Origin of the sequence: Halomonas sp. GFAJ-1 (assembly GCA_002966495.1) — a bacterium.
Classification (GTDB): domain Bacteria; phylum Pseudomonadota; class Gammaproteobacteria; order Pseudomonadales; family Halomonadaceae; genus Vreelandella.
The window spans coordinates 3,514,705-3,572,375 of sequence record CP016490.1; the positions used below are offsets into that span (position 1 = coordinate 3,514,705).

Annotated in this window: 55 protein-coding genes, 1 tRNA gene, 1 pseudogene and 1 other annotated feature (2 of these 58 only partly in view); of the genes and pseudogenes, 27 read left to right on the plus strand and 30 right to left on the minus strand. The window is 53.9% G+C overall.

What is annotated here, in order from left to right; genetic code table 11:
- Positions 1-1,317: the end of a diguanylate cyclase gene (locus BB497_15865; GenBank protein ID AVI64081.1), read on the plus strand. It extends 1,557 nt beyond the left edge of the window; 1,317 of the gene's 2,874 nt are visible here — the last part of the coding sequence; its start codon lies off the left edge, out of view; it ends in the stop codon at positions 1,315-1,317.
- A 7-nt stretch (positions 1,318-1,324) separates the two neighbouring features.
- The gene (locus BB497_15870) at positions 1,325-2,143 is read left to right on the plus strand and encodes a hypothetical protein (protein AVI64082.1); all 819 of its coding nucleotides are present in this window, start codon (positions 1,325-1,327) and stop codon (positions 2,141-2,143) included.
- 37 nt (positions 2,144-2,180) lie between these two features.
- On the opposite strand, the gene BB497_15875 is transcribed toward BB497_15870, so the two are convergent.
- Both BB497_15875 and BB497_15880 read right to left on the minus strand, forming a co-directional pair.
- The gene (locus BB497_15875; protein ID AVI64083.1) at positions 2,181-2,810 is read right to left on the minus strand and encodes a hypothetical protein; all 630 of its coding nucleotides are present in this window, start codon (positions 2,808-2,810) and stop codon (positions 2,181-2,183) included.
- 82 nt (positions 2,811-2,892) lie between these two features.
- Positions 2,893-3,624, minus strand: a complete 732-nt coding sequence (locus BB497_15880; GenBank protein AVI64084.1) for a nitroreductase A — start codon at positions 3,622-3,624, stop codon at positions 2,893-2,895.
- Positions 3,625-3,882: 258 nt separating this feature from the next.
- On the opposite strand from BB497_15880, the gene BB497_15885 reads away from it, so the two are divergent.
- The gene (locus BB497_15885) at positions 3,883-4,650 is read left to right on the plus strand and encodes a trans-aconitate methyltransferase (protein ID AVI64085.1); all 768 of its coding nucleotides are present in this window, start codon (positions 3,883-3,885) and stop codon (positions 4,648-4,650) included.
- A 77-nt stretch (positions 4,651-4,727) separates the two neighbouring features.
- Here BB497_15885 and BB497_15890 read toward each other — a convergent pair whose 3' ends face one another.
- Positions 4,728-5,789: a hydroxyacid dehydrogenase gene (locus tag BB497_15890; GenBank protein ID AVI64086.1), complete on the minus strand. Its 1,062-nt coding sequence runs from the start codon at positions 5,787-5,789 to the stop codon at positions 4,728-4,730.
- 198 nt (positions 5,790-5,987) lie between these two features.
- Between BB497_15890 and BB497_15895 the strand changes: the two genes are divergently transcribed.
- Positions 5,988-6,881 (plus strand): AraC family transcriptional regulator, encoded by an 894-nt coding sequence (locus BB497_15895; protein ID AVI64087.1) that lies wholly within the window; start codon positions 5,988-5,990, stop codon positions 6,879-6,881.
- Between the two features lie 19 nt (positions 6,882-6,900).
- On the opposite strand, the gene BB497_15900 is transcribed toward BB497_15895, so the two are convergent.
- Positions 6,901-7,326: a glyoxalase gene (locus BB497_15900; GenBank protein AVI64088.1), complete on the minus strand. Its 426-nt coding sequence runs from the start codon at positions 7,324-7,326 to the stop codon at positions 6,901-6,903.
- Positions 7,327-7,482: 156 nt separating this feature from the next.
- On the opposite strand from BB497_15900, the gene BB497_15905 reads away from it, so the two are divergent.
- Entirely contained in the window at positions 7,483-8,349 is an 867-nt protein-coding gene (locus BB497_15905) for a LysR family transcriptional regulator (protein ID AVI64089.1), read from the plus strand.
- Positions 8,350-8,395: 46 nt separating this feature from the next.
- The gene (locus tag BB497_15910; GenBank protein ID AVI64380.1) at positions 8,396-8,608 is read left to right on the plus strand and encodes a hypothetical protein; all 213 of its coding nucleotides are present in this window, start codon (positions 8,396-8,398) and stop codon (positions 8,606-8,608) included.
- A gap of 16 nt (positions 8,609-8,624) precedes the next feature.
- Here the strand turns inward: BB497_15910 and BB497_15915 are convergent, their stop codons facing one another.
- Complete coding sequence (locus BB497_15915) at positions 8,625-8,978, minus strand: hypothetical protein (GenBank protein AVI64090.1); 354 nt, start codon at positions 8,976-8,978, stop codon at positions 8,625-8,627.
- Positions 8,979-9,086: 108 nt separating this feature from the next.
- Between BB497_15915 and BB497_15920 the strand changes: the two genes are divergently transcribed.
- Positions 9,087-9,857, plus strand: coding sequence for a hypothetical protein (locus tag BB497_15920; GenBank protein AVI64091.1), 771 nt, complete (start codon positions 9,087-9,089; stop codon positions 9,855-9,857).
- Positions 9,858-9,962: 105 nt separating this feature from the next.
- Here BB497_15920 and BB497_15925 read toward each other — a convergent pair whose 3' ends face one another.
- Complete coding sequence (locus BB497_15925) at positions 9,963-10,391, minus strand: hypothetical protein (GenBank protein ID AVI64092.1); 429 nt, start codon at positions 10,389-10,391, stop codon at positions 9,963-9,965.
- Positions 10,392-10,653: 262 nt separating this feature from the next.
- Entirely contained in the window at positions 10,654-11,766 is a 1,113-nt protein-coding gene (locus BB497_15930) for a transposase (protein AVI64093.1), read from the minus strand.
- Positions 11,767-12,229: 463 nt separating this feature from the next.
- Here BB497_15930 and BB497_15935 point away from each other — a divergent pair, with 463 nt between their 5' ends.
- Positions 12,230-12,643, plus strand: a complete 414-nt coding sequence (locus BB497_15935; GenBank protein ID AVI64094.1) for a peptidyl-tRNA hydrolase — start codon at positions 12,230-12,232, stop codon at positions 12,641-12,643.
- A gap of 305 nt (positions 12,644-12,948) precedes the next feature.
- Here the strand turns inward: BB497_15935 and BB497_15940 are convergent, their stop codons facing one another.
- From BB497_15940 to BB497_15965, 6 genes are all read right to left on the minus strand, one after another.
- Positions 12,949-14,001 carry a proline racemase gene (locus BB497_15940; protein AVI64095.1) on the minus strand — a complete coding sequence of 351 codons (1,053 nt, stop codon included), beginning with the start codon at positions 13,999-14,001 and terminating at the stop codon, positions 12,949-12,951.
- Positions 13,998-15,179 carry an alcohol dehydrogenase gene (locus BB497_15945; protein ID AVI64096.1) on the minus strand — a complete coding sequence of 394 codons (1,182 nt, stop codon included), beginning with the start codon at positions 15,177-15,179 and terminating at the stop codon, positions 13,998-14,000. The genes BB497_15940 and BB497_15945 overlap by 4 nt, the downstream gene beginning before the upstream one ends.
- Before the next feature lie 135 nt (positions 15,180-15,314).
- Positions 15,315-15,893, minus strand: a complete 579-nt coding sequence (locus BB497_15950; protein AVI64097.1) for an NnrU family protein — start codon at positions 15,891-15,893, stop codon at positions 15,315-15,317.
- A gap of 104 nt (positions 15,894-15,997) precedes the next feature.
- Positions 15,998-16,966: a metal transporter gene (locus BB497_15955; GenBank protein ID AVI64098.1), complete on the minus strand. Its 969-nt coding sequence runs from the start codon at positions 16,964-16,966 to the stop codon at positions 15,998-16,000.
- 24 nt (positions 16,967-16,990) lie between these two features.
- Positions 16,991-18,418 (minus strand): diguanylate cyclase, encoded by a 1,428-nt coding sequence (locus tag BB497_15960; GenBank protein ID AVI64099.1) that lies wholly within the window; start codon positions 18,416-18,418, stop codon positions 16,991-16,993.
- Positions 18,419-18,501: 83 nt separating this feature from the next.
- Positions 18,502-18,606, minus strand: a binding site (TPP riboswitch).
- Between the two features lie 44 nt (positions 18,607-18,650).
- Positions 18,651-19,253, minus strand: a complete 603-nt coding sequence (locus BB497_15965) for an alkylhydroperoxidase (GenBank protein ID AVI64100.1) — start codon at positions 19,251-19,253, stop codon at positions 18,651-18,653.
- 202 nt (positions 19,254-19,455) lie between these two features.
- Here BB497_15965 and BB497_15970 point away from each other — a divergent pair, with 202 nt between their 5' ends.
- Positions 19,456-20,148 (plus strand): hypothetical protein, encoded by a 693-nt coding sequence (locus BB497_15970; GenBank protein AVI64101.1) that lies wholly within the window; start codon positions 19,456-19,458, stop codon positions 20,146-20,148.
- A gap of 93 nt (positions 20,149-20,241) precedes the next feature.
- Here BB497_15970 and BB497_15975 read toward each other — a convergent pair whose 3' ends face one another.
- Positions 20,242-21,738 (minus strand): methylmalonate-semialdehyde dehydrogenase (acylating), encoded by a 1,497-nt coding sequence (locus BB497_15975; protein AVI64102.1) that lies wholly within the window; start codon positions 21,736-21,738, stop codon positions 20,242-20,244.
- A gap of 706 nt (positions 21,739-22,444) precedes the next feature.
- On the opposite strand from BB497_15975, the pseudogene BB497_15980 reads away from it, so the two are divergent.
- Positions 22,445-22,924, plus strand: a pseudogene (locus BB497_15980) (transglutaminase).
- Here the strand turns inward: BB497_15980 and BB497_15985 are convergent.
- The 3 genes from BB497_15985 to BB497_15995 are packed head-to-tail and all read right to left on the minus strand — an operon-like array spanning position 22,921 to position 25,732.
- The gene (locus BB497_15985; GenBank protein AVI64103.1) at positions 22,921-24,186 is read right to left on the minus strand and encodes a C4-dicarboxylate ABC transporter permease; all 1,266 of its coding nucleotides are present in this window, start codon (positions 24,184-24,186) and stop codon (positions 22,921-22,923) included. The pseudogene BB497_15980 and the gene BB497_15985 overlap by 4 nt on opposite strands.
- Positions 24,183-24,719, minus strand: coding sequence for a C4-dicarboxylate ABC transporter permease (locus BB497_15990; GenBank protein AVI64104.1), 537 nt, complete (start codon positions 24,717-24,719; stop codon positions 24,183-24,185). Before BB497_15990 ends, BB497_15985 begins: the two co-directional genes overlap by 4 nt.
- A 26-nt stretch (positions 24,720-24,745) precedes the next feature.
- On the minus strand, positions 24,746-25,732 hold the full coding sequence (locus BB497_15995; GenBank protein ID AVI64105.1) for a C4-dicarboxylate ABC transporter substrate-binding protein: 987 nt from the start codon (positions 25,730-25,732) through the stop codon (positions 24,746-24,748).
- 209 nt (positions 25,733-25,941) lie between these two features.
- Between BB497_15995 and BB497_16000 the strand changes: the two genes are divergently transcribed.
- Positions 25,942-26,841 (plus strand): hypothetical protein, encoded by a 900-nt coding sequence (locus BB497_16000; protein AVI64106.1) that lies wholly within the window; start codon positions 25,942-25,944, stop codon positions 26,839-26,841.
- 33 nt (positions 26,842-26,874) lie between these two features.
- Here BB497_16000 and BB497_16005 read toward each other — a convergent pair whose 3' ends face one another.
- Complete coding sequence (locus BB497_16005; GenBank protein AVI64107.1) at positions 26,875-27,582, minus strand: hypothetical protein; 708 nt, start codon at positions 27,580-27,582, stop codon at positions 26,875-26,877.
- Positions 27,583-27,689: 107 nt separating this feature from the next.
- Here BB497_16005 and BB497_16010 point away from each other — a divergent pair, with 107 nt between their 5' ends.
- On the plus strand, positions 27,690-30,641 hold the full coding sequence (locus BB497_16010; GenBank protein AVI64108.1) for a hypothetical protein: 2,952 nt from the start codon (positions 27,690-27,692) through the stop codon (positions 30,639-30,641).
- A gap of 37 nt (positions 30,642-30,678) precedes the next feature.
- On the opposite strand, the gene BB497_16015 is transcribed toward BB497_16010, so the two are convergent.
- Positions 30,679-31,392, minus strand: a complete 714-nt coding sequence (locus BB497_16015) for a hypothetical protein (GenBank protein ID AVI64109.1) — start codon at positions 31,390-31,392, stop codon at positions 30,679-30,681.
- 113 nt (positions 31,393-31,505) lie between these two features.
- Positions 31,506-31,940, minus strand: coding sequence for a DUF305 domain-containing protein (locus tag BB497_16020; protein AVI64110.1), 435 nt, complete (start codon positions 31,938-31,940; stop codon positions 31,506-31,508).
- Between the two features lie 184 nt (positions 31,941-32,124).
- Here BB497_16020 and BB497_16025 point away from each other — a divergent pair, with 184 nt between their 5' ends.
- From BB497_16025 to BB497_16035, 3 genes are all read left to right on the plus strand, one after another.
- The gene (locus tag BB497_16025; protein ID AVI64111.1) at positions 32,125-32,619 is read left to right on the plus strand and encodes a nodulation efficiency, NfeD-like protein; all 495 of its coding nucleotides are present in this window, start codon (positions 32,125-32,127) and stop codon (positions 32,617-32,619) included.
- Positions 32,620-32,633: 14 nt separating this feature from the next.
- Complete coding sequence (locus BB497_16030) at positions 32,634-33,692, plus strand: stomatin (GenBank protein AVI64381.1); 1,059 nt, start codon at positions 32,634-32,636, stop codon at positions 33,690-33,692.
- A 150-nt stretch (positions 33,693-33,842) separates the two neighbouring features.
- The gene (locus BB497_16035; GenBank protein AVI64112.1) at positions 33,843-34,043 is read left to right on the plus strand and encodes a hypothetical protein; all 201 of its coding nucleotides are present in this window, start codon (positions 33,843-33,845) and stop codon (positions 34,041-34,043) included.
- A 181-nt stretch (positions 34,044-34,224) separates the two neighbouring features.
- On the opposite strand, the gene BB497_16040 is transcribed toward BB497_16035, so the two are convergent.
- Positions 34,225-34,301 (minus strand) — tRNA-Met (locus tag BB497_16040).
- A gap of 127 nt (positions 34,302-34,428) precedes the next feature.
- On the opposite strand from BB497_16040, the gene BB497_16045 reads away from it, so the two are divergent.
- Positions 34,429-35,019 (plus strand): hypothetical protein, encoded by a 591-nt coding sequence (locus BB497_16045; GenBank protein AVI64113.1) that lies wholly within the window; start codon positions 34,429-34,431, stop codon positions 35,017-35,019.
- Here BB497_16045 and BB497_16050 read toward each other — a convergent pair.
- The 5 genes from BB497_16050 to BB497_16070 all read right to left on the minus strand — a co-directional run bounded on the left by BB497_16050 (position 35,016) and on the right by BB497_16070 (position 40,874).
- Positions 35,016-36,812 carry an ABC transporter gene (locus tag BB497_16050; protein ID AVI64382.1) on the minus strand — a complete coding sequence of 599 codons (1,797 nt, stop codon included), beginning with the start codon at positions 36,810-36,812 and terminating at the stop codon, positions 35,016-35,018. The two genes, BB497_16045 and BB497_16050, sit on opposite strands and share 4 nt — an antisense overlap.
- A 107-nt stretch (positions 36,813-36,919) precedes the next feature.
- Positions 36,920-37,720, minus strand: a complete 801-nt coding sequence (locus tag BB497_16055; protein ID AVI64114.1) for an ABC transporter — start codon at positions 37,718-37,720, stop codon at positions 36,920-36,922.
- Positions 37,717-38,844 (minus strand): ABC transporter permease, encoded by a 1,128-nt coding sequence (locus BB497_16060; protein AVI64115.1) that lies wholly within the window; start codon positions 38,842-38,844, stop codon positions 37,717-37,719. The genes BB497_16055 and BB497_16060 overlap by 4 nt, the downstream gene beginning before the upstream one ends.
- Positions 38,845-38,868: 24 nt before the next feature.
- The gene (locus BB497_16065; GenBank protein ID AVI64383.1) at positions 38,869-39,837 is read right to left on the minus strand and encodes an ABC transporter permease; all 969 of its coding nucleotides are present in this window, start codon (positions 39,835-39,837) and stop codon (positions 38,869-38,871) included.
- A gap of 101 nt (positions 39,838-39,938) precedes the next feature.
- Positions 39,939-40,874, minus strand: a complete 936-nt coding sequence (locus BB497_16070) for an ABC transporter substrate-binding protein (GenBank protein AVI64116.1) — start codon at positions 40,872-40,874, stop codon at positions 39,939-39,941.
- A 310-nt stretch (positions 40,875-41,184) separates the two neighbouring features.
- Between BB497_16070 and BB497_16075 the strand changes: the two genes are divergently transcribed.
- The 6 genes from BB497_16075 to BB497_16100 all read left to right on the plus strand — a co-directional run bounded on the left by BB497_16075 (position 41,185) and on the right by BB497_16100 (position 49,900).
- Entirely contained in the window at positions 41,185-43,401 is a 2,217-nt protein-coding gene (locus tag BB497_16075; GenBank protein AVI64117.1) for a TonB-dependent receptor, read from the plus strand.
- 402 nt (positions 43,402-43,803) lie between these two features.
- The gene (locus tag BB497_16080) at positions 43,804-44,727 is read left to right on the plus strand and encodes a LysR family transcriptional regulator (GenBank protein ID AVI64118.1); all 924 of its coding nucleotides are present in this window, start codon (positions 43,804-43,806) and stop codon (positions 44,725-44,727) included.
- Between the two features lie 69 nt (positions 44,728-44,796).
- Positions 44,797-45,672, plus strand: a complete 876-nt coding sequence (locus BB497_16085; GenBank protein ID AVI64119.1) for a transporter — start codon at positions 44,797-44,799, stop codon at positions 45,670-45,672.
- A 142-nt stretch (positions 45,673-45,814) separates the two neighbouring features.
- Positions 45,815-46,954 carry a glucose sorbosone dehydrogenase gene (locus BB497_16090; protein AVI64120.1) on the plus strand — a complete coding sequence of 380 codons (1,140 nt, stop codon included), beginning with the start codon at positions 45,815-45,817 and terminating at the stop codon, positions 46,952-46,954.
- Between the two features lie 85 nt (positions 46,955-47,039).
- The gene (locus tag BB497_16095; GenBank protein ID AVI64121.1) at positions 47,040-48,485 is read left to right on the plus strand and encodes a two-component sensor histidine kinase; all 1,446 of its coding nucleotides are present in this window, start codon (positions 47,040-47,042) and stop codon (positions 48,483-48,485) included.
- A gap of 11 nt (positions 48,486-48,496) precedes the next feature.
- A complete protein-coding gene (locus tag BB497_16100; GenBank protein ID AVI64122.1) occupies positions 48,497-49,900 on the plus strand; it encodes a sigma-54-dependent Fis family transcriptional regulator in 1,404 nt (467 codons plus the stop codon).
- A gap of 178 nt (positions 49,901-50,078) precedes the next feature.
- On the opposite strand, the gene BB497_16105 is transcribed toward BB497_16100, so the two are convergent.
- On the minus strand, positions 50,079-50,276 hold the full coding sequence (locus tag BB497_16105; GenBank protein AVI64123.1) for a hypothetical protein: 198 nt from the start codon (positions 50,274-50,276) through the stop codon (positions 50,079-50,081).
- 277 nt (positions 50,277-50,553) lie between these two features.
- Positions 50,554-50,955, minus strand: a complete 402-nt coding sequence (locus BB497_16110) for a hypothetical protein (GenBank protein AVI64124.1) — start codon at positions 50,953-50,955, stop codon at positions 50,554-50,556.
- 482 nt (positions 50,956-51,437) lie between these two features.
- Between BB497_16110 and BB497_16115 the strand changes: the two genes are divergently transcribed.
- The 5 genes from BB497_16115 (at position 51,438) to BB497_16135 (ending at position 56,769) form a co-directional block, all read left to right on the plus strand.
- Positions 51,438-52,640 carry a glycine/betaine ABC transporter ATP-binding protein gene (locus BB497_16115; GenBank protein AVI64125.1) on the plus strand — a complete coding sequence of 401 codons (1,203 nt, stop codon included), beginning with the start codon at positions 51,438-51,440 and terminating at the stop codon, positions 52,638-52,640.
- Entirely contained in the window at positions 52,640-53,470 is an 831-nt protein-coding gene (locus tag BB497_16120) for an ABC transporter permease (protein ID AVI64126.1), read from the plus strand. The genes BB497_16115 and BB497_16120 overlap by 1 nt, the downstream gene beginning before the upstream one ends.
- Before the next feature lie 117 nt (positions 53,471-53,587).
- Entirely contained in the window at positions 53,588-54,454 is an 867-nt protein-coding gene (locus BB497_16125) for a glycine/betaine ABC transporter substrate-binding protein (GenBank protein AVI64127.1), read from the plus strand.
- A 169-nt stretch (positions 54,455-54,623) separates the two neighbouring features.
- Entirely contained in the window at positions 54,624-55,046 is a 423-nt protein-coding gene (locus BB497_16130) for a universal stress protein UspA (protein ID AVI64128.1), read from the plus strand.
- A gap of 82 nt (positions 55,047-55,128) precedes the next feature.
- Complete coding sequence (locus tag BB497_16135; GenBank protein AVI64129.1) at positions 55,129-56,769, plus strand: BCCT transporter; 1,641 nt, start codon at positions 55,129-55,131, stop codon at positions 56,767-56,769.
- A gap of 72 nt (positions 56,770-56,841) precedes the next feature.
- Here BB497_16135 and BB497_16140 read toward each other — a convergent pair whose 3' ends face one another.
- Both BB497_16140 and BB497_16145 read right to left on the minus strand, forming a co-directional pair.
- Positions 56,842-57,567, minus strand: coding sequence for a DNA polymerase III subunit epsilon (locus BB497_16140; protein AVI64130.1), 726 nt, complete (start codon positions 57,565-57,567; stop codon positions 56,842-56,844).
- Between the two features lies 1 nt (position 57,568).
- Positions 57,569-57,671, minus strand: partial view of a cyclic nucleotide-binding protein gene (locus tag BB497_16145; GenBank protein AVI64131.1) — the end only. Its footprint extends 1,808 nt past the window's final position; the window shows 103 of its 1,911 coding nt (coding positions 1,809-1,911); its start codon lies beyond the right edge, outside the window — the gene reads right to left on this strand; its stop codon occupies positions 57,569-57,571.

A 57,671-nucleotide genomic window follows, 5' to 3' on the forward strand; every position in this document is an offset into this window, starting at 1 on the left:
CGTATCTCTATTGGGCTAGATATTACCGAGCGCAAAGCAGCCGAGGCGCGCTTAACGTGGCTGGCCGAACACGACCCATTAACCGAGCTGTTTAACCGCCGGTACTTCCAAGATGCGCTGCTTGATTCACTTTCACGCCGTAGTGAGGGTGCCATTCTGCTGCTGGACCTTAACCAGTTTAAAGAAATCAATGAGCTTAGCGGCCACCATGTGGGTGACCAGTTGCTCTGCAAAGTAGCGGAGACGCTATATGCCAACCTAGGCCAACGCAGTACTATTGCCCGCTTAGGGGGGGATGAGTTTGCGCTACTGCTAGAGAGTGTTAGTAGTCAACAAGCAATCCATATTGCCGAATATATTACCCAACTTTTAGATGCTATTTGCTTTGTCAGTGCTGGCCGAAAACATCATATAGCGGCCAGCATAGGCATTGCCCTTTTCCCAAGCCATGGGCAAACCCCGGCAGACCTTCTCGCCAGTGCAGACATGGCGATGTACAAAGCGAAAGAGCGCGGCCTCCCCCACTGGTACCTGCACTCCAAAGAGGCAAATATTAAAGACGAACTCCAAGAGCGTGTTTACTGGGTAGAGCGGCTACATAGTGCACTGGAGACCAACAGTTTCGAATTAATGGCGCAGCCCATTGTTCGACTGCAGGATCGCGATATCAAACATTATGAAGTGTTACTACGGATGCGTAACCCCGATGGCAGTTTAGTCTCCCCCGCCCACTTTATTCCTGTTGCGGAACAGAGCGGCTTAATTATTCAGGTTGACCACTGGGTAATTAAACACAGCCTACAGGCCCTTAAAACGCTACAAGAGCGCGGCATTTCGCTCTCTGTCAACTTATCTGGCCAGTCACTGCACGATTTAAGCCTAAGACAGTACTTAACTGAAGAGTTGCGAAGCAGTGGCGCAGACCCGCACCACCTGATTTTAGAAGTTACCGAAACGGCCGCCATTACCGACTTTTCTACGGCGCGTAATGTGCTGCAAAGCCTTCGCGATCTGGGCTGTCGCACTGCGCTGGATGATTTTGGTATCGGCTTTAGCAGCTTCCACTACCTAGGCCAACTGCCTGTTGATTATATAAAAATCGACGGCTCGTTTATTCGTAGCCTGCTGACCAACCCTGATAGCCACACGATTGTGAAAGCAATAGCAGACATTGCCAAGGGCTTTGGTAAGCAAGCTATTGCTGAGTATGTTGACCAGGAGGCATTAACGCCTATTCTGAAAGAGTATGGCATCACGTATGGGCAGGGCTTCCACTTGGGTAAGCCAGAGAGTTTAGAACAACTACTAAAGGGATAAAGTAGCCGTGAAGAAAATAGCCATTAATAAAACTATTCAACCGCCTACTACAACGCCTGAAGATATAAAGCAAAACACCTTTACACCCGACTTTTTTGATCGTCATTTCTCTTTAATCATTGCGCAAACTACTGATGAAAAAATACGCGCTTTTTCCCTTCGCTACGCCGTTTTTAACGAAGAGCTTAATTACAAACTTGGCGATACGACCCACCAAAACATTGAAAAAGATATTCACGATCAGCACTCAATTCTCTGTTTACTGCACCATAAAGAAACCGGAATAGATGTGGGGTGCGTACGCATAGTGTTGATCAACAAGCAGCGCTTTTCCTCTTCGCCCAGCCTTCCCCTGGAGGAGTATTACCATAAAAGCCTCTTTACCTCGCACCAGCATCCCCGCTACTTCGCATCTGAAAGCGTTTGTGAAGTGTCACGTTTAGCGGTGCACCCTGGGTTCAGACGAAAAAGCGCCGCCGACATCAACAACCATGAGAGCAGTATTCGTGAAAGCCCGGCGCTTGTTAGCTTAAGCTTGTTCCTGGCCGCAACGGCCATTGTGGGCATTGCACAGCGCCACCATGTCTTCGCTATGCTCGAGCCGAGGTTTAATCGTCTGCTTGGCGCCTCGGGACTGCACTTTCAACAAGTAGGCGAACTCATTCAGCACTGTGGTGAAAGAGCCGCCTTTTATATTGACCAACGTGTAGCTGAACACCACCTGCCCGAAAAAATAGTACCACTCTACCAGCTGATAAAATCCGGCCTCGCTACCCAGCTAGCATACGCAAACACCCCGGCTTTAAGTGAGGCTACACCGCTTTAAGTTAGATACTTACCCTAGGACAGCCCCCAGCCCAGGGTTAAGTAGCCTTTTGCTGTTTGAAATCCTGCACCGTTACGCTGGCAAACTTTTCCAGAAAAAACACCAATGTTTCAGGGTGTTTGAAGCGCCGTTCAAAGGCTTCCTGCTGCCCCTGGGTGCGGCGCGTAACGCGAGCGTTATACTCATCGCCAACCTTGCTAACATTGACGCTATTTTCCCGTTCACCCTCACGGTGTACAGCCGTTAGGGGCGTGGATGTCTCCAGTAGCGCTGCCAGTTGACGGGCTGCTGCCTGCTCATCTGACGTTGCCCACAGCGGTTGGTCACGATTACCGTAGTGGTACAGCAGAATCACTAGCAAGACCGAAAAAACAGTGCTGGTAAGCATCCAGGTTAGCTCTACATTCGCCACCGGCATGGTGAAAATCACCAACAGCTGTAATACCGCACCAATGGCCAACAAGATGGCAAAAGGCCGCCAGATGCGAGGGTTCATAAAGCCACGTTTTAAGATGTAGCCCCATAACCCCAGCACAGCCAGCGCCCCTACAGAGAGGTGCACTATAGCGAGAGGCGTTCCGCCGCCCGAAAACAGCGCAACGACCCCCATGACGGGAATCAGCGTATAAAAAACGGCTAAGAGATAGTAGGCACGCGTGAGAGTCATTGATGGCTCCTTTTATAGTTTTTGGTACCGCCGTTTGCCATGCAATCCAGATAGAAATGCTCAACCTATGTCGCTTACTGCGTTATTTCATTTCAAAGCCACGCTTTACCAAAAAATCACGCATATGGGGGCGTAGCTTGTCATCAAACAGTGGCTTCAAATTATGCGACCAGTCGGTATTTTTATTGCTACTGCTCCGCGCTTGGTAGTAAGCCTGCATCGTGGAATCAAAAGCTTGTACCAGCTCGGTGTCTTCAGTGTAGTAGTCTTCTTTTAAAATCGCTTCTACTGGTAGGCGCGGCTTTACTTCCGGATTGTGCGCTGGGTAGCCAAGGCATAAGCCAAATACCGGATAAACGTGCTCAGGAAGGCGCAACAAATCGCTAATCTGCTGGGGGTTATTGCGAATACCGCCGATATAGCAAATACCTAGCCCTTCGGACTCCGCTGCTACCACAACATTTTGGGCCACTAAGGCAGTGTCTACGGTGGCAACCAATAATTGCTCGGTCATGCCTCGCTCAACGTTGGCTCCTGTGCGTGCTGATGCTTCCGTTGGGCGTTTCATATCGGCACAAAATACTAAAAATGCCGCGCAGCTTGCGACATACCCCTGCCCACCGGCCAGCTCGGCGATCTGCTCACGGTTAGCGGCGTCTTTAACGTGAATAACGGTATAGGCTTGTACGTGGCTTGAGGTCGCCGCGCTTTGGCCCGCTTGAATCAGTTCAAGCAGCAATCCATGGGGTATTTCTTGGTCGCTAAATTTACGAATAGAACGGTGGGACTGCAGTAATTTGATAACGTCGTTCATAGTGCCTCACTTAGGAATAGGGTGATAACAACCAGTGGCTAGCATGGCACAGCCTTGCCATTTTTATGAATTTTCGATGAGCGGCTTTTTTAACGATGATGTAAGCGAACATTTTACTAGCCAGCGCACGCGGTTAATTTCAAACGGTATAGACAAATACCATCATGAATCAGTGGCTTCTTAGCGAATAAGTTATCCAGCGTACGGCTATACTGTTTATTATGAAAATAAATGGAATAACGTTGCCGGGAAGCCGCCATGTCTAATCGCTCAAACACACCGCCAGGGCAGGAATGGAACGCCAGCCACTATGCGGAAAACGCGGACTTCGTTCCTAAACTAGGAGGCGAAGTGCTAAAACTTCTTGCCCCACAAGCGGGCCAGCGCATATTGGACCTTGGCTGTGGCGATGGTGCGCTAACCGAGCGTATTGCCCAAACGGGGGCGAATGTGTTGGGTATCGACGCGTCAGAGGAGATGGTGGAGGCTGCGCGACTGCGGGGCCTCAACGCCCGCGTAATTGATGGCCACCAGCTGCCCTTTGACCATGAGTTTGACGCCGTATTCAGCAATGCAGCATTACACTGGATGCTAGACCCACAAAAGGTGCTCGCTGGCGTAAAGCGCGCGCTAGAACCGGGTGGGCGCTTTGTTGCCGAGTTTGGCGGCCATGGCAATGTGGCGGCCATTTGCACCGCCCTTATCGCCTCGCTGCAGTTTCGTGGCATTAGTTCACACGGGCGCCATCCATGGTATTTTCCCACCACGCAAGAGTATGCCCACCTACTGCAAACCGTGGGTTTTCATGTCGACTCTATTGAGTTGATCCCACGCCCTACCCCCCTGCCTACGGGCATGGCAGGCTGGCTTAGAACCTTTGCCAACCCCTTCCTGCACAACTTAGACCAAGACCTACAAGAAGCCATTATTGATAATACGATGAATCTTCTTTCCCATAGCCTAAACGATGGTCAAGGCAACTGGACGGCTGACTATGTACGGCTTAGGGTCTCCGCACACGTCTAGTATCGCCTGCGCTATACAGTGACCACATAAAAAAAAACCCACCGCTGTAGGCGGTGGGTGTGCATTGCTAGTGCTATTTACACACGGGTATCTTTTAATGTCGCCATATCAATAACGAAGCGGTAGCGTACATCACCTTTCTCCATACGCTCGAAGCCTTCGTTGATATTGTTAATATCTAACATTTCGATATCACAGGTGATGTTTTGCTCAGCACACAGTTGGAGCAGCTCTTCGGTTTCAGCTATACCGCCAATCAGTGAACCCGCCACCACGCGGCGCTTAAACACCAGGTTAAACGCTTCGATTGCAGGTTCGATAGGCTCTAGCAAGCCCACTAGAATGTGCGTGCCATCATACTTTAGTGAGGCTAAGTACGGGTTCAAGTCATGCTGCACCGGGATGGTGTCGAGCATAAAATCGAAGGAGCCTGCTACAGCCTTCATCTGCGCTTCATCGCCAGACACCACCACATGGTCGGCACCGTTGCGCTTGGCCTCTTCTACTTTAGCGTCAGAGCGGGTAAACACGGTGACTTCAGCCCCCAGCGCTTTGGCTAGTTTGACGCCCATATGACCAAGGCCGCCCATACCAATAACGCCCACTTTGTGGCCTTTGCCAACCTTAAAGTGTTTAAGAGGCGAATAGGTCGTAATACCGGCACACAGAATAGGGGCAGCAGAGGCGAGATCAATGCCATCAGGCATCTGCAGTACAAAGTGTTCGCTGACCACAATCGCATCAGAGTAGCCACCTTGGGTTAAGGTGCCGTCCTGGCGGTCAGCGCTGCCGTAGGTCATGGTGAAGCCTTCCATGCAGTACTGCTCTACGCCTTCTTTACAAGCAGAGCAGGTGCGGCAGGAGTCAACCATGCAGCCCACACCGACTAAATCACCGGCTTTAAAACGTGTTACATCGCCACCCACAGCGGTCACGCGGCCAACAATCTCGTGACCGGGCACCACCGGATACTGGCTCATTCCCCAGTCGTTACGGGCAAAGTGCAGGTCACTGTGGCAAACACCACAGTAAAGAATTTCAATAGCAACATCGTCGGCGCGTGGCTCACGACGATCAAAGGTAAACGGCGCCAGAGGTTTATCGGCGGAAAACGCCGCGTATGATTTTGCTTGGCTCATAAAAGCTCCTTTTTAAAACATCCCGCGCGTGCGGAAAAGTATTTCCATTATTCGCTGCTAACGGTTAGATAGCGATGAGCGAAGCTACGTTTTTTTTGCTCATTTCTCTCTTTATTTGCAATAAAATAACAATAAACCGCCAAAAAACATCATAATTGTCGTTTACTACTGACGTATCACCACAAAGGAGAGCTAGCCATGGCTAGCACAGCGCATACAGGCAGCGCGCTCGCTGACTTAATCAAGCCATTGGTAAACGGAAATGGGTTAAACGCGTCTCGCTTATCACGGGTGGGGATACTCTGCCTGGGGCGTCATCAGGAGCGTACTCCGCTCATGTACGATCCCAGCTTAATTATTATCGCCCAGGGCCGTAAGGTGGGTTATCTAGGCGATCGTGAGATCCATTACAACCCAGGTCACTATCTTGTGCAGACCCTCCCCATGCCTTTCGAGTGTGAAACGCATGGCTCTCCTGATACGCCGTTACTTGGCATTTCAGTCAAGCTTGACCCCGCCTTACTCAGTGAAATGGTTACCGCGATGGGGGATATTGGCCTACCCTCAACACCCCCTAAGCCCATGGCGTCAGTTGCGATGAACGAGGGCATGCAAAGGGCGATGCTGCGCTTAGCACATACGCTGCATGACGACCTGGAGTGCACGATAATGGGCGATGCCCGCATCCGAGATGTGGTATTTGAAGCGCTAAAAGGGGAGCAAGGCCCAGCCCTGCGGGCACTGGTTAAAGGGCATGGCCACTATTCACGCATAGTGCAAATACTGTCGAAGCTTCACGCACAGTTTGCTGACGACTTTAGCGTTGAACAGCTCGCCCAACAGGCGAATATGAGCGTATCAACCTTTCATCAGCACTTTAAGCAGATTACCCGCTCGTCGCCTGCCCAGTATTTAAAGCGGCTGCGCCTGATCAAAGCGCAGCAGCTTATCTTGCAAGATAGTCACAATGTGAACCAAGCAGCACTGGCAGTGGGATATCGCAGCGTGCCTCAATTCAGTCGAGACTATAAGCGCTATTTTGGCGAATCACCGTTACAGCACAAGCGACAGGAACAGGCGCTACGTGCATAGGTAGTTGACCTCAGTAGGCTCACTTGGCAAATATCTGGCTTTTATCTTTAAATGCTTTGAACTCAAGGGCGTTACCGCAGGGGTCGAGTAGAAACATGGTGGCCTGCTCACCTACCTCGCCTTTAAAGCGAATGTAGGGCTCGATGACAAAATCGGTGCCTCTCTTTTCTAACCGCTTAGCCAGGGTTTCCCACTCCTCCCACTCTAAAATCACGCCAAAGTGTGGCACCGGCACGTTATGTCCATCCACCGGGTTGGTGTGGGCGCTATCTTGGCCAGGGGTTTTGGGGTGCTCGTGAATCACTAACTGATGGCCGAAAAAATTAAAATCGACCCAGTGGTCACTAGAGCGCCCTTCTTCAAGGCCAAAGACATCATTGTAAAACGCGCGGGCAAGCGCTACATCGTAGACAGGAATCGCTAAATGGAAAGGGGAAAGGCTCATGACTGTCTCCTGTTTTAGTGCTTTTGTTAGGGATAGATTGGTGTGGGCTGGCATGCGACACAACCGCTATGCGATTATCCTAGGCGGTGCCATGCAAAAATAAAATCAATTGTTTTTTTATTGATTCACAAATATTTCTGATGATTGAAACGGCGAATGATACGAGAACTGAAAACCCTAGTCGCCGTTGCTCAACACGGCACCTTTGCAGCGGCAGGCCAGCAGGTTGGGCTTACTCAGGCAGCGGTCAGTGCACAAATGAAGCGTTTGGAAGAAGCGCTTGGACTGACCCTATTTGAACGCAGTGGCCGAGCAGCCGTGCTTACGCAGCGAGGGCAAGAAACCCTGCTGCAGGCGCAAGCGTTGCTAGGGATGTACGCCACGTTAGGCGATTCGCCATCACATCAGGGGCTTGATACTCGGCTCACCATAGGGGCAATAGCCTCTATTCAACGCACCCTGCTACCCGCTGTTTTAGCGCGCTTTCACCGCCGCTACCCCGAGTGTCATACGCGCTTAGTGCCGGGGCTTTCTATGGACTTAATGAACCAGGTAGACGCAGGTGAGCTGGATATGGCGGTGATTATTCGTCCTCCGTTTTCACTGCACAGCGATTTACGCTGGACGCCTCTGGCTCACGAGCCTTTTCGCTTACTGGTGCCCCGCCAGTTACCGGGCGAAGAGTGGCGAGAACTTCTTACTCACCATCCCTTCGTACGCTACGACCGAACCTCGTTTGGCGGCCGTCAGGTAGATCGCTTTTTAAGGGATAATCACTGCCAAGTGCGCGACATATGCGAGGTCGATGAGCTAGATGCTATTGTGCAATTGGTTGCCGATGGCGTGGGAGTCGCGCTTGTCCCTCAACCCAAGGCATTGAAACGCTGGCCCAAGGGAGTGCGGGCGATTGATTTAGGCGAACGCACCATACACCGCGATATAGGTTTGATTCATCGCACTAACGGGCATTTAAGCCAGCCCGCTCGGGCATTGTCCCAATTAATTGGTACTATTGCTTCTTAAACCACTAATGACCTTCATTGACTTAATCAGTACGCAGGCCACCCCCATGCAACCTAAAGACCTTGAGAAACTCGTCACCCGGACGATGCCGTTTGGAAAGCACCAAGGCTGTATTATTGCCGATCTACCTGGGCCCTATCTCAACTGGTTTGCGCGGGAGGGCTTTCCTGACGGTGAGATTGGTCACCTCCTCCACTTGATGCATGAGATAGACCATAACGGCCTCAGCGGTCTGCTTGAACCACTGCGCCACAAATAATCAAGTGGCTGCTAATCTAATGCCTATTGTTCAGCGCCCGATCACGTTCAACGACGTATAACGCTTGGTGTTGCTGAGCATCAGCAGGAAATCGACCTAGCGCCACGGCCTGCTCAAAAAAGCCCGCGGCGGGCAAGTGATCACCTCGGCGGCTAACCACCAACGCGGCAATCATTGGCTGCCCTGCGGCAACATCCTCTTCCATCAGCAGTTCAAGCGCTTTAGCAACACGCTGTATAGTTCTCGGTGGCGTGAGCCCTAACGCAATCGCTACTTGCTGATAAGTCATCGGCAACTCAGCGCTGGGCGTGCTGAGTAGCAGTGAGCGCACCTGGGACGCTAAAGCGGCGTTTATATCGCGTTGTGCCATGATTGTGACGCACTCTCTTAATCAGATTAATAAGCACACCATTGAAGCGCTGGTTATGCTGAAGACATACTTTGCGCATGTTACCGCGATCGACGCTAGGAAAAAGGCATGGCTAAACGATTAAAAAACTTTCAACAAACGAAAGGCGGTGTATGGCCAACCCTGTTGGCATGGGTAAGCGTTTTAACACTGTTTATTGCAGTACTGCTGATGGCGGGCGCTGGCCCGGCTTACCGCTGGCAACTCCTTGGGCTTGGTGAGGCATTCACATTACTTCGGAATGGTGTGTATGCCACCGCAGGTGCGACGCTGCTAAGCTTGCTACTGCTTGTGGTGAGTGGCATCACTCGCCGCTTTGGTGCTGCTTTAGTAGCGGTAATAGTCATTGCCGCCACCCTGGCGCTGCTATATTCACCGTGGCAGCAGTGGCAGCGCGCGCAACAAGCCCCCGTTATTCATGATATTACTACTGATTTACAAAACCCTCCCACCTTCAACGCCTTAAGAAACGAACGCGAAGCTGCACCCAATGCGGTGGACTACCCCGGCGAAACCACGGCCCGACAGCAGCGGGAGGCGTATCCTAATGTGCAGCCGCTTGTGGTTGATGCTCCTGCCACTAGCATTCTTGCGGCAGCTCAAGCTGAGGTGGAAGCATCCGGCTGGCGGATTGCAGCGATTACTGAGAACACCATTGAAGCGACCGCCACGACCTACTGGTTTGGCTTTGAAGATGATGTGGTGATACGTCTGAGCGAACAACAAGATGCTGTTCGTATTGATATGCGCTCGGCCTCTCGATTAGGCGCCAGCGATATTGGTACCAATGCCCAACGAATCGAAACATTTCTGACAGCACTGCGTGAACGCCTAGAGTAAACAGCCAGGAACAGGGCAATGACGCCCCATAAAAAAAGCCCGTCACTTTTAAAAGCGACGGGCTTACCTGTTTACCACCCACCCGGGTGGGTTTGAAAACGAAGGTTAAACGGGCGGTTGCAAGCGCGCTGCCTCTTCTGACGGAGGCAGTGAGGCGGGCCGCTGTACAGCGCCACTTACCTGGAAGCGGCTGACCAGGGAGTGCATATCCCCTGCACGCTCGTCTAAGGTGTGGCTTGCGCTAGAAGCTTCTTGAACCAAACGGGCATTCTGGTGCGTCACTTGATCCAATTGCGAGATCGCTTGGTTGATTTGGTCAATTCCGGCGGACTGTTCATGCGTGGCGTCCGCAATTTCCGTCACATAGCGGGTTACTTCCGTAAGGCTATCGATAATATCCTGCAAGTGGTTGCTGGACGCGGTGACCAGCTGCTCACCTTCGTTCACTTTTTTGACACTGTCATCCACTAAATGGCGAATTTGTGCCGCCTCTTCGGCGCTGCGCCCGGCAAGCTTGCGTACTTCTTGCGCCACAACGGCAAAACCACGCCCCTGCTCACCGGCCCTGGCCGCTTCTACTGAAGCATTAAGCGCCAGCAGGTTCGTTTGAAACGCAATGTCGTCGATCGCTTTATTGACATCCTCCGACCACTAACTTAGAGAGTGTAGTGGCGGATTCCCAGGTCGTTGCCTTCCTGGTTCCTGCTTCGTTGTCCGTTGCCTGCCATGCCTTGGCATGGCAGGTCTTACACAAACTCCACAGGCGTTGCTTCCCGAGTGCCCCTCGGTAGTTGCTTCAACGCTCGGCACCGGCTAACAGCGCGGTGCCTGCTTGTAGGATGTTGCGGGCGGCATTGAGGTCACGGTCAATGCCTTGGGTGCCACAGCCCGGGCAATCCCAGGTGCGAACATTCAGCGGTAGCAATGCCATCACATAGCCGCAACCATGGCAGCGTTTTGAGCTTGGGTACCAGCGGTCGATCTGGACGAACTGCCGTCCTGCCCAGGCCGCTTTGTAGTCAAGCTGGCGCACCAACTCTCCCCAGCCCACATCACTGATGGCCTTGGCTAGCGACCGATTCTTGACCATATTCTTAATCTGCAAACTCTCCGCCGCGACCACTTGGTTCTCGTTAACGATCTGGCAGGTGAGCTTATGCAGGTGGTCAAGCCGTGTATCGGCAATTTTAGCGTGGCAGCGAGCGACCTTTAACCGTGCCTTCGCCCGGTTGTTCGAGCCTTTTTGCTTGCGGCTGAGTTGCCGCTGCGCCCGCGCCAGCTTACGGGCATAGCGGGCGGTATGGCGGGGGTTGTTAACCCGTTTGCCATCACTGGTAACGAACAGGTCTTTCAGTCCCAGATCAATGCCGACCATGTTAGGCGTCACGTCGAGTATTTGCGCGTCGACCTGGCACAAACAGCTGATGAAGTAGCGGCCTGCTGCGTCCTTGGAGACGGTGACGGTGCTGGGCGCTGACGGTAGCTCGCGGCTCCAGCGAATGTTCAACGGCTCACGGCACTTGGCGAGCGTGATCTGGCCATCACGGTACGAAAACGCTGAACTGGCAAAGGTGGCCGACTGACGATGCTTCTTGGATTTAAAGTTGGGATAACGCGCCCGTTTAGCAAAGAAATTCTTGAAGGCCGCTTGCTGATGACGAAGGCATTGTTGCAACGGCACCGAACTGACCTCGGCTAAAAAGGCCGTATCCGGCTGCTTTTTCAACTGCGTTAGAAAGGCGCTAGCGTCGTTGTAACCGATCTTTTCCTGACGCTGATAGAACGCATCGGTGCGATGGCGGAGCACCGCATTCCAGACATACCGCACGCACCCAAACGTCCGCGCCAGCAAGGCGGCCTGCTCAGACGTGGGGTAAAAGCGGTATTTGTAGGCACGTTCGGTTTTCATAGCTTACAGCTTAGATAGGTTTATGTAAGCCTGCAAGACACAGCGTCCTAGCGGACGCTGCGCTATCCGTTCACCTCGGAAAAGTAGGCCTCTATACCCTGCTGCATACCTATCCCCAGTGGCGCCGCGCCACCACTGGTAGGTGCTACGATTCCAAAGGTTAACTCTGCCTGAGCCAGTGGAGAAAAGAGCATCCCCGCCAGTAACCATATACTTATTCGCCGCATTGGGCCGTCCCCCTACTTTTGAATTAAGAATGTAAGCATTACCGCCAGAGTGGCCGTCCACTCCGAAGCTTGAATGAAACTTTTTTTATAATGGCGGGAGAATATACGACTTAACCTTCATTAGCGTTAAACGCTACGTAGCAAAAAGTAATTTATTGTTTTTCCGGTAGGGGCTTAAAAACGCCAAAGAGTAAATATGCTAGCCTTACTGGCTACATGCGGTACAGAGGAACGCAATGCTCACTATCTCAAATAGCGTGACGCTAGCGGATTGGGAAATTGATATTAGCCAGATTCGCTCCCAAGGTGCAGGGGGTCAAAACGTCAATAAAGTCGCTTCTGCGGTTCATTTACGTTTCGATATTCAAAACTCGACCCTGCCCCCGGTGTATAAAGAACGCTTGATGGCGCTTTCTGATCAACGCATCAGCAAAGAGGGCGTGATTATTATCAAGGCGCAGAGCTATCGCACGCTTGAGCTAAATAAAGAGGATGCATTGGCCCGCTTAAAAGTGCTGATACAAAGTGCCGCCAAACAGCCGAAGGTGCGCCGACCTACCAAACCTACTAAAGGCTCCCAGCGTCGCCGGGTAGATCATAAAACGCGTAAGGGCAAAACCAAATCACTGCGTGGTAAAGTGCCGATTTAACGCGTTGTTTAAGTCCGCCACTATCTAGGCCTATCGTTACTCCATTGAGCATTGACTATGTCGCCAGCTAGCCGCCCTCTCTCTCCTTGTATTCAAGTATGTAAGATCGAACCCGTGGCATCGCGCCACCAAGGTCTATCCCAAGAACTCTGCCTAGGGTGTGGTCGCACACTTGATGAGATTGCCTGCTGGGGGGCCATGACCGAGGCTGAGAAGGCCCCAGTGTGGGAAAGGCTGGAGCGCGAGGGGTATGCCAAAACATCCCGGTAGGTTTGATTATCGCCCTGCAGCATTAAGCAACACGCTTATTGTGGCGGTTTATCGTGGCGGTCGCTCAAAATATGGTGCAGTTCGCCGCATGCCACCAGAGGGTCGTCGCAATTAATGACTATCTTTGATTCTGTCAGCACATAGCTGCGCCCCGTAATGGAGTTTTCCACCACTTGGTAAGCGCCCTCTTGGTGGGTACCGGTAAAAGTACCGATAAACCCGGTTTCTCGCAGCGACACCGTTTCGAGCTTATCACCTACCGTTAACCGTCCCTCATAGTTCATCAGCGCCAGCCGGGCTGACGTTCCGGTGCCTGTAGTGCTTCTACAAATAACCCCAGGGTGCACGTAGGTAGTAGAACGCGAGCGGATATAGCCTTCCGCCACTGGCTCTTCTGGCCCCATAAAGTGCAAAAATGGCAGCGGCCCTACATCCCCTAGGGTGTAATGGGAAAAGCCGCGCTGGGCTTTTATCGCCTCGACAATCTTATAGGCGCAAGCCGCTAGGGCCTGTTCTTCATCGCGTACTAGCTTGAATCCCAGGGCTTCGGCATCGACCAAGGCGTAAAAACCACCGCTATAGGCAATCGAGTAAGTGACAGGCCCAATACCCGGTACCTGAATGGTGTCACGGTAGGTATCGATATAGCTGGGCAGGCCTTCGCATGTCACCCACTCCACCACCCCATCTCGCACGCTGGCTTCAACTTGCACCAGCCCAGCGGGCGCTTCCAGCTTAAAACGCTGAATACCCTCTTGCTTGGGCACAATGCCCGTCTCCAGCACGGCCGTGGCGGTGCACAGGGTATTGGAGCCTGAATAAATGGGATAGCCCATTACTTCCATAATGATATAGCCCGCCACTGCATCAGGGTGGGAGGCAGGCACGAGCAGATCGACCGACATTTCAGGGATACCGTAAGGTTCTTCCAGCAACAAACGCCGCAAACCATCGGCGTCATCTCGCAGATACTCCATCTGCTCACGAACCGAGGCGCCGGGCAGCGTATCAATACCGCCGGTTACGATGCGGCTAACATCACCGCCCGCATGGGTATCTAGCAGGTCAATGGTATGAAGATGCTTCACAGGCGCGACTCCTGATCGGTGGGTAAAGCAAATCGTGCGCCGTGGGCAGCCCACTGAGCATCAGGCACGATGACAATTTTGCCAAGGTAGTTGCTACCGCGATTCACAAAGTAACGCTCGGCCATGTGAAGTTCAGAGAGTTTAAAAGCGGCGTGCAGTACGGGCTTTAAATCACCGCGGCGGATCCACTCGATCAGTTGCTCCGCCTCTTCACGAGTGCCATGGGAAACGCCAAATATCTGCACTTGGTAGAGGTAAATCCGCGTCCACATAATTTCGCTGATATTGCCGCCACTGGCCCCGGCGATAGAGAGCCGAGGATAAGTGCTCCGGCGCTGCATATCGACAATCATGGTATCGATAAACAGATCCGTCATGTCACCGCCTACTAAGTCCATCACGGCGTCAATAGGCTGCCCGTGGGTTGCGGCCAACACCCGCTCAACAAAGGTGGGTAAATCTCCACGGTCAATCACGGCTTCAGCACCTAGTGCTAAGAGCGCATCGGCTTTGTCTGGCTGGCTAACGGCGTAAGGTATTGCCCCAACAATCCGGCACAGCTGGATTAACGCCGTGCCGACCCCACCGCTGGCGCCACTGACCAACACACGCTCACCAGCACTGACGTTGGCAGAGGTCATCATGTGGTAGGCCGTTTGATAAGAGCACATGCCCATCGCAGCTAGCTCAGCATCGTGCAGCGCTGGATTAGTTACTTGATGGAACTGATCCGCCGGTACCGCAATGTACTCGGCATAGCCACCGTCGGCTCCGTGGCCATAGTAGTCAGGCGTCAGGTTAATCGTGCGGCGCTCATCGGCGTAGATATTAAAATCCAGCAGGCCTCGTTCCCCCCTGCGTGCGCTATCCACGCCTTCACCCACCGCGACGATTCGCCCAACAACGTCTGCACCTTGGATACGTGGAAAGGTAAGCGTCGGTGAGCCACCCATGGCAAAAGAGGTCACTTCCTCTTTTCCTTTGGTGGGGTAAAGCCCCTCGCGGGCCTTACGGTCGGTGTTATTTTTTGCCGTGGCCGTTACCCGCACCAGCACTTGGTTTGGCCCTGGCTGAGGCGTGGGCACATCTTGACGGTAGTGCAGTTTATCAACGTCGCCGTGACCCGTTAATAACATGGCGGACATCGTTTTAGGCACAGCGTAGTCGGCTTCATCCATGGGCTGGTTCCTTGTGAAAAACAGAGTTCATCTGCCTGACAACGTAGCAAATCTGTGAGGAGTCACAAGCCATTAAACACAACGGCGGCAGCGCTGAATGCGCTGCCGCCGTTAGCAAAACGCTGATTATTGCTATTAGCCAAACACTGGCACACCAATAAGCAGGGTATGCAAATAGAACGCAAACAGCACGTAAGCCACAACACCAATAACCACCGTGGCGATCGTTGCGGGCGTCGAAGTAACTACAACCGCTGGCGGGTTCATACGGTCGCGCTGCTTGGCCGCTTTAAACGCCAAAATAGCCCATACCAAGAAAGCGGCAAAAAAGATGATATCGCCCAGCCGACCGTTGACCAGCAAGTGGGCAAGCGCCCAAATCTTAACCGACAGCATCATCGGGTGGCCAAGTTTCGCTTTAATAGCATTGCGCGGCACATAAGCCGCTACCAGCATAATAAAGGCAGGCAGCATGAGTAGGGCTACTGCATGGCGTAACCCCACCGGTGGAAACCAGATATAGATGGGATCAAAACGCATTTGGCCAAAGCCATAAATAGCAATGGCAAGCCCCACCAGTGATACAGCCGAGTAGGCGAGCTTCCAGTTGGTTAGCCCTAGCTTGGCTACCTGCTGCTGGCGCCAGTTTTCCGCAAAAATACGCACAGAGTGGCTGCCCAGAAATATCAGCAGGCCTATTATCATAATGGTCATGGTGTTTGCTCCCAGGTGTATGCACGTCATTAGTCGACGCAGAGAATGCCACAGTCAGGCCTAAACCACATGGGAGGGGTTCAACTTTTCGCTCGCCAAACGGCCTAAAACCAATTTTTACGTTTGAAAAGCCAAAACAAACTTCCCCCAATCCCCGCCATGGCGCCCAACACAAAGAAGTACCCATACTGAAAGCCCAGCTCGGGCATGTACTCAAAGTTCATGCCGTAGATACCGGCAATAAACGTCAACGGTACAAAAATGGCTGTAATCACCGTCAATACCCGCATCGTAATATTAAGCTGATGCGACGAAATCGAAATATAGCCATTCACTAAATCGCCACAGATGTCGTAATACATCTGCGTGAGGGTATAAAGGCGCTCAAAACGCTCGGCTACATCATTGATCGCGTAGAGGGTATCATTATCATCTCGTGGCAGATGCGCGTAGTCGTAGGCGGTTAACTCCTGAGTAATACCTTTGTGATAGCTAAAAATACGACGCAGCTTCACTAACCGTGAACGGTAGGTGGTCAGTTTGCGCATTAAAACGTCGTTACCGTTCGCCAGCAGCTCATCCTCTAAGTCGCTTAGTTCACTCTCAAATTTAAGCAAGCTATCAATGTAAAAACCTGCCGAGGTATACATCACTCTTAATGCAACACGCTCGGGAGATTGCGCTAGCAACGTGCTGCCCTGTTCGTTAAAAAACCGATCAACACTAAGCGCTTTGCCTGGGTGCAGCGTCACCAAGAAGCGTGCACCAATAAAAAAACAGACCTGCTGAGGCACAAAGTTAAGCTGTGCATCAAAGGAGGAAATACCACGGTAGATAATCAGCGTATGGTGCTCAAACTCTTCAATTTTAGGTGGGTGCCGCTCTTTTTGTGCATCTTGGATAGCCATAGGGTGGCACTCTAAACGCTCAAGTAGACTCCGCTCTCGCTGACCTGACTCTCCTTGCATATCTATCCAGATATGGCTTCCCGGGGTTGCCTGCCACTGCTCAATTGAGTCTTCATCACCTTCATGCACAAGCCCGTCATGCGTGGTGAGCATACTGCGGATCATAATCGTCCCTGAGGTGGGTGCTGACTAAATATCGTTTGATATATCAACGGATTGGGCTAAGTGTAGCCGCCCTTTACCTGCATGTTTGGCTTCATACATAGCAACATCTGCACGCTTGAGCAGCTCTTTTGCCGTTTCGACGGCTTCCGGCATAAATAGCGCCACACCAACGCTGGTGCTAACGTTAAGCGTGACGCCAGCCACTATCAGCGGCTGCTCGATAGTACGTATCAATTTGTTCGTAAAGGTCACCAGGGCCCCGCTGTCGACCCCTTCTAGTAACAACACAAACTCGTCACCAGCCCAGCGCGCCACAAAGTCTGTTTCGCGCACCGATTGTTGCAACCTAAGGGCAATATCCCGCAGCAGCTCATCTCCCATGGCGTGCCCGTAGCGATCGTTTACCCCTTTAAAACCATCTAAATCCATAAACAGCACGGCCAGCGGTTTACGCGTGCGGCGCACCCTTGCCATGGCTTCTGGAAGCCGCTCATCTAGCGCGCGCCGATTGGGTAACGTGGTTAACGCATCTTCCCGGGCTTCCTGGTTGCGCAAACGCTCTAACTGCTGGCGCTCGGTGATATCATGAATGAACAAGCTGCGTCGCTCACGGCCATTCACTGCATAACTTTTTAGGCGAATTTCCACAGGAAGCCATCCGCCATCCCGCCGTTTGGCTTTTCCCATAATGGGGGATGTGGACGCGTGGGGCAGCCCTTCAGGAAACATTAGCGTGGTAATAGTGCGTGCCAGCGCCTCTTTACGCTGCCAGCCAAACATCACTTCAGCCGCATGATTCCAATCTAGAACACGGCCGATTTCATCAATACTTAGGTAGGCGTCGTAGGCTGTTTCAATCACCAGACTAAGCTCTCGAGTGCGTTGCTCAATCTGCTGCTCAAGGCTTAAATGCAGCGCCTTTAACGCACGCTGTGAGACTTCTTTGCTTTTTTGCTCAGCAATCAGTCGTTCACGTAGCTGGATCTCTCCTGCAACAATATCGGCAAGGTCTTGCATCGCTGCTTGCTCTGTCGCACTTAAGGAGCGCGGTTTGGTGTCCATAGCGCAGAGCGAACCTAAAACGTAGCCCTGGGAGCTTTTTAGGGGCAAGCCTGCATAAAAACGCACGCCGTCTGGCATTGTCACATAAGGGTTACTGGCAAACCGCTCGTCTATAAGAGCGTCCTTCACAATCAACGGAGCTGCTTGAATCACGGTGTAAGCGCAAAAAGCGACATCCCGTGGTGTTTCCGAAATATCTAAACCGATTTTAGACTTGAACCACTGTCGATCGGCGTCCACTAGGGTAACCGTTGCGATTGGCACGTTTAATAGATGGGTCACTAACCGAGTAATCCGGTCAAATACCGGCTCATTAGCCGTATCTAGCAGTGCCAACTCATTCAGCGCTGCTAGACGGGCATCTTCATTGAACGGTAGTGGATAGCTCATCGCTATAGAACCCATTTGGGGAAAGGCAATACGACACCATAAAGCGAAACAACGTTCACTGCTTGGCTCTCTGGCTACTCGTTAGGTAAGCCATGTCTCACTTCCTACGCCGGTACAATCCGGTTCAGGTTCCAGGGTCTGCCTATGACGCTCTCAGTCCTTCAATGAGGACGCCCCTGGCGACATATGTATGATGGCACTATCCTCGGCTAAATCAGCGGCTTAGTAAACCCTAAGAAGCATCAGAAACATTGTTCCGGGGAATACGGCCTATGGCATAAAATTCGGGGTTAGGCGGTGTGCCTGCCAAAGTGACCAGCCGATTGGACATGCTAAAGAAGGCGGCAATAGCGCCGATGTCCCAGCAGTCGTCAAGGGTGAAACCGACATTTGCTAAACGCTCTTGCCAGGCGCGCGAGAACTCGCCTAACTCAATGGAACTATACAGGGCAAAATCGAGCATCAAACGGTGACGCTCACTCAGGTCGGCCACATGATGATTAATCGCTACGTTATCTGCAAGTAGTGGATCTTTACTATAAATACGCACTAAGGCACCGTGGGCCACCACACAATAAAGGCAGCGGTTACGAGCGCTAGTGGCCACCACAATCATCTCTTTTTCAGCTTTTGTGAGCGTATCCGATGCTCGTTCCATTAACGCATCGTGATAGGCGAAGAAAGCGCGAAACTCATCCGGCCGATGGGCAAGCATTAAGAATACATTCGGCACAAACCCTGCTTTTTCCTGCACGTTTAAAATTGCACTGCGAATATCCTCGGGCAGCTCATCGAGGGATGCTGGTACGGCAAAGCGACTTATTGAAGCAGGCATAGTCTCACCTTTGTTGTTATGGTTAAAAATAGGGATGGGTTGTACAGTTAACGGAATGTAATAGGCCTAGTAATTCAGTAACAAAATACTATGCAAAGTGACTATTAATCTCAGGTTTCGCTCGCCATACTTTACGCTTACGAACACATCATAAAAAACCGTGCACAGCGCGCATAAAACGGCTCGCTAAAAGGGAAACGCCATGCAATACGCCGAAGCCAAAGAGCATACTCAGGGACGACTGCACGAGCTATTTGCTGAGCCATACCGTGCTTTTGAGAATGACGCCAATGAGCGGCAAATGCACATCCGTACGATGCTGTATGTGCTCCTAGCTCGTCCCATGAGCCGGGGTCAGGTAACACTACGCGTTATCCATGGTTGGGAGAACGGCGGTTTTGAACCCGCTGACTTACAGCACGTGGATTACGCGCTTCACTCTTTGGACGATTTTCGCGCTGCAGTTAGCGACTTTGACCAAGCAACCCGTCAAAATGCTCCGCTACCTGCCGACGACACGGCGATTCTTGCAACACCGCTGGCTGATGCCATTGCCGGCGCTGAAGCCGACGGCAAAACCCTAGCCGCGAACATCCGCGAAACCCCAGCACGCTGGCCCGCTTTTGTTGGCGGCTTAGCCCTTTATACCCTGTTTAAAATGTATCATCGCCTCGTTTACAGCGAAGACGACAACTACCGCTGTTCCCAGCTTGAAACCCCTAACGGGCTGCGTGAAATCCACGAGTTTCACCTTGAAGAGGGAGAGTTTGCGCTACTCGTCCCTTTACGCGAAGACTTTAAAGACGCCTCCACCCTTCTAGTGCTACATGAGAGCCAGCTAGGCCCCATCGAACAGCTCTTTGAAAAAAGCCTGCCGCTGTTTGATAATTTTTAAGCCAAGCGAGAACTAACCTCACGTGCCAACAAGCCCCGTTCAGACGGGGCTTGTTGCGTTTATTGCCTCTCGCGTCACTGGGTTGAGTCAGCGTTACAGCGAGATCGTACTATTGATACCGCTTGAGACATTTTCAGGCTCAAACCAGCGAGCGGTGACCGTTTTTGTCTGTGTCCAGAAGGCAATGGCCTGTTTACCGTTCGGCCCTAAATCTCCCAGCTTAGACCCCCGCGAGCCGGTAAAGCTGAAATAAGCTACCGGCACAGGAATGGGTACGTTAATCCCGATTTGGCCCACATCAATATCGGTCTCAAAACGCCGCGCTACCCAACCGGAGTTAGTGAAAATCGAGGTACCGTTGCCGTTGGGGTTAGCGTTAATAAACTCAATGGCTTCATCCAGCGTTTCCACACTCACCACACAGAGTACTGGCCCAAAGATCTCTTCCCGGTAGATGGTCATATCCGCCGTCACGTCGGCAAACAGTGTTGGCCCAACGAAGTTACCTTCAGCATACCCTTCCACTGTGAAGCCACGGCCATCCACTAACAGTTTGGCTCCCTCTTTTTCACCAGCGGCAATCAGGCGCTCTACGCGCTCTTTTGCCTGGGGCGAAACCAACGGGCCTAAATCCGCATCGCGCTGAGTGCCTGGCCCTACTTTCATATTGCGGGCACCCTCTTCAATATCCTTCACCCATTCGCGAGCTTCACCCACCAGCACAACCACGGAGTTAGCCATACAGCGCTGGCCTGCAGCACCAAAAGCTGAGCCTAACAGGCTATCAATAGCTTGGCTGCGGTTGGCATCCGGCATAACGACACAGTGGTTTTTGGCTCCCATCATGGCCTGCATGCGCTTACCTGCAGCAGCAGCACGGTTGTAGAGCAGTGAGCCTACGTGGGACGAACCGATAAATGAGAGCGCTTTGATATCCTGGTGATCGGCGATCTGGTTAGCCACATCAGGGCCGCCATGCACAACGTTCAGTACACCGGGGGGAACACCCGCCTCATGGGCAAGTTCTACCAAACGCATGGTGGAACTTGGGTCTTGTTCGGAAGGCTTTAGAACAAAGGTATTGCCGGTGGCGATTGCCAGCGGGAACATAAAACAGGGCAACATAATCGGGAAGTTGAATGCCGTAATACCGGCGCCAACACCAAGCGGCTGGTGCATAGTGTAAACGTCAACTTCATTGGCGGCATTTTCAGCAAGCTCGCCCAGCTGTAGCGAGGTAATCGAGCAGGCGTGCTCAACCACTTCAAGACCACGCCCTACTTCACCTTCAGCATCGGGCAATGTTTTGCCGTGCTCTTCGGTAATCAGCGCCGCCAGTTCAGCGGTGTTCTCACGAATCAGCGCCTGAAGCTTCAACATAATGCGCATACGTTTACCCAGCGGCACTTTACGCCACTCTTTAAACGCTGTTTTTGCGCTGGCAATGGCGCGCTCTACTTCTTCGGCGGTACAGAAAGGTACCCGGGCAACCACTTCTTGGGTGGCAGGGTTTACCACATCGCGCCAGTCCTGGCTTTCGGATACGACTTGCTGACCATCGATGTACATGGGTATTTCGCGTACGGACATAGCACTATTCCTCACGTTTATGTTTGTTATGGGTTCTAATTAGGAGCCTCTAGGGTATATCAGCAAGTTGACGTAAACGTCAACATCACCCTTAGTGCAGTAGCTATCTTTTTGGTCACGATAATTAGTCTTTCCCTAGCGGACATCCCCTCACTATGCTGACGTTACAGCCAAGTGCGGCTTTGTACGAAAATCCTTATCTGCTGTTTTTACCTATGCAAAAACAGCATAGGGGGAAATAATGGTCGGACGTTATGAGAATCTGATGACGACTGGGCACAGATTAAAGATATCGTGGCGCCCCCTCAAACCATGGGCAGCCCTATGCGGGATGACCGAAAATTGCTCAATGGTATCTTCTAGGCGCTGTGCTCGGGTGTCAGATGGCGTGGTTTACCCGAGCGATATGGTTCTTGGTCGAGGGGTTATGACTGGTTCCGCAAGCGGCGTGATGACGGCAGCTGTGAAACGGTATTTTCTCGCTTGCAGCTCAACGTGAAGATAGGCTTATGGTCCTAGACACGTGGATGATCGATGCCGCTTCCGTGCGAGCCACACGCTCTGCCGCTGGAGGCGGTAAAAACGGGAATCGAAAGAACCGCCAGACCACGCACTCGGCTGTAGCCACGGCAGTTTAACAACCAAAATTCTTTTGTTTTGTGATCGTCATGGCTGCCACTGGTGTTCACGCTACCTCCTGGTAAAGAGGCCGTATCTCGGCACTTCGTTGCGACATTAGAAAGCACTTAACCAACTGATCTACTCTACCTTTGAGTACGACCCTAGCATCACAACGCTCGCCACCCCATTAAGCGACGTGCTGGCTAACCGCCGCGGTGTCTGTCAGGACTTTGCCCATTTAGCCATTGGCGCCCTACGCTCCGTAGGCCTGACAGCGCGCTACGTTAGTGGCTATCTGGAAACCCAGCCACCGCCTGGCCAGCCACGTTTGATTGGCGCGGACGCCTCCCATGCGTGGCTTGCTGCCTGGATTCCTGACTGGGGCTGGCTAGCGCTAGACCCCACCAACGGTACTGAACCCGGTGAGCAGCACCCGGTGCTGGCCTGGGGGCGGGATTACGCCGACGTTGCGCCACTAAAAGGCGTCATGAACGGCGGCGGTGACCATCAGTTAGAGTTAGAGGTCGAGGTCGACGTGATGCCGCTTAATGACAGCGCGGCTTAACGCTGAATAAGCCCGGTCGTTAGCCAAGGCTGCCAGGCTAATAGCACTAGCGTGACGAGCGTTGCCAGCAGAAACGGCAGTAACGCTCGGAAGATTTTCAGCGGCGGCGCACCGGTCATGGAAGAGGCAATAAACAACCCCGCGCCAACGGGTGGGGTCAACAGCCCCATGACCAAGGTTAAACACACCACCACCCCAAACTGATACGGGCTAATGGCAAACTGGCTTTGGGCAATGGGCATTAAAATGGGCACGACTAGAATGAGCGCGGCGATGCCGTCGATGATCATTCCTACCAGCAGCAGCGCCCCAATCACCAGTAACAAGAATACAAAGGGGTCGCTGGTGAACGCGGCGATCCACGCCGCTGCCATTTGCGGCAGCCGTTCATAAACCACTACCCAACCAAACACCCCTGCGGCAGCAATCAGCATAATCACCAGCCCCGCATTAATCGCGGTTCGGATCAGCACCTCGGGTAGTTGTTTAAAGCGCAAATCCCCATACACAAAACGCCCCATCAATAACGCCGCAAGCGACGCCAGCGCAGCGGACTCCGTGGGGGTAGCAATACCCAGTAAGATCCCACCAATTATAATCACCGGAATAAGCAGCGCAGGCAGCCCCCATAGCGCATCGTGCAGCGCCTGACGGCGGCTAGGCCACTCACCTTTTGGGTACTGCTGAACAACCCCCACTAAAGCGATTACCACAAAAAAACTTGCGCCTAGAAGCAATCCTGGCAATAGCCCGGCAATAAACATTTCTGCAATGGGCACCTGGGCCATCACCCCGAAGAGCACAAACAGCATGGAAGGCGGAATAATCGGCGAGAGCAGCCCCCCAGCAGCAGTAATCGCCGCGCTGTAGGGCTTGTCATAGCCTTCTTGCTCCATGGCAGGCACCATCGCACGGGACATAATGGCAATTTGCGAAGCGGCCGAGCCAATAATCGCCGCCATCATCATATTGGCTACCAGGTTAATGTAGGCAAGCCCGCCACGAAAACCACCCACCAAAATACGCGCCAGCGCAATCAGGCGCTTGGTCAGCCCGCCTTCATTCATCAGTTCTCCCGCCAGCATAAACAGCGGAATCGCTAGCAGGCCGTAGCTTTCAACGGCACTAAATAGCTGTTGCGGGTAGGAATCAAACAGCACCGTATTGTTGGAGGCCTGGATATACCACATAGCCGTCAGAGCCAGCACCAAGGCAATAGGCACGGCCCCCAGCAACAGCAGCAAAAAAACGATAATGGTCATACGCGGGCCTTAAGGGGCAAAAGTGACTGCCCTAGATTGGCGAGACTATGCAGGCTAAGCGAGAGAGCAAACCATGGCACAATCAGCCATACCCAGAATTTTTTAATGCCAATCGTCGAAGTATTCTCAGCGTAAATAAAGTTGAAGGTTTGACCCTGAAATGCGCGGGTATCAAACCCAGCCTGAGCAAGCGCAAGCGGCTGAAACCAGCGCCAGCATAGCCACACCAGCAACACAGCAAACAGCAGCACCATCACATCAACCCAAAGCACTATTAGCTTCCGGCCTACGGGGGGCAGCAAGTCACTCAACAGTGTTACCGCGATACCTTGGCGGCGCTTAAGCACTGCCCCGGCAATCAGAAAGGTCATCCAGATCATGGCATAAATCGCCAGCTCGCTTACCCAATAAATCGGGTTTCCCAGGGCGCGAAACGCAATATTGATGAGTATCAAACACGTTACCGCCGCTGCTAACGCAGCGGCGGTAATCTCTTCACATCGGGCAAGCCCTAAAGAAAAGCGTTGCAGCATGGTGGTTAAAGGCCCTTGATAGAGTGCTACTCGTCACGCAGCCGGTCAGCTTCCTCACGCAAAGTTTCTAACATCGGCGCTTTGGGGCCCCACACCTCTTCCCACTCGGCAATCGCCTCAGAGAAGAATTCGGCATCGGCATCGACAATATTAATATCCAGCGCGCGGATCTCTTCTTCCTGGGCCGCGTCCATCTCTTCAAAACCGACCAGCACGTTCTCTAGATGCTCGGCCATGGCGGTTTCAATCAACTCGCGGTCCTCTTCGGACAACTCACGCCATACACGACCCGACACCACGCCCACCATGGGGAACATCATGTGGTTTGAGATCAGCAGGTTTTCCGCCTGCTCGTAAAACTTCAGGATTAAGATCGAATCGAAGTCCATATCAATCGCGTCTACCTGACCATTCGCCAAGGCATCGTAGACCTCTAACAGTGGCATGGGTGCAGGCGCCGCGCCTACGGCGTTATAAAAGTCGCGAATCGGATCAAAAGGGGTAATCCGCAGACGCTGACCACGCAGGTCTTCAGCACGCTCGATGGGGCTGCGGCTAAGCACTTGGCGCATACCGACCATGCCGTAGCCCATGCCCATTAACCCAACACCCTCCGGCATTAACCCCAGGAGTTCGCCTGTAGCGTCTGAACGCAGCAGCCGCGCCGCGTGGTTTACATCATCAACCAGATAGGGGGCGTAAAGCGCGCCAAAATCAGGAATACGGTTAGAAATCTCGGCAATGGTCAAGAAGGCCATATCCAGCGCGCCGGTTTGCAGCTGCTGCACCATTTGTGCCTCGTTGCCCAACTGCTGGGCGGGATAAACGCTAACGCTGTGTTCACCGCCAGAGCGCTCGTTAAGCGTTTCGGCAAAGGCTTCTGCTTCAGTAGACCAAAGGTGCTGGGCGGGGGTAATCAAGCCTAAGCGAAAGTCACGCGCCTGAGCACTAAAGGAAGCGGCGGCTAAAGTGGCCGCAGCACAGGCAAGCGTTAGCGTTTTCATTCGGTTCATGCAAAGCCTCATTGAGTCCAGCGCAAGGTGCCTGAGCACCCTGTCATTATAATGGTATCGCTGAGAATACCGCAGTGGCGGCGTTGATGGCACCTGCTAGCGTTAACGGGCTTGCAAATCTTTACCGCGCTTAACGCTGATATTAAAACGCGGCTGCGCTAGGCTATCGACTATAACGATTACGCTCTTAACCACAAGGAGCTATAAACATGAGCGAACGCGTATCCATTGTGATGGTGCCGGTCGATAGTTCGGAAGAAGCCACAGCGGCCACCCATCACGCCGCCCTGCTAGCCAGCCTGTTAGATGCAACATTGCAGCTGGTGCATGTGCTGCCGCTCAAGCCTGCCGAGCTAAGCGACGTGCCCAGCAACCGCAATATCAGCGACGACCACGACCGCGCCCAGCAGGATGCAAAAGCCAGCGATGCATTTCAAGCCGCCCGCCACCAGTTGGCGGCACTGTCTTTTACCCAGGCATTGACCGTAGAAGAGACGCGCTTACACGATGATGGTTTTGTGAGCCACCCGGAACGCGTCATTGTGGAGCACGCCCGTCAGCATCAAAAGACCTTGCTCGTGATGGGCGCTCGTCACTTGAGTGAAGTGGGCAAATGGCTAAAAGGGAGCGTGAGTAATGCAGTGGTTCACCGCGCCCGAGGGCCGGTCACGGTCATCCATGCCGATGCTGGCATTCTAGAATCCACGCGGATTGGACGCATTTTACTACCGGTAGATGGCTCGTCCCACAGCGATGTGGCAGCGCAATTAGCAGGCGACCTGGCACGCAGCGGTCATATCCGCGTTGAGATGCTGTTTTGCCAACCCCCAGGGTCACAGCCCTTACTGGACAGCGGTGAGCGCGAAGAGCAACGAATTTTTCGCAGCACCCGTGAGGCCCTGGGCGAGGTACCAGCAGGCGTGACCGAGCAGCTTATACAGGCTGAGCACTGCGCGGAAGCCATTATTCAGCATGCTAAACAGTGCCCCGACAGCCCCGTGATCATAATGGGCCGACGGGGCTTGGGGTATCTTCAGGAGTCGCTATTAGGCAGCGTGAGCCAAAAAGTCATTGAGCTTGCTCCCTGCCCCGTCACGGTAGTGGCCTAGCCACCCACTGTTTAACAGCGCGCTTAACAACGTTTAGGCGGCTTCGTAGGCCGCCTTTAAACGATAAAATTCGTCCACGATAGCGGACATTTCAGCCGCATCGTAGTCGCACAGCCCGCTAACAACCAGTTTTTTGGAGCCAACACCCACGGCCTCACCCGCCGATTCGATGGAAAACTCCAGCAGCGCATCGGCGCGCTTGCCCTGCACATCTAAGGATGAGCGGGTTAACGCTAGGTCTGGCGCAAAACCGTCTAAGCGCTCTAAGCAAAACCCCATGCTGTCGTAGATAACCAAGGGGCGTTTAGGGTTAAACATCACCCCATGCTGTTCCATCAATGGCTTCAAATAGTGCGGGAAGTTTTTACCTGAAAACGCCACATAGCAGCGAGCAAACGCTTCAACCGCCGCCTTATCCTGGGTAACATCACCGCGACGCACTACTTGGAGATAGCACTTGCCGCTCTCGTCCACGACGTGAATATCGCCATTTTCTACTTCATTAAACATCAGCGGTGTATCGGCACCCACCATATTGGTGAAGCGAAATTCCATTTGTCGCGACAACCCAAACTTCACCAGCACCAGCGTAAACAGCAGGTCACCGGGTACGCAGAAACGCCGCGCATCCGGGTTATGAATCGGGTTGTAATCGCCGGCCACGCCTTTAGCGAAACGGCTGGCCTGCTCAGCAGAGATCACTACATACTCTCCGCGCTGCGCGTAAAAATCCTTGAACATGGCTTTGCTGCCTGCCTAGCGTTGAAATCGAAAACCCATAACTGCCCCACGACGCGCATAATGCCATAAAACATGCGCCAACAGGAGTCATCTGCTAGGAAGCCCGTATGACGAACAGTAAACATGCGCCGCGCCGCCTGCCGCGCCTGCTACTTATCGCCCTGCTAAGCGCCCTGTTGGTCGCCTTAACATGGCTAATAGGCAGTACATGGCTGCTTAATAGCCAGTGGCTACCCCAGCGCATCTCACAGATTGACGGTGTGGAAATCCGCTGGACAGATGCCACTAGCCTTCACCCTGGGCGCTGGGAGGTGGAAAATCTCTACCTAGCACGGAATGACAGCGCGCTCCCCATTACAGTGGAAGCACAGCAGGCGACGCTTTCCCTCTCTCTGCTGGCGCTGCTGCGTGGCGAGCTACATATTCAAGCGCTGGATGCACAGGGCATTCGCCGCCTGACCGTGGGCGATATCGCCCTGGAAGCCGAAGGCCAGCTGCAGGTAAGTAATACCCAATTAAGCCGCGACGCCCTCGCCGTGCCCAACGCATCGTTGGATATCACCCAAGGGCGCTTGCTGCGCCTAAGCGACCAAGCAACGCTGGTGCGTGACATTCATCTTCAGGCAGATGCCACCCTTGAGCCGGTTGTCACTACGCAACAATCCCGAGATGAACTAACGGCTGCGCTGCTGAGCGCCCTTTCGGCAGAGCTTTCCATTAATGCCCAAGCAGACGCTTGGGACGTGTTCATGCCCTATTTAGAAGCGCTGCCTTGGCTAACCCTGAACGGCCGCGGCGCCCTAGCAGGCGAGCTTAGTCTTGCGAATGGTGAATTCCTGCCCGGCAGCCACCTAACACTGGACGCCCCCGCCCTGCATTTAACCTTTGACGAGCAGCGCCTGCGGCCCCCTGAAGAGGATACCCGCCGCTGGCTAATTGCCGACGCCCCCCCGCCACGTCATACGGCCAGCGGTGAAGGACGGGTAAACCTATCCGTAGACGCTGATCAGCTGCATTTTTCAACACAGCTAAACGAGGTCGTACTCGCCGACACCCACCCATACGCTGTCGACACCCAGCTACGTTTAGCCACCCGCGTGCCCAACCAGCGTCTCGACCAGCTAGACCTTCCCACCGGGGTAAGCATGGATCTACAGGGTAACGTCACCCGTTTGGATATGCTGGACCGCTACCTGGCACACACCTTTGATGGCCAAGGAATACAGCTCTCTGGGAGCGGCCACATTGAGGCTAGCGCCACCCTGCGCGATGCGCGGCCTTACCAGGCTTCACTTCAGGTTCAAGCCCCGGCGCTTGGTGCTGAGCTGCTTGATTTTTCCGCCCAGGGCGATGGCTCGCTAACAGCAGTGCTCTCCCCCGATGAATCCCTTACTGCCACGCTCGAACTCAGCGATGCCACGCTCAGCCACCGCCAACAAACCCTGTTGGCAGATGCCGACATCACGCTGGAAGCACGTAGCCCAATTGACCCGGAACACGCGCAAGAGCAAGCTTCTGGCCAACTACATTGGGAGGACGCGCGCCTACCCGATATCAGCGTACTGCAACACTACCTAGATTCCGTGTTGCCTAGCCCTGCACCGCTTCAACTACTTAGCGGCCAAGCGGCTAGCCATGGCGCGCTTGCCTTTACGACGGCCGAGTTAAACGGAGAGATTCACCTAGCAGGCGAGCAGTTAACCACCCAATGGCAGCACGATGAGCGTTCCGGCACGCTTGAAAGCGATGCTCAACTTAGCCTAGTGATCCGTAGGGCAACCACAGAGGGCACCGCGCTGGATATCAGCGGGTCGCGCCTAAGCTGGCAAATAGCCGATGCCCAAGCCCCCAGCGAGCGCTTAGAAAGCACGCTTGTGCTACGTGAAGGGCGTTTTCAGAACCGCGACACCCTTAGCGGTCAGTTTGCGTTAGAAGGCAGCGTACAGCGGCTAGGCTTTTTAAATGCATTTCTTCCCGACGCCCACGGCCTAGCCCTTTCCGGAGACGGGCAGCTATTTGCCCAAGGGGCGTTTCGCGATAACCGCCTACAGGCCCCCACTCGCCTACGGGTGAATGCCAACCAGCTTGAAGTCGCATTTTTAGACTACCTCGCCACCGGACGAGGTGAGTTAACGGCGCAGCTCGACACGGCCGAGCAGGCGCAGCTTTCGCTCGGCATCCCACGCTTTTCACTTCGCCGCCAAGACGACGAGCGCCCCCACCTGGAGGGCCGGCATTTTGCGCTGACCACCCAAACCGAGCGTTTTAGTGAGGTACTAGCGTCCCCTGAACCCCGTTATTTCACTACCCGCATCGCCCTACCTATTACCGATGTCCCCGACTTCACCCGCTATAACCACTACCTGCCTGAAGATGCGGGGATCGAACTACTCGGGGGCCAAGCCAGCCTCTCCAGCGAGTGGTTATTAGAGGGGTTGACTGCCCAGGGAGAGATCAACCTGCGCGCCTTTGGTGCAGAGTTGACGCTGCTCGATCAACAGCTGCGGGGCGATGTGACATTACGTTTACAGCTCACCGAGGGCGACCTTGAAACGCGACGCTTTACCGCCAATGACTCGTTTTTACGCTTGGAAAACGTATTCCGGCAAAGCAAGGCAGGTACGCAGGATGCAGGCTGGTGGGTGCAGCTCGCCATGGACGAAGCGCAGCTTGAGTGGGATGACCCGATTCGATTAACCAGCCAGCTGCGCCTAAGCATGCGCGATTCCGGCCTGTTGGCCAGGCTATTTCTAGCCCGCGCCCGAGAAAGTGACTGGCTAGGCCGGTTGTTAAACGTGCGCCATATTGATGGCACCGCGCAGCTACGCATTAACGGTGAGCAGATTAGCCTACAGGATGTAACGCTCACCGGCGGCCCGCTGCTACTGCTTTCAGATGTGGTATTGGCAGATAAAAGCGCTAATGGCGCACTGTATGCACAGTTGGGGTCAGTCGGCGTTGGCGTCGAATTGGTCGATAGCGAACCCACCCTGCGCATACTGCAGCCAAGGCGCTGGTTTGAGCGCTGGCGGGAAGCGCAGCGCTTTCCCAGGCCCTGAGGGATCAGAGCCTGGGGTAATCTTGAACTACCAACAACTAGCGGCGGGTGCGCTCTCGACGAATAATACGCACCCGCTCTTTGGCTTTTTCGGGGGTGGAGAGTGGCGTGGTGGCATCGGTGGTTTTCGGCGGCAGCGTCACCCAGGCAAATACAGGCAGCGCTAAGTGCCAATGAATGGCGGCTAACCGCAGCCCTAACGTCACCATTAGGGAAGCTGCAATGGTGGCCGTGAGCGGCGCACCAAGCGTATGCAGTGTCACATAGACAACCCCACCCGCCAAAGCGGCGGTGGCATAAATCTCCTCCCGCAGCACCATAGGCACCCGCTGTGCCAGTACATCACGAATCATGCCGCCTGCTACGCCGGTCATCATTCCCATTAGCACCGCCACAACGCCGGGCGACCCCAACAGCAGCGCTTTATGCGTACCTATAACGGTAAACAGCGCCAGCCCAAAGGCATCCGCCACGGGTAAAAAGCCCCGGGACAGGCGGTGGATATAGTGAAACCCAACAAGCGAGACCCCCACCGTGGCTAAGATAACCCACAGGTAGGTAGGGTCTGTCACCCAGAACACTGGCCGCACGCCAAGCACTAAATCACGCAGGGTGCCGCCACCAATACCGGTTACCGCGGCTAACACCAGCATGCCGAACGGATCCATCCGCGAACGACACGCTAAGATTACCCCGGAAAGGGCAAACACAATCACCCCCGCCATATCCAACCAGTAAATAACACCCGACACGCGGCTCTCCTTTATCACCCTCGTTAGAGGGAAAATAGTTAAGCCGGAAGGATAGCACCCTCTTTAGCGTCTTTGTGGGTAGTTGGTGATGGCGGCAGGCGTTTAGGCGCGGCTTAGTGGCCCTGTTGCTCTAACCATTCGCGCAAGAAAGCGATTTCACTCTCTTGGGCATCAATAATTTCTTCAGCCAATTGACGGATCTCCTCGTCCTCGCCGTACTCAAGAACGATTTCCGCCATGGCAATGGCGCCTTCATGGTGAGGAATCATGCCTTTGGCAAAATCCACATCCGGGTCGCCAGTAAATGACATCGACATATCTTCATGCATGCGATCATTGGCGGCTTTGTACGCCGCTACCGCCGGATTGTCGCCGTGGTCTTGGTCACTGCTACCGTGTTGCCCGTGGTCTTCATGGCCATTATCAGCGTTGTGGTGGTGGGCATAGGCCGCGGGAGCAACCAACAACCCCGCTACTGCGCATACGCCTGCCGCCATTTTCCAGCGATTTTGTAACAGTTCAGCCATTTTGGAACGATTAAGCATCATAGCAACTCTCCTGTAGGGAATAGCCTTTAGGGAATAGCCTATAGGCAATGGGTAACGCTTAGAGAAGCCAAAATAGTTATTGACCACAAATAAAGTGTAAAACCTACAGGCAGCCCACAGGTCAAGATGCGCTGAGTGCGTTACCCTGGAGATAGCATCATTCATCAAAGGCATAGGAGCACGCATGGACTGGAACCCTGCTTATAGCTGGTTAGTTGTCGCCCTGCTGTTGAGCTTAGCCGAGCTCAGCTCTGGGGCTATGGTGCTACTCGCACTGGGCATCGCGGCAGCGTTCACCGCCGCCGTTGCGGCACTTGGTTTCACGCTGCCTTGGCAGTTGATCAGCATGGCTGTTTTTGCAGGTGTGTTGGTACCCCTTGGTGTGATGGTGATTCGCCCACGTTTTTCACCCAAGGGTGTGGCTTACGGCACTACCGGTACCGGCGTTGAAAAAGGCAGCCTCTACAGAACGCAACGACGCGATTTTGATAACGCCACGGGCATCAAAGTAAACGGTGATTTTTACCGCTTACGCGTCGTAGAAAGCGGTGAAACAGAACTGTCGCCCGACACCCTAGTGGTGTTCAAACGCTTTGAAGGCACTACCGCCTTAGTTATGCTGCCACAGCCAGAAGACCTAACTCGTCAGGATGATCTTTCCCAACGCAAGGAGCCATAAGCATGAATGACCTCATGGATTTACCCATTAGCCCAGGTTTACTGATTAGCCTGATTATTGTCGTGATCGCAATCGTGATCATTTCTAAAGGGCTGGTGATTATTCGCCAATCCGAAGTGATGGTCGTGGAACGGCTCGGCTCGTTTCACCGCGTGCTGGAAAGCGGTATCAATATTATCATTCCCTTTATTGAACAGCCCCGTGCGATCACCATGATTCGCTATCGCAAAATGGGTGAGGATTACCAGCCCATTATGACCGATGAGTTCCGTATCGACCGCCGTGAAACGGTGATGGATTTCCCCGGCCAGCCAGTGGTGACTACCGATAACGTAACGGTACGGATCAACGGTGCCCTTTACTATCAAATCATCGACCCTAAGCGAGCCGTGTATGAAGTCGAAAACATGAGCCAAGCGGTAGAAGTACTCGCCAAAACCACGCTGCGCTCGGTGGTAGGTAAAATGGAGCTGGATAAATTGTTTGAATCCCGCGCCGAAGTTAATAACGAGATTCAAGCGGCCATGGAAGAGCCCGCATCTAAGTGGGGCGTTAAAATTTCCCGGGTAGAGGTACAGGATATTGCCATGCCCGACGAGGTGGAGTCGGCCATGCGCCTACAGATGGCCGCCGAACGCAAGCGCCGCGCCACAGTAACCGAAGCCGAAGGTGAAAAATCAGCCGCCATTGCTATGGCTCAGGGCCAACGTGAATCCTCTATCCTTAACGCCCAGGGCGACAAAGAGTCGGCCATTCTGCGCGCCCAAGGTGAGCAAGAATCCATCAAACTGGTACTCAACGCCATTGGCGACAGCGAAGAGAACAAGCGCACCGTTGTGGGGTACCTATTGGGGCAAAGCTACATCAAAGGCTTACCCAATATGGCGAAAAACGGCGAACGCGTGTTTGTGCCTTACGAATCATCAGCGCTTCTTGGTTCAATGGGTATGTTCCGCGAAATGGCAGGTTCACCTGAAGATACCGTTGCCAACCACCTTAAAAACCGCTCCAGTAACCCAAGCGACGGCGGCTTTCGCAGCGGCATCGTAGGCGGTGCCGCTGGCGGTAATTAGAAGTTGAATTAATACCTAAACGAAACGCTTAAACCGGGCCAACAGTGCCCGGTTTCTTATTTAGCTTTTTTTAGACTGGCCAACAGCTCGCTCACCATCAGTTGTTATGCGCTACGCTAGATGGAGAGACACTATTAACAGGAGAGACAAATGAACAAGGACGTCATCAGCGCCATTCGTAAAAAAGAGCAGCTACCCGATAGCATGACCGACAATGAAATAGCCCGGGAATATAAAGGAACTTATACCGCCGCCAGAGCAGCTATTAGCTTAGAGCACAAACCCCTTGATCAAGTTATCAATGACGCCATGGCCAAAATTTTTCCCTTTATGCGTAATAAAAAGAAGTGAGGTTTAGCGTTTAAACCCGCTAAAAGAAAGTATTTCAGCAACGCTTCACAGATACGTGTTGAACTAAAGCGGGTAGCTAATCAAGCAGATAGTTTGTGATGGATGGCTTCAGTATTTAGGGAAAGGTCAACTGCAGACCAAGGGACTAATAATCCCCTGCCATGAGGAAACGTCATAGAAATGGTGGGCCCAGTAGGACTTGAACCTACGACCAAGGGATTATGAGTCCCCTGCTCTAACCAACTGAGCTATAGGCCCGAAAAGCGTGCATATAATAGCGAATGTAAGGGGGCTAGGCTACCCCCTAGCGGCGCTATCTTGTGGTGATAGCGGCACTTTTTTGTTGCACTTATTTCAAGCCATGGGGTCTGCTGGTGAGTTCCTAATGCGGAGACGCGCTGTGAAAGCTTTGATTGCTCTTATCCCACTGCTGTTGGCGGTGCCGGTTCATGCGGATTGGCAGCTAGATCCTGCTCAGTCACGGGTGCAGGCGTCGATTACTCAATTAGATGGTGAGGCCCCGCAAACCCATCACCATCAGGTCAATAATTTACAGGGCGATATTGCTGCCGATGGCACGCTGCGCCTGCCGCTGCGCTTGAGCCAAACCGATCTGCTCAATCGCTTTGGGGAGCTGCCGCCGTGGGTGGGCTTGCTGGCGAATACCACGCTGGTGACGCTGGTGGCGCAAATGCCGCCAGAGCGGTTAGACGGCTTGGATATTGGCGAGTCGATGGTGGAAACGCTCACCTTCCGGGTGCAAACCGACCTGATTAACCAAGAAGAAGCCGTGCCGCTGCGCTTTACCCGTGAAGGGTTAAATGAAGTGCGCGTTACCCATGCCGAACCGATGGCCATGGATGGCAGAGCGTTGATGGCAAACGGAACGGTGCGAACCGTGCTCTCAATGCTGGGCTACCAAGAGATTGACGAGCATGTGCCCGTCACCCTAAATGCTCTTTTAGTTAACCGCTAAGGCGCTGAATGGCGCTTTTCGTGGCTGAGTACTTCTACATCCCCTGCTTGGGCATCGCCCGTTTGTACTCGCCACTGCGCGGCGTAGTGGCCGTTAGCTTCCAATAGGATTGAGTGGCTGCCGCGCTCGGCTACTTGGCCCTGCTCAATCACTACGATTTCATCGGCGTGAACGATGGTCGAAAGCCGGTGGGCAATCATAATCACCGTGCGGCCATGGGCGATGCGTTTTAGCGAGCGCTGAATAGCCGCTTCGGTTTCGTTATCCACCGCGCTAGTGGCTTCATCTAGCACTAGAATAGGCGGATCTTTAAGCAGCGCCCTGGCCAGCGAAAGCCGCTGGCGCTGGCCACCAGAAAGCCGCACGCCCCGTTCGCCTACCGGTGTATCCAGTCCTTGAGGCAGCACTTCAATAAAGCTCCACGCCTCGGCAGTTTTTGCGGCATCGATAATGTCTGCATCCTCGGCCTCGGGTTTGCCGTAGGCGATATTGTCACGAATGCTGCCTTCGAACAGGTACACATCTTGGCTGACCAAACCAATCGCTTGGCGCAGCGAATGCATGCTGACCTCAGTGATCGGCTGGCCGTCGACCAGTACGCGACCGTTTTCAGGGTCATAGAAACGCAGCAGTAGTTTAATCAATGTTGATTTACCGGAACCTGTCGCTCCCACCAGCGCCAAGGTATTACCAGCAGGCACGTGCAGGTCAACGCCTTTCACCCCAACTTGGCTTGTTGCGTACTGGAAGCTCACTGCCTCAAATCGCACCTCGCCTTTGATTGGCGCGGCCAGGGCCGTTGTGCTGTCGTCTTTAACCGTAATAGGCACTTCCAGCAGGTCGAGAATCCGTTTGGTGCTGGCCATAGCGCGCTCGAACAGGTCAATCACCTGAGCGAGGCCAGTGAGCGGCCACAGCAGGCGCTGGGTAAGGAACACCAGCACACCGTAAGCGCCGACGTTCAGCGTGCCGTTCAGTGCCATCATGCCGCCGACGGTAAAAGTGGCGAGAAAGCCCGCCAGAATCGCCATGCGGATAACCGGAATAAACGCAGAACTGACTTTAATCGCTCGACGGTTGGCTTCCACATAGGCTTCGCTGGCATCGCGTAGCCGTTCGGCTTCTCGCACTTCGCTGGTAAAGCTTTTAATGGTGGCAATGCCGCTCAGGTTATTAGAAAGACGGCTGGCAAGATCACCGACCTTCTCGCGCACGTCACTGTAAAGTGGCCCGGCTTTGCGCTGGAAGAAGAACGCGCCCCAAATGATCAGCGGAATAGGCGTAAACGCCAGCAGCGCGATGAGCGGCGAGAGCACGAAGAACACCGCGCCCACGGCCACTACCGTGACCACTACTTGAATCAGCGCGTTGGCACCGCCGTCCAGAAAGCGCTCTAGCTGGTTCACGTCATCGTTCATGGTAGCCACTAGCTGGCCGGAGCTTTTCGATTCGAAAAACGCCATATCCAATCGCTGGGCATGCTCGTAGGTGTCCTGGCGCATATCCGCCTGCAGCCGCTGGGCTAGGTTGCGCCAGAGGATTTGGAACAGGTACTCAAACAGCGACTCCCCCGCCCAAATAAAGAAGGTGAGCACCGCCAAAATGGTGATCTGCTCCTGGGGGGATTCAAACCCCAGTCGCGCTACAAAGCTGTTTTCCTGGTTCACCACTACGTCGATGGCCACGCCAATTAGGATTTCCGGGGCGATATCGAACAGCTTGTTGATAATCGAGCACATCGTGGCAGTGATAATCTGCCGCCGATAACCTTTGGCGTAGCGCAGCAGGCGCATTAAGGCGTGGAAGCTTTGATTGACGGACGCTTTGTCGGCGCGGGTCGGGGAAGAAGCCACATCGATTCCTTTTACGTTGTTATCTAGGGTGGTTAACCGTCAACACGTTACGCGGGTTGGCTCGCCCGCCGCACATTGGCGAGCAAAGGGCTGCCGGTATCGGGATCGAGCAGCAGCGTGCACTCCACCTGATACAGCTCCCGCACCAGCGCGGGCGTGACCACCTCTGATGGCGCACCCTGGGCAACAATTTGCCCGTCGCGCATGGCAATCAGGTGGTCGGCGTAGCGGCAGGCGCTGGCCAGGTCGTGCAGCACCATCACCACCGTGCGGCCCTGGCAGGCCAGGCCGCGCACCAGCTCGAACACCTCGATTTGGTGGCCTAAGTCTAACGCGGAGGTGGGCTCGTCGAGTAGTAAAAGCGGCGTTTGCTGGGCGATGGTCATGGCGATCCAGGCGCGCTGGCGTTGGCCGCCGGAAAGCGCTTCCAAAGGCCGGTCGGCAAGCGCTTCCAGCTCGGCAGCGGCAAGCGCATGTTGCACCACCTGTTGATCTTCCGCCGACCACTGGCGTAGCCAGCCTTGGTGGGGCTGGCGACCAAAGCGAATTAACTCAGTCACCGTCAGCCCTTCCGGCGCGACCGCCTCCTGGGGCAGTAGCGCCAGCTTGGTGGCAAGTTGGCGGGCGGGCATCTGGGCGATATCGTGGCCGTTTAACAATACGGCACCGCTATCGGGTTTGTGCAGGCGGGCAAGCCCAGAGAGCAGCGTGGATTTACCACAGCCGTTGGGGCCAACAATGGCGGTCACTTGCCCGCTGGGCAAGCTAACGCCGAGTTCGCGAATCACTTGGCGCTGGCCGTAGCTCATGCTGAGCGCATCGGTGGAAAGCGTGGGTAATGAGGTCATGGGCGACTCCGGTGTGGGCGCATTAGTATCCAGAGTAGCCAGGGGCCACCCACCACGGCGGTAACAATCCCCACGGGGATCTCGATGGGGGCAAACAGCGTGCGGCCTGCTAAATCGGCCAGCACCATCACCAGGGCACCCGCCAGCGTGGCGGCTAGAATGGGTACATGGCGGGCGCTGGAGAGCGAACGGGCAATTTCAGGGCCAATCAGCGCTATCAATCCAACCGGCCCCGCCACGGCAACGGCCAGCGCGGTGAGCACCACTGAAAGTAACAGCACCTGCAACCGCCGCGCTTTCACCGCAGTGCCTAAGCCACTGGCAATGGCATCTTTAAAGCGCAGCAGCGTGAGCGAACGGGCCAGCGCCAGCGCGGCCACCAGCCCTAGCGCCAAGCCAATGCCCAGCAGCTGTACTGCACTTGCCGGGCGAGCATTGAGGGAACCGACGGTCCAGGGGTAGGCGGCGTTGGCGGCATCAATGGCCACCCGCGCCAACATCAGCTGCGTCACCGCGCCAAATACCGCGCCCACGCCGATGCCTGCAACAATAAAGCGGTAGCCCTGAGTGCCGCTGCCTGCGGCTAAGCCAAAGGTGAGCACGGCGGCGGTAGTCGCGCCTGCCAGCGCCATGGCGGGCGGTGCGATGCCTAACCCCAAGCCTACAATCGAAGCCACCGCAAAGGCGGTGGCACCGTTATCAATCCCGATAATGCCAGGCGTCGCCAAACGGTTGCGGGCCAGGGTTTGCATCAGCACCCCGGCCAGCGCAAAGGCGGCGCCGGTGAAACAGGCGGCGATGAGGCGCGGCAGGCGCAGCTGCTGCACCATAAACGTTGTCATGCTATCGCCCTGCCCCACTAAGGAAGCCACCACCGCATTCGGGGAAAGCGTCACGCTCCCCAGGCTTAAATAGAGCACGCAGACGGCCAGCAGCACGGCACTAAGCCCCATATTTACTGCCACGGCGCGCTTTTCCAGCAGTACGCTCACTCCGCGGGGCAGCGCGGCACGCCAGTAGCCCTGCGGAGCCGCGACCGCCTGGGCACTCATGCTTTCATAATAAGCCGTGGAGGTGTGGGGCAGCACCACACCGCTGAGCGACTGTTTTGCCGTGTTTTTCATAGCATCAGATAACCAAAAGGAGCGTTAGAGCATGGGTAGGCGTTTGGCCCGCACCACCGCGATCAGCACCGGCGCGCCGCAGAGCGCGGTGAGCACGCCTAACGGCAGCTCGGAAGGGGCAACCACAACACGGGAGATAATATCGGCGGTGAGTACGATCAGCGGGCCGACAGGCAGGCAGAACCAGAGCGTGCGGCGAATATCCGGCCCGGCGATGGCCCGCGCCACAAAAGGCACCACGAGCCCCACAAACGCAATCGGCCCGGCAATGGCGGTGGCCGCGCCGACTAATAGCGCCACACAACCCACGGCCAGCCAGCGAATCAGCCCAGGGCGGTGCCCTAAACCGCTCGCGGCCCTCTCCCCAAGTGCCAGCGCGGCCAGCGGCCGGGCAATCACAACAACGCCTGCCCCTGCTACTAGCAGGCTGGGCAGCACGGCCCATAAATCATCCAACCGCCTACCCGCCAAGCTGCCTACCACCCAAAAGCGAATCTCATCGGCGGCACTCTGGTCGTAAAGCAGCATCAGAGCGCTGAGTGAACCGAGCAGCCCCGAAAACGCGGCCCCCGCTAACACTAAGCGCACCGGGTCATTCCCCACATCGCGCAGCCGAGCCACGCTGAGCACGCACACACAGCCGATGAGCGCCCCTAACTGGGCTACTGGAATGCGCAAAGTGGCCGCGCTGGCCCCTAACACCAGCGCCAGGGAAACGGCAAATGCAGCGCCTGCGCTCACGCCCAACAAGCCCGGCTCGGCCAGCGGGTTGCGGGAAACGGCCTGTAGCAGCGCCCCCGCCACGCCCAGCGCCACGCCTACCGCAATACCTATCAACGTGCGCGGTGCACGCAGCTCCCACACAATAAAACGCGCTTCCGCGTGATCGCTTCCGCTTAGCAGCCCCAGCACTTGGCGTGGACCAATACTGCCTGCGCCAATCAACAAACTAACGACGCTCACCGCCACAAGGGCGGTGAGCAGAAGGAACATCCAGGAGCGTGGTGAGCAGCGCCTGCCGCTCACGTTGTTAGCAGCAAAGTTAGAAATATCGTTAGCAAAGGACTTCACGGCAGCATCGTTCACGGCATCGTTCACGGCAATAAGGCTTTCTCGATGTCGTCTAGAATCGCTTGGGCAGCCAACGGGCCGTTGGCACTGCTCCAGAGCTGGCCGTTTACCGGCACCACCCGCTCGTTCTGTACCACGTTCAAGCGGTTGAAGGCGGCGCTCTGTTTGGCGCTCTCCAGGGCGGCTTGGCCGTCATCATTGAGCGTAGCTAAGAACAGCCAATCGCCGTCTACCTGAGACAGATTTTCAAGGCTTAATACGTCGCTGTGAGCGCTGTCTGCTTTGATAAGGCCCGCATCTTGAACACCAAGCCCGACCTTTTCTAACAAGCCGGTGGCGATCAGTTGCGTCGACATCACCATCGGGCCACTGGGCATCCAGCGCGCTAAAAAGGCAGTGCCACCGACATCGGCAGCGGCAATCGCTGTCGCCAGTTCAGCGGCACGCAGGTCTACAGCGGCAATGGCGTCTTCAATCGCATCTTCCTGGTTCAAGGCCTGGCCGAACAGACGCGCTTCGGCTTCCCAGTTATCTGCCGCCAGCGGTTGGGTGTGGGGAACCACGGTAGGCGCAATTTGCGATAGCAGCTGATACTGCTCCTGCGGCAGTTGGGCCGCGGCTAAAATAAGGTCCGGCTGCTGGGCCAGCACTGCTTCAATATTAATTTCTCGCACGACGCCTACAATCTCAGGGTGTTCGAGCTCGTTCGCACTGAGGTAGTCGGTCACGTATTCCGCCACGTTGTCGCCGCCACGGGTGGTCACCGCCCCTACCGGGGTTACGCCTGCCGCCAGCGCGGCATCCAGCGCGCCTTCATACAGCGTCACCACACGCTCGGGGGCATCCGCCACCTCGACGTCACCATAAGCGGTCTCCAGCGTGCGCGCCTGAACGGTGCCCACCAGCAAGATGCTTATCAGCATCCCGAGTAAACCGCGCTGCAATAACGTGTGTCGCATGTGTCTCTCCCAGTGAAATGCCCAGTGAAATGCTTTGCTTTAACAAACACTCCAATAATAACGATTCTCAAAAGCACTTGCACTTCTATTCCAACGAATAGCGTGTTGCCGTTTCTGCAACCCTGGCCTTCGGCACCTTCTCAGCAGGGTAAAACGCTGATGGCATTGCGCCTTGAAGCGCCCTGTTCCATTAAGCGCAACACAATGTTCGATGAAACAACCTCGCAAGTGGGAACTTTTCTTCTTAGAATCTGAAACTCATTTGATAATCAATTTCATTGGTAAACAATACTCATATCAGGGGATCGACATGCCACGCTTTACTCGCACCGCCCTCGTAAGCGCCATCGCGCTCAGCGTTACTGCGACGGCTCATGCCCAAGAGGCCTCTCAGAACAGCACTCAGCTTAACAATATGGTGGTCACCGCCGCCGGTTATGAGCAAACGCTGAACAATGCCCCTGCGAGTATTGCCGTAGTCACCCGTGAAGAGCTGGAACAAAAACAGTTCGCAAACATTGCTGAGGCAATTGCCGACGTGCCAGGCGTCGACGTTCGCTCAGGTACGGGCAAAACCGGCGGCCTGAACATATCGATTCGCGGTATGCCTAGCGCCTATACGCTCATCCTGATTGATGGTCGTCGTCAGAATACCTCTGGCAGCGTGACGCCCAACGGCTTTGGTGAAACGTCAACCGGCTTTATGCCGCCGCTTGCCGCGATTGAGCGTATTGAAGTGATCCGTGGGCCGATGTCGACACTTTACGGCTCCGACGCTATGGGTGGTGTCATTAATATTATTACCCGCCGCGTAGGCGAAGAGTGGGTAGGTTCAGTAACGGTTGAGAACACTTTCCAGCAGGATCGCGATGCGGGCAATAGCTCAGCGATCAACTTATACACATCTGGCCCCTTGGTAGAAGATACTGTTGGCCTTCAGTTACGTGGTCGCCTATTCGACCGCGACAGCTCTGAGCGCATGGTTGAAAATAGCGCAGGGCGCGACCCTCGCCCAGTAGAAGCACGCAATTACTCTATCGGTGGGCGCTTAAATGTAACACCAGACGACACCAATGAATTCTGGCTAGACGCCGAGCGCTCGCGTCAAACGTATAGCAACGACGACTGCCGCCTTGGCAGCCTTGATGGATGGGCACGCGACTGCTCAACAGAAGCTCCGGACAGTGCCTGGGGCTATAAAGATGAGTTGCGCTTCAATCGCGATCAGGTCGCTATTGGACACTCGGGGCACTACAGCGCAGGCACCTGGGAAAGCAGCGTTACCCACAGCACCACTGAGACCCTAGGCCGTACGTTGCCTGAAGGTAGCGCACCTGAATATGGTTACGAGGCCCAAGGGGGCGAAGATCGCCTGTTGGAAAACCGCGACATTATTGTTGATACCAAGTTTGTTGCCCCCATTGGCGACCATATTGCGACGATTGGCGGCCAGTACATCGATGCCAAATTAGAAGATGGCGCAGCCGGTAACCAAGCGTTTGAACAAACCAGCTGGGCACTGTTTGCCGAAGATGAGTGGCTGTTGCGAGACGATCTCGCCTTTACCTTTGGCGGACGCTACGAACATCACGACGCTTTCGGCGGCCATTTTAGCCCACGCGGCTACCTGGTGTGGAACACAACCCCCAACTGGACGCTGAAAGGTGGCGTAAGCCGTGGCTATAAGACACCGTCGCTGAACGACCTGCATGACGGCGTGACTGGCTTCATCGCGCAAGGCCGCACCGTCACAATTGGTTCGCCCAACCTGGAGCCAGAAAAGAGCACCAACTATGAAATTGGTGCGATTTACGACAACCAAGACGGCTTTGCAGCGGGGGCTACCGTTTTCTACAATCGTTTTACGGATCGTATTGCCAACAGCACTCCCTTACCTAACTGCCAGTTTATCGATGACAACGGCAACACCCCCAATGCGGGACTCGCCAACTGTGTCAGCGTGGGCAGCTTTACACAGCAAGAAAACTTCCGTCAGCAGATCAATATTGATAAAGCCGAAACCCGTGGCGTCGAGCTAAACGCAAGCTATCAAATCGCCCCGGCGTGGCATGTCAGCGGCGGCTACACATTTACCGACTCTGAAGTGAAGTCCGGTGCTAACGAAGGCCAGCTGTTAACCAACACCCCGAAACATAAGCTCACCGCTGATCTGACCTGGGCGATTAACGACCGCTGGAGCACCACACTGGAGAGCGAGTACTACTCTTCTCGCGAGCGCTTCACTGGCACCCCAAGCGGTCAATCTGCTTCCTTGGTAGAGCAGCTTGGTAATAACCTCGATGGCTATGCACTGTTTAACCTGCGCAACTCCTACCGTTTCAGCGACAACGTGCGAGTAACCGGTACTATTTACAATCTGTTTGATAAAGACTTCACTGGTTCCGATACCTTTGAACACAACGGTGAGACCCTGCGTGCCTACCGCTTTACTCAAACCAGTAGCTTCACCAATGGCGTAGCTCTGGATGGCCGCAGTTTCTGGGTCTCCGCCACTTACGACTTCTAACGCTTGAGGGTTCACTTACTGTTTCAATGCTGGCTTGCTGCCCCGGCCTTGTGCCGGGGTTTTTCGCTTTTGTATAAAGCGACCACTGCAGTCACTTCCCGCTATGGTCGCGATTCAATGGATTAATCTATTTAAACGCATTCGCTTGGGCAGTATGAGCAGTGCGCGTACTCCTTACCGACTGACGCTCTCACGCACCTTCACTTATTTTAAGAAACAGCCTGTTATGACGGTGCCTTTGCTTGCCCGCTGGCCGATATAACAAAATACGGCTACTCGCTGGTGGCCGCCCTCAAGCGACAGCAATATAGGTTCAAAAAACCGGAACACAAATAGCAATTATTTTCATTCAAAAAATTAAGTGGCACAATAGCCGCCTCCGTTTCTCTAGTGGCTCCGACTATGTACGATTTTGATGAACTCGCCGCCTTTAACGACATAATGACCACCGGCAGTTTGACGCGCAGCGCACAGAAGCTCGGGCTTGCAAAATCTACCTTAAGCCGCCGGATTAGCCAGTTAGAGGCTCGTCTCAACCAACCGCTGCTGCGGCGCCAAGCAAATCGTTTGATTCCTACCGAAGCGGGCCTGCTGTTTCACCACTACTGCATCGAGTTACTGGCCATGGCCGCCCACAGCCAAGAGGCCTTAGCAGAGCTGCGCGAGGAGATCAGCGGTAAAGTCACGTTAGAGGTACACGGCGCCCTGGCTCGGGGGTGGATAGCGGGGGTAATAGATGCATTTTTAACCCGTTACCCCAAAATCGAGCTAACGCTGCATACCCGGGAAAGGCCGCCGACGAAGATGCAAAGCAACAGCGTGCACATTTGGCTAGGCGCCCCCCATGAGTGCGGCCTGAATCAAGAGCGTTTAGGCCATCTCACCCGTGGTCTTTACGCCAACCCGCGCTACCTGGGTAATGTAGGAACCCCGCAGCATCCCAACGAGCTTGACGCACACGCCTGGATCGACCTACTGGACACCGCCTCCAGCGGCCTCTTACTGCATCATCCAGAACACGCTGACTACCTCTTTAACGCACCCCGCTCGCGGCTACAGGTAGATCTCACAGCGCTGCACATTGATGCCATTGCTTACGGCCAGGGGATCGGCTTGCTGCCACATTGGTTGGTTGAAGGCCGCGAACGGCACCACCCTGGCGATTTGATAAACTGTTTGCCAGGTTGGGAGCCTGCCCCACTTCCCGTCACGCTACTGTATGCCTATGGGCACCACTCTCGCCGGGTAAACGCTCTACTGGCGTTTCTGCGCGAGCAGGTACCCGCCGCGTGGCAAACCCGTACGGAAGCCGTTCACTCTGGTTAAGAGGTTCGCCTTGCCAGTTAGCCGCCTAATTATCCACAATAGGCAGCCGATGATCGTCAAGGAACCTTAATGCTCGCTGAACTCTTCGCCGTCATGGCACCCGTGCTGGCCGGTGCCGGACTGGGCTTTTTATGGGTTCGTCTCGGCCAACCCTACCCGGTCGATTTTGTGACGCGCCTGGTTTTCAATATTGGCACTCCAGCGTTGGTGCTAGCGTCACTCTCCGGGGCGGCCATCGATGCCAGCACGTTTGGGCAAGTGATGCTGGCCGCGGCCCTCGTCATTATGAGCATGGGCGCCGCCAGCTTTGCTGTCGCAACATTGCTGCGCCGCGATTGGCGGGTGCTGATTGCGCCGATGATGTACCCCAACACCGGCAACATGGGACTGCCGGTGGTGCTGTACGCGTTCGGCAGCGCGGGCTTTGCCTACGGTATTACAGTGATGGTGACGGTTTCACTGTTTCAGTTCACCTTGGGGGCCGTGCTAAGCAGCAGCGGTAGCCCAATCAAAACGCTGCTCAGGACCCCGACGGTGTATGCCATCGTCATTTCCATGGCGCTGCTGCTCACCGATACCTCACTCCCCTTGTGGATGGCCAACACGGTGGACCTTATGTCAGGCTTTACCGTGCCTCTGATGCTCATCACGCTTGGCGTATCGCTGGCCAGTATTCAGGTGAAAAGCCTGCGCTCTGGCGTTGGCTTTAGCCTAATCCGTATTCCGCTGGCAGCCGCCGCTGCTTGGTTCATTGCCGGTTGGCTAGGCCTGCCGCCACTGGCACAGAACATTTTAGTAGTGCAGATGTGTATGCCAGTGGCGGTCTTCAACTACCTGTTTGCCCAACGTGCCCAGCGCGAACCTGCCTATGTGGCAAGCCTCGTCTTCTGCTCAACGCTAATGGCGCTGTTCTACTTACCGGCATTGCTGGCGCTACTGATGTAGCGCCGGGAACCCCCGCCCGTTTAAGGCAGTCACTGCTAGACTACTACCCTGACTCCGCGCTAACCGAGGACAAACGATGCCCATGCACACCATGCCAACGCGACACCTCATATCCGCTCGACCGCAAACGACACCGCGCTGCTTGTTACGTGTACTGGCAGCACGTTGGGTAGCTCCCTCGCTGGCGGGTCTACTCTTCGCCAATGCTGCCCACGCGGAGGTGGTACACAGTGCGCTGGAAACCGATCACTTCGCGATCACCATCGAACGGGTGGCCGAGGGGCTTGAGAATCCCTGGGCGGTGGCGTTTCTTCCCGACGGTCGCTATCTAGTGAGTGAACGCAGCGGCGCGTTAAACCTTGTTCACGGCACTGGCGAATCGCAACGACTGGCAGGCATGCCAGACGTGAGTCAAAACGGCCAAGGGGGGCTGCTTGATGTAGTGCTCCACCCAGATTTTGGTGACGGGGAAAACGACTGGATTTACTTTACCTGGAGCAAACCCGATGGCAACGCTAGCCGCTCAGCACTGTCCCGAGTGAAGTGGCAAGGCGATACGCTTGGTGAAGTAGAGCACTTGTTTGAGCAAGATCGCGCTTCCTCACCCGGACGCCATTACGGCTCACGGTTGGCATGGCTAGAGGACGGCACCCTACTGATGAGCATTGGCGACCGCGGGACCACCTCGCGTGCCCAGCAGAGCGACGATCATGCAGGCACGACGCTACGGCTGACCGATACCGGCGGCGTACCCAGCGATAACCCCTTTGTTGATGACGACAGTACCTTGGATGAAATTTACACCCTGGGTAATCGCAATATTCAGGGCATGACGGTCTTGAGTAATGGGCAAGCCTGGGTCTCTGAACACGGACCTCGCACCGGCGATGAGCTGAATCTTATTGAGCCAGGCAATAATTACGGCTGGCCAAAAGTTAGCCAGGGTAATGATTACGCCACTAACCAGCCAATTGGCGTAGACTCTCTACCCGGCATGGTTGACCCGGTCTATGTATTTGAAGGTCGTTTTGCCCCCTCGGGCTTGGCCGAGGTCACCAGCGCTGCGTTTCATGCTTGGCAAGGGCATTTATTAGCTGGCGGGTTGGCCAGTAATACGCTGCTGCGCCTAGCGTTAGATGAGGGTCACGTGGTCGATGAAGAGCAAATTCTAAAGGGCGAGTTGGGCAGAATCCGCGATGTGCGCCAAGGGCCGGACGATGCCATTTACTTGCTTACCGATAGTAACCAAGGCAGTCTTTATCGCTTGCAGGCGGCGAACTAATCAACTGCTATGTTGCGCTTGGAAAAAGGGCAAGTGTTGTTTATGAGCCCTGTTTTATAACCACCTACACGAACACGGATGCTCGATGCGACTACGTAACTTGATTATCTTAACAGTGATTTTCCCGCTGTTTATCGTATTGGTGGTGTTTAGTCTTGTGGCTATTAAGTCCCTGGAAGATAACGTTCGCTCCAAGCTACAAACGGAAGTCGAAATTATAACCCGAGCGCTGAGTTCCTCATTGAGCTACGCCGTCGCCCGGGATAGCGGGACGCCATTGGAAGAGGCGCTGCAATCCGCCTTCTCTTTCCACCGCATCTACGGCGCTTACGTGTTTGATACCCAAGGTCGGGAGGTCTACGGACTTGGGCTGGGTAAAAACCTGTTTACTCCAGAAGAGATCCGCCAAGTTATCGAGCGAGACGATCTTTACAGTAACTATCGCCAGCATGAAGGGTGGAACTACTACTCCGCATTGACGCCACTACGCAACCAGGACGGCACGGTTCAAGGCGTGCTTCAGGTGAACCGACTCAATACGGGCATCGAGAATTACACCGGCTTTATTAGTATTGTTGCGGTACTGGTGTTTGTCATCGGCGCGGCGGGTATTGTTTTCAGTATTTGGTGGGGGTTTCGCCACTATATCGAGCGGCCACTCAACCGCCTGCTACACGTAATGCTATTAGTAGAAGGTGGCGACCGCAGCCAGCGTGCAACAGAGGATGGCCCATCGGAGTACCGCCGCTTAGCCTCCGGCCTTAACGGTATGTTAGACGCCATGGCAGAAAAAGACCGCGATATTGACGCCCGCCAACGGCGTGAGATTGAGCTGGAAAAACGCCTACGCAAATCTAAAAAGCTTGCCGAACTAGGCGTACTTGCTGCCGGGGTTGCCCATGAAATCGGCGCACCGCTCACCGTTATTAACGGTCAAGCTCAGCGCTTAGCGCGCCGGGATGTCATTGGCGATGACGAACGGGCAAAACTGGGACGCATACGTGGGGAAGTTGAACGGATTGTTGAAATTGTCCGCCAACTGATGGAGTTAGGCCGGCAACATAACGTAGAGAAAGGTAATCAAGCCCTCGATCAGCTTATTCTAAGCGCCAGCGAGTTAGTGGAAGAGGAGCTTGAGCCTAGAAATATTCGCTTAGACATTGATCTTCCTTCCCCTTCACCCCATTTATTGGTTAACGGGCAGCAAATTGTGCAGGTGTTAACCAATTTACTACGCAATGCCGCCCAAGCGCCTGACGTGAGCCGTATTCAGGTGCGTGCAGCACAGCATGGTGAGGAGTTAACGCTGTGGGTAGAAGACGACGGGCCGGGCATCCCCCCATCAGATCACCACAAAGTATTTGACCCTTTCTTCACCACTAAACCAGTGGGCCAAGGAAGCGGGTTGGGGCTTTCGATGGTGCATCGCATTATTAACGACCACGGCGGGACGATTGGTGTATTTAGCAGCGGCCTTGGTGGCGCTGGCTTTGAAATTACACTCCCCCTTAGTGAAACCGCATCCGCTTGAGGACAACGTTTGTGACCCATCAGGAACCCCTTTTACCTTTATTGGTGGTGGAGGATGACGCCGCTATACGTGAGTTATTAGAAGAAGAGCTCAACGACGCGGGCTACGAAACGCTAGGCGTTCCCAGTGCTGAAGACGCCCTGGCACTTCTTAGCCACACACCTGTGGCGATGATGATTACGGATGTACGCCTTCCTGGAATGACCGGCATCCAGCTTCTTCAGCAGCTGCGTAATAGCGGCAGCGAACTTGGCATTATCGTTATAACCGCATTTGGCACGATTGATCAGGCAGTAGAAGCACTTAAGCTGGGTGCAGATGATTTTCTTACCAAACCACTCGATCTAGACGCCATTCGCGAGGCCGTATTTCGTGTACTGGAGCGCCAGCGTTTGTCGCTTTACCATGAAGAGGCCGAGCTTAGCCATTTCCATGGCATTGTAGGCAAAAGCAATGTCATGCAGTCCCTGTTTCACGATGCCTCAAGGCTTGCCAAAAGCGATGCGCCCATTCTGATCCTGGGTGAAAGCGGTACCGGTAAAGAGCTACTTGCCCGCGCCATTCATCAAGAAAGCCCCCGCCACGATGCACCGTTTGTGCCGGTTAACTGCGCCAGCATTCCTGCAGACCTGATGGAAAGCGAGTTTTTTGGTCATGTTAAAGGGGCGTTTACCGGCGCTAACGAAGCCAAGAAAGGGCTTTTCCATAGCGCTCAAGGCGGCAGCCTGTTTCTAGATGAAATTGGTGAAATGCCCATTAACCTACAAGCCAAGTTACTGCGTGCATTACAGGAAAAAACCGTGCGCCCGGTGGGGGGCGAGCGCGAAGAAGCCGTAGATGTGCGCATTATTGCTGCCACGCACCGGAATCTTGAGAAGGAGATCGAGCAAGAGAATTTTCGCAGCGATTTATTCTACCGCCTAGAAACCTTTTCGTTACGCATTCCACCGCTACGAGAGCGTGGTAGCGACATCGAGCATCTGATTTTTGCACTAATTGACAAGCTAGCAGACGCTCAGGGCAAACACATTGAGCAGATCGAATCAGACGCACTTAATAGCCTGTTGAGCTATACCTACCCTGGAAATGTACGCGAGCTTGAAAATGCCATTATGCGTGCTGTCACGTTAAGCGAGGAAGGGGTTCTGCAGCACCAAGACCTACCCGAACGGCTACGTGAACAAACCAGCCAAGAAAGCGTGAGTGAAATGGCACCGACGGTAAGTGGTGAAGTGTTACCCGGCAACCACGTGCCAGCACCGACTCCCACACGCTGGCCCAGCCTGGAAGAGGTGGAGAAACGTTATATTCGAAAAGTGCTTGAAGCTACCGGCGGCAACAAACGTCGCACAGCTGAAGTACTGGGCATTGCTCGTCGAACACTCTACCGTCGCCTGGAAGATGACGGGGAATAGCCTTAATGCCCCTATCCAAAATGCCCCTATCCAACCTATGTCATAAGCAAGACGTCTTTAGCCAGAAAAATGTTATCCCGTAAACGACGATCGCCATAGCTAAGCCCCTGGGCGTCGCTATGGCGGAGTACATTCATCGTGTAGGAAACAAGTGTTCTACTACCCCTGTTACATAACCTTATAGGTCATCGCTTGGCGCTTCACCAGCGTCTTCATTAGACATGGGGCCCTGGCTCATTGGTTGCTCGGGCTCTGGCTGGGCTTCTTCGTTTGGAGGCGAGTCACCGCCACAGCCTGCAAGCCCTAGGGTACCGAGGGCTAACATTGCGCTAAGCAGTAAGGCGCTTATACGGCGACTCGGGTGGGTAGACATCATGTCGTGCTCCTTCCTTTGATTTGAGGGGGTGTGCTAACCGCCTTTTCAACATAGCGGCTTACTGGATCATTTACCAAATTCAACGTCTGTCCCTCAACACTAGTCACTTAATTACAGTTAGCAGGCAGAGCCCCGGCGAAATTGAATCACTAATGAGTGGCTATCACAGCGACAAAAAAACCCCCGCGGGCGCGAGGGAAAAGGATGATAAACCGTGTGGGGCAGCCGCAGGGAACAGACAGCTGTATCGGCTTATCATCGTAGGGAGCGGTAACAATTACTGGCCTTGAGTTAACTCATCGTCATCATCATCTGCACCGGGCATAGGTTCGGCGCCTTCACCAAAACCTGGCTCTTCGTCAGGATCAGTGGTATTCATACCTGGTTCTTCACCTGGCATAGGCTCTTGAGAAGAAGCTGCATTCTCGTCTAGGGCAGGATCATCCATCGTGGGGTCTTGCATGCCTGGATCATCTGTCATGGCAGGTTCATCACCCATGGCAGGTGCTTGACCATTTGTGGTTGCATCCTGCTCCATCGGCTCTGGCTGCTGCGCTGGTGGTAACTCATCATCGTTATTACCACAACCTGCAAGCGCCAAGGTGCTTACGGTAGCCGCCAACATGCAAAGCGTTAATACGCGTGGGCGCTTGATGGCCGATTTCGTTTGCTTATCCATAAGGCTTGCCTCCGTTAAAACTTATATAAATCGCTAATGCAGCGACTGCTTAATTCCACAAATAACACATATCTGCACATGTATTTATTTGCATGCATCGCCTATTGAGAGCTAAGGCAGCGTCCTACATTTTGCGTTAAACAATTAACATTTAAAGATTGCATTAAAACCTAAACACCACCCTTCATATAACATGCCAAAGAACATAAAAAAATAAAAAAATATTTAAAATCAATAATTTATAAAAATAAAAATAAAGAGACAACCTCATGATTTCACTACATGGCTGGGTTAATTTTGACACATGTAGCGTTTGTTGCCCGCCCGCCCTGGGCCTTTGTGACACATGCCCCTCACTTATGTATAATAATTGTTAATACATTTACACAGTTAACATTAACTTATTCTTATGAATCGACGCCTGTGACTGCTTTTAAAAGCAATTGGCGTAAGAGGGTTCATATCCATAAAAGGCATCACTGATGGAAGAGACACGCCCTGTCAAAATTCAAGTGCGCGGCTTGAGCAAAGTATTTGGCAAGCAGCCTCAAAAAGCATTGGAGCTACGTAATCAGGGGTTGAATCGCTCAGATATTCTTGAAAAAACCGGCCAGACCTTGGGCCTATCGAATATCTCCTTCGATGTCTTTGAAGGCGAGCTACTGGTTATCATGGGCTTGTCAGGCTCCGGCAAATCAACCTTAATCCGCTGCCTTAATCGCCTTATTGATACCACCGAAGGCGAGATCATTATTGACGGTGAAAACATTCCTGCGCTGGGGGAAAAAGCGCTGCTGGAGTGCCGCCGTCGCCACTTCTCTATGGTATTTCAGAACTTCGCGCTCTTTCCCCACCGTACCGTGCGGCAAAACGCCGAGTTTGGGCTTGAAATTCGCGGGGTAGATAAAGCAGAGCGTCAGAAAACTGCTCAGACCGCCCTTACCCAGGTGGGGCTTGATGGCTGGGAAGAAGCGTACCCTAATCAACTTTCTGGCGGCATGCAGCAGCGCGTTGGCCTTGCCCGAGCACTAGCGAACGACTCCAGCGTATTGTTGATGGATGAAGCATTTTCAGCACTTGACCCATTAATACGTAAAGACATGCAGCAAGAGCTTATTCAACTGCAGTCTAAAATGCAGAAAACCACGGTCTTCATCACCCACGACTTAGACGAAGCACTCAATATTGGCGACCGCATCGTGCTGTTGAAAGATGGTGAAATCGTCCAGATCGGCACCCCTGAAGAGATTTTAACGAAGCCTGCTGACGACTACGTTCGCCGCTTTATTGAAGGGGTCGACCGCTCAAGAATACTAACTGCTGAAAGCGCCATGCGACCGGTACGCACCACTGCCCGCGACAGCGATGGCCCACGAACCGCTCTACACCGAATGCGTGACCATAGTATTGATTCGATCTATGTCACCGACCGAGATCGACGCCTCATCGGTTTGCTGGAAGCCGAGATGGCCAGTAGTGCCATTGAGGCCAAATCAGAAACCATTACCCATCACCTGACACAGGATTTCCGAAAAGTGCTTCCTGATGAGCCGCTGCATAACCTATTTGCCATGTTCAACGACAAAAGTTTTCCTATTGCCGTCGTTGATGAGCAGCAGCGACTGCTTGGCGTGGTGGTGAAAGGAGCAGTTTTGGATGAACTCGCACGAGCAGGAGAGCAGTAATGGATATTCCACGCATTCCCTTAGGCGCTTGGATTGAGAACGGCCTCAACTGGCTAACCAGTGAGTACTCGCTCGTTACACGCGGCATTGCCCGATTTACCCAAACCGGTATTAATAGCCTCAACGATGGGCTCATGTGGCTGCCCGAGTGGGCATTAATGGCAATGATTGCGCTACTGTGCTGGAAAGTTGCTAGCCTCCGCCTAGCCATTGGCGCTGTTGCGGGCCTGGCCCTTATTTGGAATCTGGGGCTATGGGACCCCATGATTGAAACGCTCACCCTCGTGGTGATCGCCACGTTCGTTGCCGTACTCATCGCCCTTCCGGTAGGTATCGCGGCAGCTCTATCCGAGCGCCTATATCGGCTTATCATGCCGATGCTTGATTTCATGCAGACCATGCCTGCGTTTGTGTACTTAATTCCAGCGATTCCCTTTTTCGGTATTGGCTCGGTGTCGGCGATTTTTGCTACGGTTATCTTTTCTATGCCGCCCGCTATTCGCTTTACCACCCTGGGCATCCGCCAAGTACCGGTAGAACTTATTGAAGCCGCCGATGCTTACGGCGCCACACGGGGCCAGAAGCTTTTCAAAGTTCAGCTACCGCTCTCTTTACCGACGGTGATGGCCGGTATTAACCAAACCATTATGCTGGCTCTTTCTATGGTGGTTATCGCCGCGATGATCGGTGCCGATGGCTTAGGCAGCGAGGTATGGCGCGCCATCCAGCGCTTGCGCCCAGGTGATGGTTTTGAGGCTGGCATTGCGGTAGTGATACTCGCCATGTTGCTGGACCGCCTAACCCAATCACTGCGCAAAACCCGTCGTTAAAAGGCTAGCAATGGCGCGTTATGTAAAAGATGCAAGAACCATGGGGCTACAAGAGCCAAGCGGTTACAAAACCATTGGGCAACGTTACCCCTCCGTTTAACAAGAAGGAGTAAGAATATGAAAACTCGCACACTCAATCAGCGTGTCCGCCTAGCTTCACTGGCCCTTGTCGCCGGCACAGGGCTCGCTGCTGGCAGTATCGCCCAAGCAAACGGCACGATTAACCTTGCCTATGTCGAGTGGTCTTCCGAGGTCGCTTCTACAAACGTTATTGCAGCAGCGCTTGAACAGGCTGGCTTTGACGTTGAATTAACCTCGCTTTCCGCAGCGGCCATGTTCCAAGCGCTCTCTTCAGGCGATGCTGACGCCATTGTGGCTGCTTGGCTCCCCACAACCCACGCAGACTATATGGAACGCCTGGGTGGCAATGTCGAAGATCTGGGCATGAATCTCGACGGCACTAAGCTTGGCTTAGTAGTGCCTGCCTACACAGATGTAGACTCAATTGCTGATTTGAACGATAACGCCGACAGCTTTAACGGCGAGATCATCGGTATTGACCCCGGTGCAGGCTTGATGTCGCTCACCGAAGAGGTCGTGGATACCTATGACCTCGGGCTGAACCTGCGCAGTGGCAGCGGCGCCACAATGACAGCAGCGCTTTCCAGCGCTATCAACAATGAAGAAGACATTGTGGTCACCGGCTGGACGCCACACTGGATGTTTGCGCGCTTTGACCTTAAATACCTTGAAGATCCAGAAGGCGTTTATGGCGGTGCTGAGCAAATTCATACCGTAGTGCGCCAGGGGCTGAAAGACGATATGCCTGAGGCCTATGCCATCTTAGATGCTTTTGCATGGACGCCCGAGCAGATGGGCGAGGTCATGCTTATGAACCAAGAAGATGGTGCCGACCCCTATGAAAGCGCCCAGCAGTGGGTGGAGGATAACCAAGATGTTGTCGCACAGTGGTTGAACAACTAATATCGTCTTGGCTAAATCAAGTTTATTAGTAGAATGATAAATGAGCTGAAGCTGCACTTTGCTTCAGCTCATTTGTTGCATATGCTGCAAGCAACTGTTTTCAACCAACGATATAGCTTTAATTAGTGCGGTAAACCCATGCTAAACGGAGCCATATGAGGAGCATGCTGTGTTTAAGAACATTATGGTACCAGTCGACCTTGCTCACTTAGAGCTACTGGAGCCTGCCTTAAGCGTAGTGGCAGACCTTGCTAAACAGTATGATGCGCATATCACCTATGTCAGCGTCACAGCGAATACGCCCACAAGCATTGCCCGCACGCCTCAAGAGTACGAGCAAAAACTTGAGGCTTTTGCCCAAAAGCGACACCAAGTGCACGGTCAGCCGGTAAGCACCAAGGTTTACAGTTCGACAGACCCTGTTGCTAATGTGGATAAACAGCTCGTCGACGCTGTGAAAGAGATAGGCGCCGATCTGGTGATGATGGCAACGCATCTTCCTCGCCATTTGGACATTATTATGCCCTCCCATGGCGGGAAAGTAGCTACTCACACTGATGCGTCTGTTTTCCTGATTCGAGTGCACCAATAAGCGCGAACTGGTTTTTTTGAGCATTGAGCTTTGATGACACGCGTTTAACGACACGCACGTTAATAATGATGGGAGCAAATTTGTGGATAAAAAGCCGCAAAATCAACCACTTGAAGAGCCAGCCTCGGAGGGCATTCCTGCCCCTGAGGGCGCGGCGAATTTGATCGATACCGATTATGTTATTGGTCAAGACAATATAACCACCAGCACCATGGGCGTTAACCTTGACCTGCATGGCAAGGTATTCACCATTTCGTCCATTTTGGTGCTGCTGTTTGTAATATTAACGCTCGCTTTACAAGGTACGATTGCACCGATCTACGATGCTGTATTTGGCTTTTTGACGGGCAACCTGGCCTGGTTCTTTATTCTGGCCGCTAATGTATTCGTGATTCTCTGCCTTGGCTTGATCGTTTCACCACTGGGCAAAATCCGGATTGGTGGCGCGGATGCCAAACCTGATTTCACCTATACGGGTTGGTTTTCAATGCTGTTCGCTGCGGGCATGGGCATTGGCCTGATGTTCTTCGGCGTTAACGAGCCATTAGCCCACTTCAGTTCTTCGCTGGATGGTGGTAGCTGGGCACCGCTTGCAGGTGCTGAAGGCGATACTGCAGGTGCTGCCGCGCTGGGCATGGCCGCTACGATATTCCATTGGGGTTTACACCCTTGGGCCATTTACGCAGTCGTCGCCCTTTCCCTGGCGCTATTCTCGTTTAATAAGGGCCTTCCTCTCTCAATGCGCTCAGTCTTTTACCCAATACTGGGTGAGCGCGTATGGGGCTGGCCGGGTCACCTCATTGATATCCTGGCAGTGTTCGCCACGCTGTTTGGTTTGGCAACCTCGTTGGGGCTAGGGGCTACCCAGGCAGCCGCGGGCTTAAGCTACTTGTTTGGCGCACCTGAAACCGACATCACGATGATCCTATTAATCATCGGCATCACGATTATTGCTATCGGCTCCATTATGGCGGGTGTCGACAAGGGCGTGCAGTTGCTCTCGAAAATCAACATTGCGATGGCGGCACTGCTGCTGTTTTTTGTGATTGCCGTTGGTCCAACACTGCTAATTGCGACCGGCTTCTTTGAAAACCTGATCAACTATGCTGTACACCTGCCCGCACTTTCCAACCCATTTGGCCGCGAAGACGCGAACTTTAGCCAAGGCTGGACTGCATTCTATTGGGCGTGGTGGATTTCCTGGTCCCCGTACGTCGGTATGTTTATTGCCCGTGTTTCCCGTGGCCGCACCGTGCGCGAGTTCTTAATTTCGGTGTTACTGGTGCCTTCGTTGGTATCGGTATTGTGGATGACCACCTTTGGTGGCACTGCGATTGACCAATACGTGAGCCAGGGCATTGAAGCCGTGCGTGATGCAGGCGTCGATTTACAGCTGTTTATTATGCTCGAGCAGCTGCCGCTATCGCAGATCACCTCGTTTGTCGCGATCCTGTTAGTGGTGATTTTCTTTGTCACTTCGTCGGATTCTGGCTCGCTGGTTATCGACTCCATTACCGCCGGCGGTAAAGTAGATGCACCCAAACCGCAGCGGGTATTTTGGGCGATCATTGAAGGCGCTATCGCCATAGCGCTACTGCTTGGCGGTGGCTTAACTGCACTTCAAACAATGGCGGTCTCGACAGGCTTTCCGTTCACGATTATTTTGCTGGTGGCGTGCTATGCCATTATCAAAGGCTTAATGACTGAACCTAAAGCTGCCTAACAGCCGATTATTAGCACAGTAAAATAAGCGGGCAGCCCAAGGGCTGCCCGTTTTGCGTTACTAAGATAAGCATTAGCACCACAGCGTATTCAACGGCGTATCTGGGTCATAGCGATGAGCGATCTGTGCCTGAAATAGCTCTGCTGTCGCTAACGCATCCAACAAAGCATGATGGCCTTGATAAGCAGGCAGCCCATAGCGTGCGCGGCTAGCGTTCAAGCGAATAGAAACAGGCGGCTGGCCTATCCAGCGGCGAAAACGAGCCCATAGCGTTTGACGGTGCAGACGTGCCTCAAGCGACATGGTATCAATCATCGGAAACATCACGCCTTCACCGCGCCTATCTTTTACCGCTGCATCTAAAAATGGCCGCTCTATATTACGAAAGTGGACGACCACTAGCCGCCCTGCCAGCGTTTCTAACACTTCATTCAGCACCACGTCTAAATCAGGTGCATTAGCAATTTCTGAGTGCGTGATATGGTGATAAGCGATAGACGCCTCATCCAGAGGGCGGGGCGGCTTAACCACCCAGTAACGGCGCTCCGTTAACTTAATGCGGTTTAGCGTAAATGGCACAGCCCCTATGCTAATGATGCCATGGCGCCGCTCGTCTAGCCCTGTCGTTTCCATATCCAACGCCACCATCGGTACCTCTGCAATAGGCGTACCCGGATCGGGGAGTGACGTTTCAAAGAACCGCTTTAGCGCACTATCTTGCGATCGCAAGGCGCGCTCAGCCATGTAGCTAATCCAATCGGCTTGAACGACTTTTTGGCGTGGTCGAATTTCATACATATTATCGGCCCTGCCGCTGTGCAGGTACTGGATATCGAAACTTCAAAAACTTTTGTGCATTACTCAGTACCTGAAAAGCATCTTTAAGTGTGTGGCGTTCGCTG

Coding starts and splice junctions, on each gene's coding strand:
- BB497_15875 (AVI64083.1), bottom strand. CDS start 2,810: ATGACTCTCACGCGTGCCTACTATCTCTTAGCCGTTTTTTATACGCTG.
- BB497_15880 (AVI64084.1), bottom strand. CDS start 3,624: ATGAACGACGTTATCAAATTACTGCAGTCCCACCGTTCTATTCGTAAA.
- BB497_15885 (AVI64085.1), top strand. CDS start 3,883: ATGTCTAATCGCTCAAACACACCGCCAGGGCAGGAATGGAACGCCAGC.
- BB497_15890 (AVI64086.1), bottom strand. CDS start 5,789: ATGAGCCAAGCAAAATCATACGCGGCGTTTTCCGCCGATAAACCTCTG.
- BB497_15895 (AVI64087.1), top strand. CDS start 5,988: ATGGCTAGCACAGCGCATACAGGCAGCGCGCTCGCTGACTTAATCAAG.
- BB497_15900 (AVI64088.1), bottom strand. CDS start 7,326: ATGAGCCTTTCCCCTTTCCATTTAGCGATTCCTGTCTACGATGTAGCG.
- BB497_15905 (AVI64089.1), top strand. CDS start 7,483: ATGATACGAGAACTGAAAACCCTAGTCGCCGTTGCTCAACACGGCACC.
- BB497_15910 (AVI64380.1), top strand. CDS start 8,396: ATGCAACCTAAAGACCTTGAGAAACTCGTCACCCGGACGATGCCGTTT.
- BB497_15915 (AVI64090.1), bottom strand. CDS start 8,978: ATGGCACAACGCGATATAAACGCCGCTTTAGCGTCCCAGGTGCGCTCA.
- BB497_15920 (AVI64091.1), top strand. CDS start 9,087: ATGGCTAAACGATTAAAAAACTTTCAACAAACGAAAGGCGGTGTATGG.
- BB497_15930 (AVI64093.1), bottom strand. CDS start 11,766: ATGAAAACCGAACGTGCCTACAAATACCGCTTTTACCCCACGTCTGAG.
- BB497_15935 (AVI64094.1), top strand. CDS start 12,230: ATGCTCACTATCTCAAATAGCGTGACGCTAGCGGATTGGGAAATTGAT.
- BB497_15945 (AVI64096.1), bottom strand. CDS start 15,179: ATGGATGAAGCCGACTACGCTGTGCCTAAAACGATGTCCGCCATGTTA.
- BB497_15950 (AVI64097.1), bottom strand. CDS start 15,893: ATGACCATTATGATAATAGGCCTGCTGATATTTCTGGGCAGCCACTCT.
- BB497_15955 (AVI64098.1), bottom strand. CDS start 16,966: ATGATCCGCAGTATGCTCACCACGCATGACGGGCTTGTGCATGAAGGT.
- BB497_15960 (AVI64099.1), bottom strand. CDS start 18,418: ATGAGCTATCCACTACCGTTCAATGAAGATGCCCGTCTAGCAGCGCTG.
- BB497_15965 (AVI64100.1), bottom strand. CDS start 19,253: ATGCCTGCTTCAATAAGTCGCTTTGCCGTACCAGCATCCCTCGATGAG.
- BB497_15970 (AVI64101.1), top strand. CDS start 19,456: ATGCAATACGCCGAAGCCAAAGAGCATACTCAGGGACGACTGCACGAG.
- BB497_15975 (AVI64102.1), bottom strand. CDS start 21,738: ATGTCCGTACGCGAAATACCCATGTACATCGATGGTCAGCAAGTCGTA.
- BB497_15985 (AVI64103.1), bottom strand. CDS start 24,186: ATGACCATTATCGTTTTTTTGCTGCTGTTGCTGGGGGCCGTGCCTATT.
- BB497_15990 (AVI64104.1), bottom strand. CDS start 24,719: ATGCTGCAACGCTTTTCTTTAGGGCTTGCCCGATGTGAAGAGATTACC.
- BB497_15995 (AVI64105.1), bottom strand. CDS start 25,732: ATGAACCGAATGAAAACGCTAACGCTTGCCTGTGCTGCGGCCACTTTA.
- BB497_16000 (AVI64106.1), top strand. CDS start 25,942: ATGAGCGAACGCGTATCCATTGTGATGGTGCCGGTCGATAGTTCGGAA.
- BB497_16005 (AVI64107.1), bottom strand. CDS start 27,582: ATGTTCAAGGATTTTTACGCGCAGCGCGGAGAGTATGTAGTGATCTCT.
- BB497_16010 (AVI64108.1), top strand. CDS start 27,690: ATGACGAACAGTAAACATGCGCCGCGCCGCCTGCCGCGCCTGCTACTT.
- BB497_16020 (AVI64110.1), bottom strand. CDS start 31,940: ATGATGCTTAATCGTTCCAAAATGGCTGAACTGTTACAAAATCGCTGG.
- BB497_16025 (AVI64111.1), top strand. CDS start 32,125: ATGGACTGGAACCCTGCTTATAGCTGGTTAGTTGTCGCCCTGCTGTTG.
- BB497_16030 (AVI64381.1), top strand. CDS start 32,634: ATGGATTTACCCATTAGCCCAGGTTTACTGATTAGCCTGATTATTGTC.
- BB497_16035 (AVI64112.1), top strand. CDS start 33,843: ATGAACAAGGACGTCATCAGCGCCATTCGTAAAAAAGAGCAGCTACCC.
- BB497_16045 (AVI64113.1), top strand. CDS start 34,429: ATGCGGAGACGCGCTGTGAAAGCTTTGATTGCTCTTATCCCACTGCTG.
- BB497_16050 (AVI64382.1), bottom strand. CDS start 36,812: ATGCGCCTGCTGCGCTACGCCAAAGGTTATCGGCGGCAGATTATCACT.
- BB497_16055 (AVI64114.1), bottom strand. CDS start 37,720: ATGACCTCATTACCCACGCTTTCCACCGATGCGCTCAGCATGAGCTAC.
- BB497_16060 (AVI64115.1), bottom strand. CDS start 38,844: ATGAAAAACACGGCAAAACAGTCGCTCAGCGGTGTGGTGCTGCCCCAC.
- BB497_16065 (AVI64383.1), bottom strand. CDS start 39,837: ATGTTCCTTCTGCTCACCGCCCTTGTGGCGGTGAGCGTCGTTAGTTTG.
- BB497_16070 (AVI64116.1), bottom strand. CDS start 40,874: ATGCGACACACGTTATTGCAGCGCGGTTTACTCGGGATGCTGATAAGC.
- BB497_16075 (AVI64117.1), top strand. CDS start 41,185: ATGCCACGCTTTACTCGCACCGCCCTCGTAAGCGCCATCGCGCTCAGC.
- BB497_16080 (AVI64118.1), top strand. CDS start 43,804: ATGTACGATTTTGATGAACTCGCCGCCTTTAACGACATAATGACCACC.
- BB497_16085 (AVI64119.1), top strand. CDS start 44,797: ATGCTCGCTGAACTCTTCGCCGTCATGGCACCCGTGCTGGCCGGTGCC.
- BB497_16095 (AVI64121.1), top strand. CDS start 47,040: ATGCGACTACGTAACTTGATTATCTTAACAGTGATTTTCCCGCTGTTT.
- BB497_16105 (AVI64123.1), bottom strand. CDS start 50,276: ATGATGTCTACCCACCCGAGTCGCCGTATAAGCGCCTTACTGCTTAGC.
- BB497_16110 (AVI64124.1), bottom strand. CDS start 50,955: ATGGATAAGCAAACGAAATCGGCCATCAAGCGCCCACGCGTATTAACG.
- BB497_16115 (AVI64125.1), top strand. CDS start 51,438: ATGGAAGAGACACGCCCTGTCAAAATTCAAGTGCGCGGCTTGAGCAAA.
- BB497_16120 (AVI64126.1), top strand. CDS start 52,640: ATGGATATTCCACGCATTCCCTTAGGCGCTTGGATTGAGAACGGCCTC.
- BB497_16125 (AVI64127.1), top strand. CDS start 53,588: ATGAAAACTCGCACACTCAATCAGCGTGTCCGCCTAGCTTCACTGGCC.
- BB497_16140 (AVI64130.1), bottom strand. CDS start 57,567: ATGTATGAAATTCGACCACGCCAAAAAGTCGTTCAAGCCGATTGGATT.